This is a genomic window from Streptomyces sp. NPDC021100, from assembly GCF_044333095.1.
GTDB lineage: Bacteria > Actinomycetota > Actinomycetes > Streptomycetales > Streptomycetaceae > Streptomyces.
Window position 1 is genome coordinate 48944 of record NZ_JBIRQH010000024.1, and the last position, 56675, is coordinate 105618.

Here is a 56675-nt window from a genome sequence, read left to right on the forward strand (position 1 = left end):
CCCAAGCCCGACCCGACGCCGGACCCGAAGCCGGATCCGGGGCAGGATCCCAAGCCCGACCCGACGCCGGACCCGAAGCCCGATCCGGGGCAGGATCCCAAGCCCGACCCGACGCCGGACCCGAAGCCGGATCCGGGGCAGGATCCCAAGCCCGACCCGACGCCGGACCCGAAGCCCGATCCGGGGCAGGATCCCAAGCCCGACCCGACGCCGGACCCGAAGCCGGATCCGGGGCAGGATCCCAAGCCCGACCCGACGCCGGACCCGAAGCCCGATCCGGGGCAGGACCCTAAGCCGAAGCCCACCCCGGACCCCAAGCCCACCCCGGACCCCAAGCCCGAGCCGAGTTCCGACCACTCGGGCCAGGACCCGACCCAGCCCAGCGAAGACAAGTCCCGGACGGGCGATGACTCAAACCGGGGCAAGGAGTCGGACAAGCATGACTCCGATGACGCGTCTTCCGGCAAGGACGCTGCTCACCACAGCCCTGCGGCCAACACCTCCGAGGTGACGAACCCGCCGGCCGCCGCCAGCCTCGCGGCCACGGGCGCCGACGGAAACTCGGTTCTCGGCCTCGCAGCAGGTGGCCTGTTGGTGCTCGGCGCGGCTGCGGTAGGCGCCGGCGGCTACGCCAAGAAGCGCTCGGATCAGGCCGCGGCCGACGCTTCCTGACCCCACCCGACAGCGTGGCGGGGGCGGCCAAACCGCTCTGCCCCCGCCATGCCACACAGCCCCGTCCAGCCGCTGCGCAGTGACCACGACATCGGCCGCGTGGAGGGCCGGACATCAGGGAGGCAGGATCTTCATGAGTACGTCGCACTTCCACCATCCCCACTTTCTTTCCCTGAAGGAGGTACCCACCGCGCAGGGCACTCGGCGCGTGTTCCACTTCCGTGAGTTCACCGGCCTCGAACCCGAGCCAGTACCCCTCGCCTACAGCCCGGAGATGGACCGTACGGAATGGACGGTGCTTGAGGAAGAGATCCGCGCAGCACGCTTGATGTGGCACATCGCCCAGTTCCGCCGTGCTCTGCGCCCACCGATCGAGGCCGCGGCCTCCTGCTGGCAGCGGTATCACCGGGCGAGTGAGGCGATGGTCAACCGGTTCGAGGCTCTGGAGAACACCCAGGATCCCGACTGGCGCCGTCACACCCTGAAGCTCGTCAAGGCTCACGTTGCTGCTCTGGAGGCCGCGGTGGCCTTTGACGAGGCGGCTGCGGCAATCGCGCGTCTGGTGGACGACTTCGAGGAGGAGGTCGGCGAGGGGCTCCTGCCGTCCTGGCGCACCATCGCGGGCGAGTTGGGCATCGCGGCGGAGGCATGGGAGGTCTACCCGGTCTCCGCGTACCACCAAGGCGACGAGCAGTCCGGCTGCCCGCTGTACGACCGGATCGTGCAGGAGGTCGACCAGCAGCAGGAGCTGATCCAGACGGTCGGAGATCTGACCGGCGCACGCTGAACAGAGCGGCACGACACATCATCGCCCACCTCACGCCAAGGAGGACTGCCTTGACGGGTCACCACCCGCCGATCACCGCTGCAATCTCGGTCGCACCCGCCGACGCCCTGGCCGGTGAAGCCGCGTACAAGCTGCGCGGTGCGGCGCGACGAGCCCACAACCGCGCCCAGCATGCGGCGGCCCGGCTACAGGACGCTGGCCAGCAGGCCTTGCAGTTCGGCTCCCACGGGGTCCCGGCCCTTGCCGGCGGTTCCCTCACCGCGTACGTCTCTCCGGCCTACACCGCGTACAAGGCCGCCCACGACTACAGTGCGCGTCGCGCGTGCGCCGAGATGTGGGACAAGGTCGAACGGGCAGCTGGCTGGGCCACTGGTGACAACCGCGACCAGGCGCTCCTCCAGGCCGCCACAGCGGAGCTCGAGGCCTGGCTCGATGTCCTCCAGGCAGACAGTGGGAGCCTCCCGCAAGACAGCCGGGCCCGGGGGTTCCACGACGCGGAGGTGGAAGGACGCAACGAGTTCATGCGCGAAGTCCGCGAGATTTCCGCCTGGCTGCGGCGAAAACGGCGTGAGGCCGAAGCTGACAGCCAGGAGCGTCGCGCACGCCCCCGTACCTAAGGCAGGCGACCGGCACCTGCTGTGCCGCCGAACAAGAGCTGCAGAAGAGGAACCCCGTGCGTCCCACCCACAACCCCCGGGTCCGCCCGGCTCTCAGGCCACGCCGCCGGCCGCCGGTGAGTCCGCTGCCCGACCCCCAGCACATCTTCCTGGAACCCCGGTACACCGACCCCCGCGTCCTCGACTGGTACGCGCAGGCCCAGGAAGAGGACCAGCAGCGGCCCACCCGACGCCGATAGAAGAGGGCCCGGTGAAACGGCAGGGCGATTCCGTGACCGTCACGGTGAAGGCGTGCCCTGCCACCGGCCGAGACGTTCACGGACACGCCTAACGGCCTCGATCACGCCCCCGACCTGCCTGATCGGCAGACATCGTCCGGTTCTCGTTCCATCATCGGAACATGACCCGCGAGATCATCCCCGTTGCCACCCCAGTACCGCGTGACGCCGACGCCACCGCGGTCGTCAACGCCCACGCCGCGCCCCGCGTACGAATCGTGGACGAGCACATGTTTCACGGCACGGAGCACGGTCCGGACGGCACCTTCCGCCTGCAGCTGTTCACCGCCCCCGGTGCGCGCCCCGTTGCCGTTGCCGTCCAGGTGCCCACGGAAGGTCCGAGCCTGGTCAACCTCGCCGAGATCTACGCAGCTGCGGCCTGGCGACGGTACTGCCCGGACGAGTCGGAACCGCCGATCTGGGTCCAGATGCTGCTGGACGACGTCGACGATCGCACAAAGTGCTTCGAGCTGGTGCAGTTCGAGACGAACGGCCGGTACCACCTGGCTGATCCGCTGTGGTGCGACCTCTCCGACGCCCAGCTCACGCAGCTCGTCGGCCAGGTGGTAGACGGCACCCGTGGCGACGGCTATGTACCTCCGCCGGCTGAACCGATAGCCGTGCCCCTCTACGAGGTCAAGCACGTCACCGACCTGCCTCTCCCGGTCCCCTTCCGTGAGCCAGGCTGTATGCCCAGCAACGGACGCCCACCCAAAGACGCGTCGCCGTCCGCGCCGACGGACTGCTGCTGGTACCACCAGCAGAACTGGCACGCCGTCTGCGAACAGGCCATTCGACTGGTTGAAGACGCTCAGCGTCACGCCGTCACCGGCTGCGGCATCCTCCCCTACGCCTTGGACCAAGCGCGGCGTGAGGGCACCTCGCCGAACGACGCCCATGCCCTTTACACCCTGCTCTCGCCGCACCTGGCGATCACGGCCGGCACCGGCTACACCAACGGCCAACACCGGGTGCAGGCCATGCGCGATTTGAAGGTGGAGCGCACTGTGACGGTCCGCTGGCACTTCGCCGACAGCACGGGCTGAGAGAGCGCCGACGGGTCTGTCCGGCTCCCTCCTCCGGAATCAGGGGCACCAGAATTCGACGACCCGCTCCTATCCGATAGAGTCCGCTGCACGAAATGGCCCGCCGCGCGCTACGGATGTCCCCCGACAAAGTGGAAGCCGAAATACCGACACCCCACTGCACGGTTCAGACCCGTCATAGGGGCGTCCTTGCGCCAGGCAAGCGAAAGCCGTAACGGCCCACGGTGTCCCGATAATTCGTAGGCTTCCGCACAGCAGGGCACCGTCCCAAGGGCCGGGTTGCTCAACCTTGATCGCGCGGCCGCCGGCAATTGACTACTGTCCGCGCTCCAACAACCCTACAAGAGAGGAATGCACGGCATGTCGCTTGGTATATGGATCGTCCTAGCCATCGCGGCGGTCGGCCTGATCTGGCTGATCGGGTCAATCGCGCTCAGGTTTGCCGGCTGGCTCACCATGGTGGCGTCGCTTGTCGTGTTCGCCGGTGCCTTCAGAGGGGGAGCCGCAGCACTGGTCAGTGGCTTCCTCGCGATCGCGGCCTTCATCATCGGTGTCGTCCTGTGGCTGGCCGGCCACTGGCTCGCGGCATTCAAATCGACCTATTTCTCCTCCACCGTGGCCGAGCGGATCCTCACGCGCCTGGGCGGCCGGCTGGACCCCACACGCAACTGGGCCGTCCCGGTCCAGGACATCCACCGCCGCTGAACCGAGACCGCGGACGTCACCCTCCCCTGTCAGACCCACTCACCGGGGCGGACCCTCGGCAGCGATGCGAAAGTCTGGCCGAGTCAGGGGCCTTCAAGGCCGGCGTCACCTACGGCTTGCCGTGCGCCAGCGAGAGCGGACGCGCGCGGAGGTACCGATGCGCCCCTGGTGGGCCGAGAGCGGTCGGCGCTGACGATCGTCACCGTTGACGACCCGGCAGAAGCGGCCCGGCGATGACCTCCGATAGGCTTCGGAGCATGACCGACGTGGACGTGACCGCGGGCACGCGGTTATACGACTTCATTGCCGACCGGCTCGACGAGCGGATGCGCGACCGCTACCCCGGAGGCAACGATCATCAGGCGATGTACGAGTACCGCGACGCCCACCAGCAGGTGCAGGCGCTGCACCAGTCCTTCGTCGATGCCGCGCACAGCGGCCGGGCCGACGACGCCAAAGGGTACCTGGAACAGCTCGCCGAGCCGGCCGCGCAGTGGATTGACCACCCCCACCACCCAAGTGCCGGCCACTGAACCAGTAGCCGTCCTCGCGAGGGTCGGGTGTGCGGGTCAGCCACGCGCAACCGCCCGCCCACCGACCCGCTGGTACTTACGCCAGCGGTCCCGTCACGGGCATCGCCGCCCCGTGGACCTGGTGCCGGCCGTTGCCCAGCGCGGCAGGCGACAGGGCGGAGGCACCGGCCCCCTACGCCGGCCCGGCCGGAGTCGTCGCGAGGAGTACGCGATGCACGCGACGACGGGCGCTGTACGGATGTGCCGGCAACACCGCACCGTCCACACGGCACATGAGCGTCGGCCGTACCGACCTCTTGTCTGGCGTCGGGGCCTGCTCCAACGAGCCGGCGATCTGCTCGTCGGCCGTGACCGACGACCCGTTGCAGCCCGGCACATGCTCCACCGGCCCCTGCTGGGCAGGCCTGGTCAGTTCCAGCAGTTCCTCGACCGTATCGGGCACCGTCACCGGCGGCTCCTGCGGCTTCGGGACGTCGACGATGGACAGCTCGGTGGTCAGCATCCGCTCCAGCTGCGCCTGGATGTCCGCTTCAGGGACGAACCAGGGATCGACGGGGCGTTCCCGCCACATCTCGTTGGCCACGACGTCGGCCTGCTCCCATAGCGGCCGCTCGCAATTGCGGGGCAGGGCGTGGGGCGCGCCGAGGGCCAAGTAGCCGATGAGGGTGTCGAGGACCTCGGCGCGGAAGCCCTTCGCGCGGGAGCTCAGGGTGGTGGGGTCTTCGTACTCGAGGTGGCCGGCCAGGACCGCGATCAGGGAGCGGCGCCAGGTGCCGAAGGCGCGGGCGGCACGGGTGGCCAGGCGTTCGATGCCGGTCAGCACGCGGGGCAGCGCGGCGAGGTAGCGGGCCAGGGCGCGGGGCGCGCCGCTCACCTGCAGGCGCCGGTAGTCCGGCCACCCGTAGCGCTCGCGGTTGCCCCAGTTCTCCTCGTAGACGCTCCAGCGCGCGTTGAACTTGAAGGGGGTGGTGGCTTCCACGTCGTAGATGCGGGCGAGTTCGCGAGCGATGGCCTGGTGCTGTTCTGCTCGGCGGCGGACGGAGGCCGGGAAGCTCAATTCGGTGTGGAAGCGGTTGGAGCTTGTCTGGTAGGGGCGGGGGATGTCGACGTACGGGCGGGCGGTCATGCCAGGGGTCCTTTCTATGCGATGGGCAGTTCGATCGGGGCCGCGACGAGGGACGGAATGGCAGACGGGTAGCTAATGAGCACGGGCCCGGTCGCCGCATGCGATGACGGCGTCGGTGGCCGCGTGCTTCGGTCAGCACGGGTGCAGAACAGGCTCAGCGAGCGGGGCGTGCGGCACCGAGGGCTCACAGCCGCGTTCGTCGGCCGTGAGCGGTTCGCCTGCGGCGATCAGCCATTCGATCTCTTCGAGACCGAATCGATCGAGGCCGGCGGCTTCGACGAGGTCGGCAGTTGGGATGCCGACGGTGGGTGAAGAGGGCATGTGGCGTTCGTCAGGGGGCGTGCCCGGCGCACGGCCGTGTTGCGCCGGGCACGGGGTGGTCAGAGCGTGATGCGCAGGTCTTCGAGGTAGCCGGGGTCGACTTCGTCGGCGAGCTCGACCAGCGTCTTGTCGATTTCAGTGTCGGCGAGGTCAGTCGCGACGGTCTCGGTATGGCCGCCGTAGTGCAGGACCGGTTCCGTCAACGACCAGTAGTCGTCGCCGTGCCGCTCGTACGGGAAGGTCACTGCGTCCGGCATCGGATGTGCGGTGGTCCCGATCCACGCGCGTACCTGCTCCCGCAGCAACTCCCACAGCTGTTCGGGGGCCTGGTACAGGCCGGGCTGCTGGTCGGAGAGCGGCTTGCCGTCGCGGTCGTATCCGCAGCCGGAGCACAGATCCGCGCCGCCCGGGTTGTGCGTGCCGCAGGCGGGGTTGCGGCAGAGCCAGAGCAGGCCGAGCTTGCGGAGGGCCTCCTCGATGACCGGCTTGCGGGAATCGTTGAAGACGCGGAGCAGCGCGTCGAGGTCGACCGTGGGCAGAGGCTGCGTGCGGGGCGTCGACTCGTGGCCTGTGCTGTAGGGGCGCAGGCGCCACCGGTCGCCCGTCGTGTGCCGGGATTCCGGAATGGCGGAAGGGGAGAGCGGCAGGCACTGCATGTCTTCGGCGTCGCCTTCGGCGCGGGCTGCGTCAGGGAGCGTGTCGAACGTGCCGCCGAGGGCTTCCATGCGCCGAACCAAAGTGAGCAGGTCCTCGGCGTCCTGGGGGTCGAGAGGGGCCCAGGCGGCGTGCAGGGGACCCGGCGGCAGCTCGGCGGGGATACGGTCACCGGGGAAGTCGCACAGCACGGTGCCCTGAAGGTCGCGGACGCTGTCGATGTGCGCGAGCCGGCGGTCGTCGCGGCTGATGACCAAGTAGGCGGCCTGCGGGTACTGGGTGCGCAGGGTATCGCCGACCAGGCGGGCCAGGCCGTGGGCCGTGGTGTAACTGGTGGCGGTGATCCGCTGGAGGTCGGCGACAGTGGCGTGCTTCTGCGGCAAGAGGGGTTCCTCCAAGGGGAAGACGGGGAAGCTGCCGCTCGGCCGAGTCGGGGTGGTCGAGAGCGTGGCTTCGCGGGGACGAGTACCGCTGAAGGCGGGAAGCGGCCCTCGTGCGGTTGTGGCAATGGCGCAGGGCAGCGCCGGAACTCAGGGGGTTCCGGCCGCCGCGAGGAAGTCGGCCGGATGGGGCAGGGATGCCAGCAGCGGGCGGATGAAGGTCTGGGCGACGTCCAGCGCGGGCCTGCGCCACGCCGGGGAGCGAGTGATGAACGCCCACAGCGTGTCGTCCACGACGATGGCCCGCTGGTCTTCGTAGTCGGGCAGCGTGCCGGGGGCGTGGGCGCCGGTGATGTCGATGTGGGCACCGTCCTCGGGGCGGATGACGATGACGTGTTCGAGCTGGCAGCCGCACACCCCGTCGGTGACCTCGAAGGTGGTGCACGAGTCCGGGTCCAGGTGGCATTCGTCGTTCACCAGCACGGCCATGGGCCATCCGGTCGCGTGGGTAAGGGCGCGGGCGAGGGCGTGGCACTGTCCGTGCCGGAAGACGGTGCGGGCGGCGTCGTCGAGCCGGCCGGTGGTGAGCGTGAACGGCACCTGGTGCTGACCGAGCACGGTGACCTGCTGCCCGTCCGGGAGGGGGATGCAGTCGGTGAGGGTGGCCATGGCCTTGTGCAGCCAGGTATGGGCTTCGCGGGCGATGTCGTGGTCGCGCGTGCGGTAGTCCGCTTCGCAGCCGATGGTGATGTCGCCGTCTGCGTCGAGGAGTGCGTCGAGGCTGGTCTTGTGGCGGTCGGCCATCGCACGGAATTCGTGCAGCAGGGCGTGGATCTGCTGGGGGTGTTCGAGGGCGTGGGGCATGCGCGTCCTTGACGTCGGCAGGGTGTCGGGTCCCGTGCAGGGCAGGGAGCGGTGCTCGGTGAGGCGGGTGAAATGGGGGGAGAGGGCGCGACGCCGCGCGGCGGGCGGAGCCGTCCGGTGTGGAGCCGGATATGCCGAAGGCGGCGTCGCAGGGAGAGGTCTAGCGGTCGCCGCGCAGGTCGTTGCCGCGCTGCATGATGTAGGCGCCGAGGGTGGTGCCGTTGCCGTCCGGCAGAAGCAGCGGGTGTCCTTCGGCCTGGCGCAAGCGGACGCGGTGCATGAGATCGCCGAGTTCCTCGAAGGTCAGGCTGGGCTGGCGGGCCTCCGTGACCAGGTCATCGGCAGCCGGTGCCGGTTCGCCGGTGTCCAGCCACTCCTTGATCTCGGCGGCGAACAGGGCTCCGGGCTCGGGCCGGACGGCGCCGCAGAGGTCCGGGGTGGGCGCCTTGACGACGACGAGCGTGTGGCTGTGATCCATCGTGGCGACGATGTCGAACTCGTACTCCAGTCCGTCACGCCAGATGGGACCGAGCCCGATGATGCGGCGGGCCTGACGGCCGGTGTCGTCCGGCTCGCAGACGTAGTCCAGCTTGTCCCGGACGGTGACGATGACGTGGCCCGGGTAGCCGAACAGGGCGTCGAGCATGCGGCGTTCCCGGGGCCGGGTCTCGTCCCAGCCGCCCTTGGTGCCGCCGGGGCCGCGCTTGGCGGCCAGGGCGACCTGCTCCAGTACGCCGCCGGGTCCGCTCCAGAAAGAGGAGAGGGTGGCGATCACGACGGTGTCGTAGCCCTGGTCCGCGCAGTGTGCGAGGGCGGTGACCAGCGTCTCGGGGGAGAAGTACGTCAGCGGCGGGCACGCGTCGAAGGTGAAGGTCTGCGCGTAGAGGCCTGACTTGCCGCGCTGGGTGTCGACGACAGCGACCCTCGTGCCGATGGCCGTGGCCAGGGCGAGGGAGGTGTAGGTGGTGCCCGAGCCGGGCGGGCCGTCCAGCACGATCCGCGCCTTGCGCTGCTGCCGGACGGCCGGGGCGAACTGGTATCGAGGGTTGGGGATAAGGTGTGCTGCGGAAGCGCCGGGCTGCGGCGGATGCGTGATGGTGTCCGTCAACGGTTCCTCCGGGAACCACTCGGTGTTCCAGCGAGTGATCCCGGCACCGGCCCAGAGATGTCCAGTCGCGAAGCCGGTGTCGGGACAACGCCCTATGTCTCTTAAGACTATATCACGCCCGCGCTTTTTCCGCAGCTCAAAAGCGCTCTGTTCGGTTTTCCTTTTTGAGGATCTTGTTAGCCGTGGGCACCCACCAGAAGACCCGCCCGATCTCGTCGTTGCCGTCCGGCGGGAGGACCTTCTTGCTCTCGCGGGAGAGGGCCATCTCGATCGTCTCGTTGTTGACGCCCAGCTTCTTCGCGAGGTGGTTGACGTAGACGCGCTTCTTCTTCGTCGCCGGGTCGATGGTGGGCGCGGCCGGCAGCCACTTGCCTCGCCCCTTGGAGCGCACCTCTTCCACGATCTGGCCGCGCTCGTCCAGGTAGCCGAGGGCCTTGCCTAGGGCGAGAACCACCGCCACGGGGTACCGCGGCCGCGCTCCGCCGACGAGTTCCTCGTCCAGTTCGAACCCCATGGCCTCGGCGACCACGCGCAGAACGGGCGTGCCGGCCCGTCCGGTCGCCTTTTGGACGGCAGGGTTGTGCCACTTCTGTGCGACGTTGCGCGACAGTCCTAGGGCCCGGGAGATGTCGCTTAGGCTCAGCGGTTCCTTGTGTTTGGTGAGGTCCAGAAACTGCTCTTGCTCGACCATGGTCACTTCCTGTCTCTTAAGACTTGCGGTCGGGTTGAGGATACGGCACCGGACGCCGTAGTCCAGCCCACGCTCCGAGCACGGGCTGCCGGCCAGGTTCGCGAGGCGTCGGCCGCGGGCCCCCGCGGTCGGCAACGGACAGCCAAAGGTGCGGGACGGGCCCCGCTCCGCCCTTTCCTGCTCGCGGCGCGGTCTCCTACCGTGCCCAGCCGCGGCTGCGCCCCACTGGCGAGGCTTTGGCCGATGCGTTCTGCCGGCTGCCCGGACGTCCGGACAGCCCGCCGGGAGGGGCCCGCGGAGCGGACAGCCGTCAACGACCGGTTCCCGGTCCAGGATGCGCCGCATACAGGAGCGACGTGCGTCACGTCACATGTCCCTCGACCGAGTGGACCGCGGGAACGGCGGGGGCGTGCGGCCGGCTCGGGCCGATGTCACTGGGGTGGGGGATACTGGGGCCGGTTCCCCGCCCCCGTCCCCTTGAGCGAACATGGCATCCCGCAAGAAGGTCCCGACCCCACTGCCCGATACCGTCTGGTATTCAGGGGGCAGGAGCACGGTCAGGCGGTCGCCGCGCGTGGTCGAGCAGCGGCTGGAGGAGATGGTCGCCGCCGGCGTGGTCGAGAGCTTCGCCCGCCACGACTACCCGGACGAGCAGCGGCCGAGGCACATGTTCGAGGCCCGATGGCGCCTGGGGAAGGACGCCACCGTCCGGGCCCGCATGACGCTCACGGGTTTCGGCGACAGCCTGTTCAACACGTGGGAGATCATCGCCGAGGCGACCGAGCCCTGGGACTGGACATGGCCCTCGCCGGTGACCATGTTCTGGCCGAAGTCGAGTGATGCCACCTGGGACATCCTCGGCGCCCGAGGACTGTTCCGATATCGCATAGCCAACCTGGTGGATTGTGCCGAGGCGGCGCGAGAGACGATTCGTACCGCCTTGGACGCGCAGGCGGACATCCATGTGCTTACGACCGACGACGAGGTGGAGGATCTCGGGCGTCCGATCATGCCTTTGGTGCGCTACCTGCCCGCCAGTTTCGTTGGCCGGCTCATCGAGCATCGTGTCGCACCCTGGGCATTGAGCGCGGTCAACCGGGAGCTGAAGCCTCTCGGACTCCAGCTTCCGGCCGCCGGCGCACTGATCGTCCCCCAGCGGCCCCGGCTGGCGCAGATCCGCCCGACAGACCTGGTGATCGCCCAGGCGCGCTTCAGTCTGGGGCGCCCACAGGCGCTGATCGACGCCGTCATCCGCCACGCCCGCTTTCCGCGGCACGTCGGCGCCGACCTGCACCGGCACATCGCGCTGCTGCGCGAGCAGTTCACTTTGGCGACCGACCAGGAAGTCGTCGAAGAACTCGAAGAAGACCTGGACGCCGCCGAGGCCCAACTTGCCGAGGCCCTCCAAGTCCAAGAGAACCTGCGCCAAGAGCTCAAGAAGACAACCCAGCTCCTGGACGAGGCTCGGCAGGAGGCACACACCTGCGGCATCCGGGAGACCGAAGCGCTTAAAGCAGCCGAGGAAGCGCGCGCAGCTCTCGCGAAAGCCTACGCCGACCGCGAGCAGGCGCTCGCCACCGTCGCTTCCAGCGACCTGGGACAGGCCCTGCGGGAAGCAGAATGCCGCAGGGACACGGCCGAAAGTGAGGCGGAGGTCGCCGAGAGTCTGCTCGATGAACAGGCGCGCGAGATAGCCTGGTTGCGCGCCCGGCTCGCGGCCGCCGGCCAGCCGTCCGAAGGGCCGCCTACGCAGGACTTCCGCCCGGCCTCCTGGGAAGAGCTCATCGAACGAGCCGAGGCCGAGCTGGACCACGTTGTGCTCGGCGACGTGCTGGCGACCGTCCGGCCGCTGCGCGGAAACGCTTGGGAGGCGACCTGGCGTCAACGCACCTGGGAGGCCCTCCGCGCCCTGGACGCGTACGCAAGAGCGAAGAGCGAGCACGGCGCCGAACTGCTGCCGCACCTGGCTGCGTACCTGTCCTGGAAGGACGCGCCCGTCCCGATGCCGCGTAGCCGGTATTCGGCGACCGAGTCGCAACTGGTGCTCAACACGTTGAAACTTCGTGAGGAACGCGTTTTTCCCGTACCCCGTGAAGTCCATCCCTCGGGCCGCGTACTGATGGCGGAGCACATCCGCATCGGCTCCGGCAAACCCCCAGCCCCACGCCTGCACCTTTACGACAACACGGCGGGAAACGGGCGGGTCTATGTGGGGTATCTCGGCGGGCACCTTCGCACGGCCCGGACCAACTGAAGCCGCGCCCCACCGGGTAGCTTTCCAGGGTCCTGCCGCCCCGGTCGTCCTCCGCTCACGCGACCGCGGCAGGACCCAGCGTTCGGTGGCCGGCCGGTGGCGCCTCGGGACACGCGCTGTTCTCGGTACGGCCGTTGGGCAGTGGTCGCGGACCACGAGGGGGGCTGCACAGCCGTATCGGCTGCCTGTTGTCCGGAGACGCAGGCTCGATGCCGTCCGGTCCGATGGTGGGCATGCTGCTGCGGATGGCGGTGTGTTTCGTTCCGGCAGGCACAGCGGGGATGCTGATCATCGTTATCCGTGAAATGACTGGTTGAGGGCCGGGGCGTGCCAGTGGGAGCTGCGCCCCGGCGTCAAGGGATGTCGCCGAAGTCGGGCCTCGGCTGATGGGTCGTGCCCTTCGCGTCTCAGCTGGGACAACACCCTTCCCCGGAGGCGTACGCCTCGGCCTGGCACAGGATGGCGTCCCAGTCCAGGTTCTGGTGGGCGGACCACAGGATCAGGTCGGCGATCAGGTCTGATGCGGTGGTAGCGAGGGGCTCGGGTGAACTGATCTGCTGATAGCGGGTGATGACGGCCTGTGCGTTGGCGATGGCGTTCATGCTTCTCCTCGATGTGGAAGTAGAGCTGAGCTGATCGGCGTCGTGCTTCCACGCCGGTCGCTCATCTGTCCAAGGCCAGGTTGCGGGCGACGAGCTGCCGCTATCCGGGCGCTGTGGCGCCCGAGTGGGCGCCAGAGGTGGATGACAAGGAACCTTCTCTCTCTTGCCGCTTAAGACTATACGTCGAGTGATCGTCTGAAGTAAGCCGCAGGCGACGCTTTCGAAGCGGCCGGGTTGTGTGGAGCTTGGCACTTCATGTAGAGTCTTAAGGGTCAAGTCGGGGTCTCTGGGTACACCCTTTGCGGTGATCGCCCTGCGCCGTCTGGACCACCGGTACCCCACCATCTCTTGTGCTCGGGAGGCGCCTTGCCTGTCATCACGCTGCAGTTTTCGCCGGACGATCGCGTCCAGCGGACCCACCCCTCCGGTACGTCCTACGGCACGGTCCTTTCCACCTCATGGGAGTCGGTCAGCGGCCAGGGCTGCTACTTCATTCAGTGGGACGGGTCGGCTCACGCGCGGCCCTACCGTGACGACGCCGTCAGGTCCGAGCGGATCATCCCCGCGGGGGCCTGCGGACCGGACTGCGGGAGGACATCCTCGTAATTCCGCCGGGGCGAAGGGCGATCTGCAACAAAACGCCGCCATGGCCGGTAGACGGTGAGCTGTGGGTTGCGCTGACCGCCTGTGTTGAGGTTGAAAGAGACGCTGTGCGAGATCCTTGAGGCGACCGAGGCGACCTGGGGCGACCCGGGGCGGCGGTTGCAGCGGGCGGGGGCTTGTGCGTCGGCATCCGCCGTGAAGGGAGTCCTCGGCGCGGCGGTGATCTCACGGCGCCGTCTCGCAGCGCGATACCGCCCGCTGCAGGGGTCCTAATGTCGCGTTAGGAATGGCGAAGGAGTGAACGTGATCTCTGTCCGTGAGGTCGAGATTCTGGCCGTCGGCGCCCATGCCGGGCAGGTCGACAAGATCGGAGCGCCGTACATCGAGCATGTCCGGGCAGTGGCCGCCGGGCTGAGCCCGTTCGGCGAGGCACTGGTCATGGCGGGCCTGCTGCACGACCTTTTGGAAGACACCGACTGGACTGCCGAGCGTCTGCACCAGGCGGGCGTGCCCGACCGGGTCGTCGAGATCGTCGTGGCGGTAACCAACCAGGCGGGGATGACATACGACGAGAAGATCCGCCGCATCACCGCTGACCCACAAGCAACACTTGTGAAGATCGCGGACAATGCGCACAATTCCCACCCTGACCGGGCTGCGCAGCTTCCCGCCGACAAACGGCATCGCCTGGCAGCGAAGTACCGCTCCGCACGCGCTGAGCTGTGGCCCGCCGCGAAGCGGAACGACGTGGAAGCCATCATCCGCATCGTCAACCCGTCGCTGCTCGGCGAGTTGGACGCCTGCCTTTGATCGCACCGACTCGGAGGACAAGGCTGATACCAGGGGCCTTCGGATCCCATGTTCTCGAACAGCTGCCAGGCCGGCACCTACGCGATATCGGCCGGCGTCTCGATGAAGTCGAACTCCGGAACCGCCGCGAGAGCGGCCGGACGCTGCGCGAGCCATCCGGATCCGTAGGTGCCGGGCCCGTGGACTGTGCGTATGTGCTCAAAGCCCAAGCGGCGGTAGTAGGTGTGGAGCGACGCATTGGTGGTCCATGCGTCAAGGCGAAGCAGAACCGCTCCACGACGGGCGGCTTGATCACCGCACCAGTCGAGGAGGCGGGCTCCGAGACCGCCTCCTGCGCCGGGAGCGGCGAGCGTGAGCTTGTGAACGTACAGCGCTGGCTCCCGGGCCTCCTCATCGGTCCACAGAGCAGGATCGGCGGTGGAGTCCAGGGTGACGGTGGCGGTCGCTTCCGAGGTGGCAGAGTCCTTCAGGAGGTAGACATCGCCCGCCATCACGCTCTCGGCAAGCAGTTCGTCGGGGTACGGGGTGGACCACTGATCGCTGCCTCGGGCGCTCAGCCATGCGGCTGCCTCGAGGCGGAACTGCCGAAGCCGCGGGAGGTCCGCCAGGGATGCCCTGGTAATGATCACTCGGTGTCCTGAGGCTGGTGCGCGGGTTTGGTGCGCTCGTAGACGACGGTGTTGCGGTGCCGCGGCAATGTGAAGGCAGTGACCTGGACGGGCCGGCCGTCCCTGTCGTAGCCCGTGGAGAGCAGTTCGATGGCCGGCAGCGAATTGCCCTCCCCCAAGGCCAGACGTGTGTTCTCCTCGGGGCGCGTGGTCCGTGGAGTGAGCTCGTCGACGCTGCGGACCAGCTCGTGGCCGAGTTCGGCCAGGACTGTGTTGGTGCCGCGCTCGACGTTGTCGTCGAGGAGCCAGTCGCTGCCCTCGACGAGGCGTAGGGGGACATAGGAGTCGTCGGTGTGCACCGGCATCCCGTCGACGATGTTCGTTCGGAGTCGGAAGGCCACGAACTCACCGACTCTCAGCCCTAGTCGGCTGCGGACCGGCTCCTGGGCCGGCATGACACCGACCCGGTCCATGCGTGAGGTGCCCTTGCGGTGCACTGACTGGACCAGGCGTGTGTATATGTCGGCCTGCGGGCTCTCCTCTCTGCTGTCGAACTCGCCTTGCGGAAGGAAGACGAGCGGCTGCCAGTCCTGCACCATGGCGCCGCGCGAACCGGCGCGTGTGCGAACGAGCCCCTCACTCTTCAGGTTGTCGATCACGCGGTTCATGGCCTGCCGGCTGAGCCCGTACTGCCTGCCCAGCTCGCCCGCGGCCGGCAGCCTGCCCGGCGTTCCGTCTGGCTGGTGGAATTCCTGGTTGACGATCCGGCAGTGGATGTCCGCTGTAGCGGTCTCCACGCTCCAGCGACCGCCTGGTGGGCTGCTGCGTGTCATGCGCGCACCTTACAGCCTGACGTGTCAGGTCTCGGCGGCGGCGGTGGAGCCGTCCGGCCGGCCTAGGCGTAGGCAATGACATCCCTTGCTGCGGCCCACCGCGCGCGCAACTCCACCTGACATGTCAGGTCTTGACGGCGCGTACGCCGAGCCGTACGGTCGAGGCCGCACAACCTGACATGTCAGGTTGTGTTTGTCGGGCTCCGTGCCCGACGTGCATGTCGCTGCCGAGATGTCGCAGCAGATGCCGCTTTTGAAATTCCCGGCGGCAGCCCGGCCCTCGGCGCGTGATTCATCCGCCCTTTCTGCCTGCCGGCCCTGTGGCCGCAGGCAGCGGGCGGCCGTTCCTTGAAAAGTCCACAGCGTGATCTACCGTCGACACCTCCCCGGGCCCAAGCCGTCCGGCGGTGGGGCGAGTGGAGACCAGCCGGCCGAGAAAAGGCGAGAGCCTACGACGTATCGCGCAGCCGGCTTCACAGCACGGCGCGGCGACCTTTCACTGCCACGACCGCCTGGGACTGATCTCCCTGGGCGTGAGCGGTCCGCGTCGATTGAGGTCAACGCGCGGTGGTACCGCGCAACAGCACCAGTAACCGCAGTCGCCGGCGCCCGGCCATAAGGCGAGCGCCGGCGGCCGCGGCCACTGGGGCACAAGCCACCAGCAGGCCGGCGGTCTTCGCATCCGCTGGGTGTACACCGGCCGTGGGTATCGCCGCCGCAACCCTCGGCGCCCCTGCTGCAGCAGCGGGATGACACCCGCACTGTCGCCCCCGATCGGCAGTCACACCGAGCTGCACACCGACCGCACCGCCGACCGGCAGAGCACACCCGGATCGCGACTACTCACCGTCGCCGCAGACACAACGGATCGACCGGTACCTGCGCGGCGGGCGCTCAACCCTGTCGAGCACCGCTTCCAAGACACCAACCACCGTGGAGATTGAGATGAGTTGGCTCAAGAGCGCCGCTTGTGGGCCTGAAAATGCCGATTTGTTCTTCCCTGTCGGTAGCTCTGCTCCGGCCATGCGGCAGATCGAAAAGGCAAAAGACGTATGCCGCAGTCGGTGCCCCGTGATGACGCAGTGCCGCACCTGGGCGTTCGAATCCGGCGAGAACTGGGGTGTGTGGGGCGGGCTCAGCGAGGACGAGCGCCGCTACATCAGGCGCCAGGCCGTCGCTGGCCACGCTCGCAACTCCGACGACTGAAACGCCACCTGCCGACGCATGTCCGCCTCGCCATATGGGTGGCGTCACGGTCGTCCCGCAGGACCAAACGAAGCAACGGCCTCGGGATTGCGCCCCGAGGCCGCCATACGAGTCCCCACACCCAAGGGAGATGACCCGTGCAGGAGAGGATCGCACACCAGAAGGCCGAGGAACTGATCAGGCTGGCCAGCCTGGACTACAAGGCCGCCCACAGCCCGGAGCACCTCCGCGAGGTCGCGGCCCACAGCGGGCGTCACGGCGCCGCCCCGGCCAGGTATCGGGGGGCGAAGAAGAAGTTCTGACCGGGCCGACGCCCGGCGCTCGGGCTGCTGGCCTTCCGTGACCAGCCAGCAGCCGCACCGCAGTGCGGGCCCGGGCCGGCATGTGCGGCCCGCAGCGATACGGATCAACTTCCCCAGGGAGTTTGGTAATGAGCGTTCTTACCCCCGAAACGGCCGTGATGCGCGCAGTGGACGACCTCTTGGAGCGCCTGGAGGTCTCTTTTCACGTCGCCGCTCACATCCGGGCCCTCGCCCGGCTCGGCGTGGGTGTCGATGTCGATGTCGAAGAGAACGGAGTCGGCGTCCACATCCTCCTTCCGACCGCCCGCAGCGCGGAACTGCTGCCGGCGTTGGTCAAACGCGTCAACGCCCCGGGGACCGTCCGGCGCGAGCCCGGCCGGTGCGAAGCCGTCGGACACCTGCCCGGCAGCCGTGTCTCGGTGCGCGTGACGGCCCCCGACGCCCCGTCCGCAGACTGCCGCACGCCGGCAGAGCGGGCCCTGGGCGACTGTCTCCTGGCACAGGTGAAGGCAGCCGACGCACAGGTGCCCGCGCACCGCAGGGTGCCCCGGACCGCCGCCGCGATGCGGACCTGCCTCACCGAGCGTACGGCCGGCGCATCCTGAGCCAGGTCACCGGCCACCACCGGCCGGGATGGTGACGGCCCCCTGCCTGGTAGCCGCGCCCGCGCCCACCCCCACCACCCTGCTCGGCCGTCCAGGCGCCGGCTGTCACCGAGTCCCCGCCACGCCTCCACCCGGACGCGCGGCGGGGACTCGGTGCGTGAAGAAAGGAGTCGCGGCGTGCCACGTCGCGCGAGAAAGACGAAGCCGACGTCACCCCCGCGGCGTCGCACCCCCGTAGACCACACGAAGACCTTGCCGCTCCCTCCGGCACGCGACGAGGCCGACGCGCGGACGGCGGACGCCCGAGACCGCGCAGCCGACATCCTCGAGGCTGCCGCTGAGCAGGCGCAGAACGTGCTGACCAGCACGGCCGCCGACCGCGCCAAGGCGCTGCGCCTGCTGCAGATCGCGCGGCGGCGGGCGGCGCACCTGGTGATCGAGGCCAAGCTGCAGGCGCGGGAGAACCGGGCCACCGCCGAGGCACACGCCCATACAGTGCTCCAGCACGCCACGCGACAGGCCGACGACTTCGTCACTGCCGCCGATGAGCGCGCTGCGGCCGCGCGCGAGGCCGTCCGGCAGGCCAGGCGGGAATGCGAACGGATCCTCGCTGACGCCCGTCACGATGCCGAACAGCATCTGAGCGACGCCCGAGACCGTGCCCAGGGGGTACGTGAGCAGGCCGACGCACAAGCCCGGGGTCTTTTGAAGAAGGCAGCCGCCGACGCGGAGCAGCGCGTGCTCGCTGCACAGGAGACGGCGGCCGGCACGCAGGAGGCAGCGCGCGAGGAAGCCGACCGGATCATCGCGGCGGCCCGTGAGAGCGCCGACGTCCTCCGGACGCAGGCCGCGGCCCAGGCGGACGAGGCGCTCCGGAAGGCCCGGGCGCATGCCGGCAACACCGTTGCCGAAGCCCGCAAGCGCGCCGAGGAGATGCAGCACACCGCTGACGGCGTTGTGCGGGAGGCAACCGCGACCGCCGAGCGCCTTCGGCGCGCAGCCGAAGCCGACACGACGAGTGCCCGCGCCCGTGCCGAGAAGGTGCTCAGCGATGTCGAACGCCTGCGTCAAGAAGCCCAAGAGGATGCCGACGCCGTGCGAGGCCGTGCCGATCTGGACGCCGCACGCCTGACGGCCGTTGCCCGCAGGGAGGCGGACGACTACCGGCAGGTGGCGCTGAGCGAACTCGATCAGGCCCGTACCGAGAGCGAGCGCATCCTCAACGCCGCGCAGGCGGCCCGCGAGCGGGCCGAGGAGCGAGAGCACAAGGCCGTCGAGGCTTTGGCCGAGGCAGTGGCCAAGCGTGAGGCTGCCGACGAGCGCTGGCGGGCGGCCTTGTCGTCCACACAGCGCCGTTTGCAGCGTCGGCAGATGCGGCGCCAGGCCCGGGATGACCGCCGGGCGGCGGTCAAGGAGAGGAAGGAGCAGGCCCGGCAGCGGCGGCGTGAGCGGCGTGCGCAGCACCCTTCCTTGGGCCGCCGCATGGCCGCGGCAGGAGCATGGGGCAGCAGGCTGGTGCGCAACCAGGCCCGGCGGGTCCTGGTCAGCGGTCCGATCCTGGCGCCGATGGCCGTCGCCTGGTGGTCCCAGACCGACTATGCCGTCCACACGTTCGGCTGGTGGCCCATCTTCGGCCTTGGATTCGCGGCTGCCTGGGAGCTGACCACCGCTTTCACGGGCTGGATGTATCACCGGGCCCGCCGGATGGGCGACGGTGGCCTCATTCACCGCATCGCCACCTGGATCTTCGCCGCCGGAGCCGCGGCCATGAATTACGCCCACCACTGTGGTCCGGGCGGCCGGCCCACCCAGCCGGCTATCGCCTTCGCCACGATGTCCGTTGTCGGGATGGCGCTGTGGGAGCTCTACGCCCTGCTGGTCCACCGGCAGTACCTGCGAGAGCAGGGCATGTTGCCTCAGCCGCGCCCGCGCCTGGGGCTGATCCGTTGGGTGCGCTTCACCTCCCAGGCATGGACCGCGTGGTCCTTGACGATCAACGACAGCTCTCTGTCCACCGTGGACTTGGCGTGGAAGGCGGCGGCACAGAAGCTGGAACGCCGGGCCGCGCGCCGTAGCGTCGAGGCGGCGCTCCGGAACGCCGAGGCGAACGACCGCGCCGCGTTGAAGGCCGGCCTCACGATGCAGCGCCTGGTCGTTCCGCGCCCGCCCGTCCAGGAGGACCCGCGGGCGGGCGCCACAGCCGTTCCGCTGTTCCAACCGGCCTCTTTGCCGTTCCGTAGCGGAACGCGGAACACCCTCCCCACGGCACCGGCGTTCCGGAACGTCACCGGTGGGACCGACAGCGGACCGCAGCCGTTCCACGAGAGAGCGGAACGGAACGAAGCCGGCCCGGCCTTGCTTCGTTCCAGCGGAACGCTTGGTGACTGCCTCGCCGTTCCAGCGGAACACAGCGGCGATGAGCTGGAAGGAACATGCGTTCCGGACCATGCCGAGTACCGCTGGAACGCGAGCGCGGTTCGCCAGCGCCACGCTCGCCGTGCCGGAACGCGTGAACCGGAACACGTCGGCGTGACGAGCGGAACGCCGGAAAGCGCGATGGAACACCCCGCCGGAACGGCAATCTCCGCGGCACGGACCGCAGATGCTGACCGCGGAGCGTTCCACCCCCGCGGAACGGACCGGCGGAACGCTCTCATGGAAGGTCCGGAACGCCCTACATCGCGGCTTGGCGGAACGGACCGCAGCCCCGGTGGCGGCGCTGGAACGGATGAGCATGAACCGGTGATCAGCGAGAGCGAGCAGGCGGCGGTGGACCGGTTGCGGGAAGCCGGCGTCAAGCTGAGCAAGCGCGCCATCGCTGCCGAAGTCCGTAATTCCGGGGGCACCATCAGCGACAAACGAGCGGGTACTCTCGCGGTGAGGCTGGCGAAGCTGCAGATGCAGGAGACCGCCGGTATCTGATGCCGCTGGAGCACGGTTCCGCGGCCCGGCTGGTGGTGGGTCGGCGCACATGCGTCGACCCGCCACCAGCCCCTTTCTCCCCACGCCCCTGCCGGCAGGCCGCTAGCGGGCGGAAGGGATCGCCCCGCCCCCGCTCGACCACGCGCCGGGGGAGAGGCCAACGCACCCCTTCCCACCGCGGGAACCCGCCGCGAGCACGCTCTCCAGCTGCGCCGGCCCGCCCCTGACCACGGAGCTTCCATGCTGCCCAGGCGTCTGCTCGCCTCCCTCTTGCGCCCCTTGCGGATCCGCCGTAGCCGGATGCCAGACCCCCCGCTCGAAACGGTCACCTACTACCCCGCGGATCCCCGCTCGACAGCTTCCCGGCCCATTGCCGTGCCCCCCGTTCCGCAGCAGCCGATACGGGCGCACCAGGCGATGAAGGATCCCGGCCCCGACGAACTCAAGGCCCGGCACCGCATGGTCGCCGCCATCGCCCGATATGGGTGGGAAAAGGACATGCCCTGATGACAACCGGCCAGGCCCGGGACGCGGAGAAGCACGTGAACGACGTCCTGGCCAGCATCGACGAGGTCCTGGCGGATCTCGAAGGACAGCCGGCTTCGGCCGGACCCGCCTCACCCGCCCCTGGCGTGCACGCGGAAGCTGAGAGCGGCAAGGTCTTCAAGGAATCCATAGCGAATTCCCAGCCCGCCGGCACACAGCCCTCGGGGGGAAGCGTCGAGCCACCGACGCCTTGGTGGAAGAACCCGCCGGGCGACCCCTTGCAGAGCCCCCTCGCGTCTACCGCCGGCGCGCCGCCGCAGCCCCGCATGCCTCCGGCACCGAACCTGCCTCCAGCACCGAGCGAGCCGCCAGAGACGGAGGGGAACCCTGCCGCAACCGGCACGGAGGAGCCCGAGCTGAAGCCGTCGGCCATGCGACGGTGGGCAGCGCGGGTGAAGGCAGCGAATAGCGCCGCGAAACGGGCGAACGTCGAGGAAGAGCCCCAACGTGAGACCAGCCAGCAGAGCGACGAGAACGAATCGCCGGACGAGAGCGGCTCCAGCAGCCGTCTGGAGCGCCGGCGCCTGCGGCTGAGCAAGCTCCACAGGCGCGCGAACACCGACGGCAACGGGCGGGAGCCGCGGATCGTCTACGACGGCCGCGAGGCAGCCGTCTACGTCCTGCCCAATCGTGAGCGGGAGCAGTGGTACGGCGACTCGCGCGCCTATCAGGGGGCGCTGAGCTGGTGGGCCGGACGGACACCCTGGCAGAGGTTCGTCCTGAGGAACGCCGTCGCTGCCGCCGCCGGAGCCTGGACCTACGGTGCCTTCACCGCCGCGTGGGACAAGGGCCTGCCGCAACTGGTTCTCGGGTGGATGAACGACATGGCGGCATCCAAGGACCACGGGCCTGTCGGCCCGATCATGCTCGGACTGATCGCCACAGGCGCCTTCACTGCCGTCGGCAATCGCGTCTACCGCCTCATCGTGCGGATCTTCTCCGATGACGGCTCCTTCGCCGCCACCACGGCCGGCCAGGTCATCCGCTGGCTGTTCGTCTCCATCCCCGCCAGTTCCGGTTTCGCGGCCGTCTGCCTGTTCGCCGCCCCCTGACCGACAAAAAGGAAGTACCGTGCCCGAAATACCCCTGGCGGCCGGAGGGCTGGCCAACGCCGTCGGCCCCCTGTCCGCTACCGCCATCTCCGTGATCGTCGGCACCGTGCTGATCATGACCGTGATCGGCAAGGGCAAGAAGAAGCTTGCCGCCGGTACCGCTCAGATGATCGGTGTCTTCGGAGAACTCGCCTTCCTCCGTGCGGACGGCCCGTTCCACGACATCGGGCAGGCCGCCGCCTCGGTAGACCAGTCCCTCGCAGCCGAGCCTTCCATCGGCTCCATCGGTATGACCGGCGTGACGCTGCTGCTCTTGGTCCTGGCCGCGCTGGCCAAGTTCGCCCCGCCGATGTCCGTCATCATCGGTCTGCTGCTGGGCGCCGCCATGGACAGTGCACAGGGCTCCATCTGGCACTTCGTCGTCACCGTCCTCACCTTGCCCCTCGGCCTGGTCCAAGGGGCGTAGATGAGCCTGCGCAACGACCTCAACGTCTTCCGGGGCACCGGCCGGCTGCTCAACGCCCTCCTCCGGGCGCAGGTCCACATGGCAAGGGCAAGCGCAGCGTGGATCACCGCGGAGCGCGCCTACACCGCGGGGCGCGTTTTGGTCTGCGTGCTGCTGCCCGCCTATCTCCTCACCCACCTGACGTCGCGGTTCATGTGGGCATGGTGGGGCCTGATGGTGGCGTGGGCGGTGGTCTCCGGGAGGGTGATCCATCGCCAGGGCTGGCTGGACGGCTGGGAGTGTGAGGGGGAAGGAGAGTGTCGTGCGGGCGAGGGCGGTGAGGCGCTGCAGTGCGCCGAGCCCACGCCGCTAAACGATCATGAAATGTTGCTGGGGGAGCAGCGGCAGGAGGCGGACGCCGCGTTCGGCGCCTTCGTGGAGCACAACGTCGCCGCCGCCGTGACGCAAGGACGCAAGGGCATCCACACCGATGCCTTGCTGAAGCTCCTCCACGAGCACGACATGCTCACCGACTGGAAAGAGCCCGATATCCGCACGACATGCGACCGGTTGGGAATTCCCTGGCGCAGGCAGATGTCGGTACAGGGGCGGAACTACTTCGGAATCCACGCCGACGACCTCACCAAACACCTCGGTCGACGCCCGCAACTCCCCCCGGAAATGGTGCCAGACCTGACCCCCTCGCCATCCCCGGAAAAGACCCCTTCCTCGCCTTACGTGAGGGGTCCTATCGCCCTCATAAAGCGCCCCTTTTCGCGCTCCTGAGAAGTCCGCGGGTGAGGGCTTCGAAAAGTCCTCACCGCACCCCCGGCAGGGGGAGGCGCACCCGCCTCGCTCCCCTGCGGGGCGAACGTCCCACCAACCCGCTACCCTTCGCGGCTACGACCGTCTGACCTGCGGATCTATAGAGCTCGCTAGCCCCTCTAGCCTGCGCTACTACCGAGCTAGCATCCGAAAGGCCCCAACCTCCGGACGGCGCTACCGCCGCTCACCCGGCGGCAAAGGGGACACAGCAAAGGGCTGGCGGGCACGGCAGGACGACCTCTCTCCGCAGCCCAAAAAGGGGACGGCGCCTTCCGTCTCACGCCCAGAAATCCGGACGACGACCTAGCCCCGGCCACTCGGTCCGCGAACGGTAAGCAATCGCCATGCATGTGACCCGCGGGGCGGGAGCTGCCCCTCGATGGCCGTGCACTTTCCACAGGGCCTTCGGCCTATGGTCTCCTCCGACAAGCAGAGGGGGGTTACCACATGACAGCGACGGCATGGCTTCGCTCGGCTGATCCACGCTGACCTGATCGCCGAGGTGGACCTGTGGGGCCCCGGACCTGACGCCGCGGACACCGTCGTCGCCGGCGCGCCGGCACGGATCGTCGTGCGCCTGGGCGCGGCGGCGGGCGAGTGGATCGAGGTGGCGCGCATCAGCCACGCTGCACATGGGGGCGAGCTGATGAGAGCCCTGCTCGGCCGCTTGGCAGCAGCCGCATCCCGTGGCGCAGACCCGAACTTCGACTACGGCCGGTATGTCCGCGGAGAACTCGCCGGCTGGTCCGAGGGACCGGTGGTAGCCGACAGCGACGCCGGGCGGCCGCCCCTGCGCTTCCTCCAAGAGGAGGCACAGGGCATGCGGTTGGCCGCACTCGGCAGAACCTGGCGTGCACAGGACCGGCTCACTGAACTCGCGGCCACCCCCAGGGAGCCATCTGGTTGGCGCCACCAGCGATGACCGGCGCCGGTGTTCACCGTTGTTCCAGCCCTTCTGTGACCAACTTTTCCAGGATCACTCCTACCGGATGCGCTGGGGCTGGTGTCGGGCGTACTACTGTGCGGTACTGGTCCATTACTGATGACCACGGGGCTGGGGCGCGCAAGGGGGGCGCAGGACCCGATGCCGCAGGATGCTGACGGGGAGAGCCGTGTTCGGAGACAGGGAGATGCGTCGACTCGTCGACGGATTAATCGGGGGGATGCGCCACCTGGAGGTTCCCGCGACGGTCGACGAGCTGTGCACCGTGCTGTGCGACCTGATGGCGGCGCGGCGCGGCCGGGACTGTGAGCTGCGCATGACGGCCTTCCCACCGGGAAGCGTCAGCGGGCTATGGGTCGAACTCGACGAGCGGGACCTCATCCTCGTCGAGGAGAACACCGCGGCCGACCACCAACTGGTCATTCTGGGCCACGAGATCTGGCACATGGCCGCAGGGCACCGCGCTCTGCATGTGGAGGGCAAGACCGTGGCCGCTCGCCTGCTGGCCGGCGACGCCGATCTTGAGCCGGTCATCCGCCAGGTGGCGGCACGCAGTCGGGGCCGCAACACGACGGATGCATGCCACGAGGAGGAGGCCGAATCGTTCGGACTGCTGCTGGCCAGTCGCGTCAGGCCCTGGCTGGCCGGGTGGGCGGATTCGGGCGGGCGCAGTGGTCTGGCGGCCCGTGTCGGCACCTCCCTGGACTACTCCAGCGCAAGAGGGGCCCCATGACCGGCCCCGACTACTACATACCGGCCGTTGCTCTGGCGGCCGCGTTCGCCATTCGCGTGCCCACTCTCGTGCGGAACTGGCGCGACCCGCTGGTGCGGTCGATCAGTCTCGTCATCGGCCTGGCGGTCGCCACCTTCGCGTTCGCCGCGCCGCCCACGATCGCCGCCGTCAACCGGGCCACCGGTATCGCCAATGTGTCCGGACCGCTCGTCTACAGCTTGCTGATGGCACACGGCGCCGCCTGCCTGATGATGGTCCTGCACTGGCGGGGCGGCCCGCAGGAGGTGGTACGGCGTACCGCACGCCGATGGATGGCGGGCTACGCCGTGGTCATCGTCGCCTTGAACGTCTTCTTCGCGCTCGGCGACGCTCCGGTGGAGCGTCTACGCGACCTGGATACCTACTACGCCTGTACGCCCTGGATCCGCGAGATGATCGTCTCGTACCTGGTCGGCTCGTCCGCCGCGGCCGTGGTGATGTGCGTCATGTGCTGGCGCTGGTCCCGGAAGGTCAACGGATGGCTCCGCTGGGGGCTGGTCACCATCGTCTTCGGGTACCTGTTCAACCTCGGCTTCTCGGCCACCAAACTCGCGGCGGTCTTCGCCCGGTGGACCGGACACAACGCCGACTTCCTGAGTACCTTCGTCTCTCCGCCACTGGCCTCGATCGGCGCGTTGATCAGCGCGGTGGGCTTCGTGCTCCCCGCCGCGGTGCAACGCCTGTCCACCTGCTGGAAGGTATGGGCCTCCTACCGGCGGCTCGGACCTCTATGGCGACTGCTGCGCACCCCGCACACCAGGGGAACGGTCACCGTACGGATTCCTTGGTGGAGCCCCGCCGACCTCCACCTCATGCGACGGACATCCGACATCCACGACGGCCTGCTCAACCTTGCCCCGCACCTTGATCACGACCTGCGTGCCCGTCTGTACAGCGAGGCTCTCGCCCGCGGAGACGACGAGGCCCAGGCACGAGCCGTCGCCTCTGCCGGCGCTATTGCGGCTGCCCTGCGCACCAAAGCCGACGGCACACACGGCGTGCCCCACCGCACGTCCCCCACCGCGCCCTTCTCTCCCCTCACGGCCAGTGAACTGGAGTGCATCTCCCAGTCGTTGTGCCGTGCTCTTGCCCTTCACGAAGGCCGTACCGAGCGGCCGTATCAGAGAGTGCCCTGAAATGCCCGAATCTGTAGCTCGCATGGAACAGCACGGCGGACGCCGGGCCGTCGTCATCGGCGGAGGGCTGGCCGGCATGCTGGCCGCCTCCGTCCTGGCCGAGGTTGCCCAGGTCACGGTTGTCGAGCGGGATGTACTGCCCGACAGCCCGGTGCTGCGCAAGGGCATGCCGCAGGCGCAGCACGCCCACTTGCTGTGGTCGGGCGGAGCCCGTGCCATCGAAGAGTTGTTGCCGGGGACGCTGGAGAAGTGGGTGCTCCACGGAGCGCGCCGCATTCCCCTGCCCACCGGGCTGGTGTCGATGTCGGCCCAGGGGTGGCTGCGGCGTTTCGGTGAGATGCAGTACCTGGTGGCCTGCAGCCGTGACCTGCTCGACTGGGTGGTCCGGGACACTGTCCTGCAGGATTCGGCGGTCACGGTTTTGCAGCGCACCGAACTGCTGGGGCTGCAGGGCACGGCCGCGCGTGTCACCGGCGTACGGGTGCGCAGCGCGGAAGGCGCGGAGAGCACGCTCGAGGCCGACTTCGTGGTGGACGCGAGCGGCCGGGGGTCCTGCGCACCGCAGTGGCTCGCCGCGCTCGGCGTCCCCGCGGCATCTGAGGAAGAGGTGGACTCAGGGCTCGCCTACGCGACGCGCATCTTCCGTGCCCCTGCCGGGACCGAGCACTACCCCGTGATCAACGTCCAGTCCCGCCCGCGCGACCCCAAACCGGGGCAGACAGCGACCATCGTCCCGATCGAAGGCGGTCGGTGGCTGGTCACCCTGTCCGGCACGCGCGGTGGGCAACCGACCCGGGACGCTGACGCCTTCGAGCCCTTCGCCCGCTCCGTCCGGCACCCCGTCGTAGGCGAGCTCATCTCCCACGCCGAACCTCTCACCGATGTGGCCCTCTCCCGCAGCACGGTCAACCGGCGCCGCTTCTACGAAAAGATCGATGCCTGGCCGGACGGATTCGTAGTGATCGGTGATGCGGTGGCGACGTACAACCCCGTCTACGGGCATGGCATGTCCGTCGCCGCGCAGGGAGTCCGCTCGCTGCGCGACGCGCTGCGCCGGTGCGACCTGGCTGAACCCCGTCTGGCTCATACAGTCCAGACGGCGGTCGCGCGTCCTGTGGCGGTGGCGTGGGACCTGGCCATCGGCCAGGACATCCTTTACCCGGGGGCGATCGGAAAACGGCCTGGGAAGGCGGCCAACCTGCTGGGCCGGTATGTGGACCGTCTCATGCGGACCGCCACGGCCCGCCCCCTGGTCACGCGTGCCCTTCTTGACGTCATGACGCTGAACGCGCCGCTGCTGACACTGGCCAGCCCCGCAGTCCTGATCGCAGTGCTCCGTGGCCCCCGCGTCCGTCCGCTCGACGGGCCGCCCCTCAGCCGCGAGGAGGTCAAATTGGTGACGGGGCAAGCGCCGGCCGAACGCCACGGACGCTCGGACACCGTAGCCCGCTCCTGACAGTTGGCATGCAGGCCGTAGCGCCAGCGCAGAACCGGCAGGCGACCGCGGCCACCCTCGGCATGTCGGACGTGGCCGCGGCGTGCCCGTACGCGGGGGCGCCACTGGGATCTGACGGAGACCGTCGGGGGTTGTGCGCCCGTCGCGGGCTGTCGGTTACTGCGGCAGGGCCAGCATGCCGATGGCGCGGTCCACGGTGATCTCGATGAGTACGCGTTCCGGGTGGGGACCGGGGGTGCGGCCGAATCGCGCGCCGTAGCGGGCCACGGCATCGTCGATCGCACCGCCGTCGGTCAGGATGGCGGCGGTGCCTTCGAAGGAGACCCATTTCGGCCCGACGGCCTGGAACACCGAGACGCGGGCCGGGCCGGGCGTGCTTTGGATGTTGGCGACTTTCCTGCTCTGCCTGCGGGTGATGATCCGCACCTTGCGGGAATTCACGTCGTAGGTCGCCCGGACCATCACGCTGTGTGGGGCTCCGGTAGGGCGGATGGTGGTCAGGGTCGAGAAGCTGTACTCCTGCAGAAAGTTGAGCAGGTCGGGGCTGGGGTCATGTATGTCAAGGGCCACCGGGGAAGGGTAACGGCCTTGGGAGCGATCGAGATCCGAGCGCGCTGGCCGAAGGTTCGGCTGGTGGGTGATCAGCAGTCGGTCTGCCGGGCGAGCACCAGTTCTGGGCTGGGCTTGCGGCCTCAGGAGCAGGTGGGCGCCCGGTTGCAGCGCGGCCTGCCCGGCAAGCCGCGCCGTGGGATCTACCTGGTCGACCGGTTCGTCATCGCTCTGGTCGTCTACCGCGACGACAAGCGCCTGCTCCTGAGTCTGCCCCAGGACACCGGTCCCGGTCAGGACGGGAGCGCGGAAGACGGCCGGGCCCCGTCCGGCTCCTGCGCGAGCGACGACGGCAGTGGGAGGCCGAGGAGGTACGGCCCGATGCCGCCGCCCGCAAACGGTTGCACCGGGCGGGCGCCGAGCATCCCGACGCACCGGTCCGCTACATCACCCTCCGGCAGTCCATCCGCCCCGAAGCCGCAGACCGCGCCCCGTCAAGTGGCCTGCGCGACCTCGGCATCATCGACGGCCGCCACATCACCATCGAACCCGACCCCGGACACACTGGCACCCTCCTCGTCCGCGCCGATCACGAGACTGTGGGCACCCTCACCCCCGGGGAGCCTCCGGCCCCAAGGCCCGCTGGACCGCCAAGCACCGTTGACACCCATGGTGGATCGCATGTGTACTCTTATGTGCCGTCGGCCCTTAAGACTTGTCGAGTCGGCAGTTGAAAAGAGGACCCCACCCTCTGCCGGCCAAGCGTTCAGGTGAGGTCCTCTCTCTCCGCAGGGTCCCGGCCACATCGGCCGGGGCTTTAGGCATCAGGGGATGAGCCGTCTCGCACCCATCCGAAGATCGCGCGAAGCGGACCGAGCCACCGAAACCAGGCGTACAGCCGGTCCCACCTGCCGCGGCCGTGCCCCTGTGAACCTTGACTCGCCATTCGACAGCATCACTGCCCTCTCCATGCTGCCCGCCGCACGCGTCCTTCCGCTCCTGCGGGAAGCCCCGTAGGTCCTGGAGCCGTCGGAACGAGGCGGGCAGCGCCGCAGTGGTTCTACCGCAGGAACACGAAGGTGCTCCCGGCGACGACGGCGCCGAGGAGGGCGCCGGCGGCGACCTGCCCGCGGGTGTGGTCATACAGCTCGATACGGGACCAGCCCACCATGCCGACCAGGAGGTAGGCGAGCAGGGCCCAGGGTCCGTAGCACAAGGACAGCATGACGACGCTCCCGCTGGCGACGGCTGCGTGGACGGAGATCTTGCCGCGCCAGGAGCTGCCCAAGTACTGGCGGCGGCCGTCGTCCTTGGTGCCGGCGGTGACGGCGAACAGGGACCCCAGGGTGGTGAGCATCGCCGCGATGAGCGCGATCACTGTGCGAGGCGCGCCCAGGGTGGTCAGAAGGGTTATGCCGCAGACGACCGAGCCGAGGATGAAGGCCATGACGATCAGGCGCTGCCGGCGTTGGCCGACGTGGCGGTCAGCCCAGCGGCCGCGGCGTATGCCGAAGTTGATGAAGAGGATCGGTATGACCGCGGCAAAAAGGCCGCCGAGCAGCCCCCAGCCGATGCCGGTCAGGCGGTCGGCGTTCCAGCCGACGGCGATGACGTCGGCGAGGATCCAGTTCTTCGGGTCCAGGCCGTCGGTGGCCAGGCGGGCCATCCGGGATTCGGTGACCCGGGTGGCGCCGGGGATGCTGGTCATGCGGGCTCCTGGCAGGTGCGGAGGAAGGTGTCGGCATTGGGGGAGTGGTAGACCAAGGCCACGGTGGTGAGGAAGGCGACTTCGCCGTCCAGGTCCAAGTCGTGGCTTTCCTGTTCGCCGGAGGCCGCGGCCGCGGTGGAGGGGGCAGCGCCGGCGGCCTTGGCCTGGGCGGCGGCGCGCAGCCACAGGGCCTTGGTTGCGGCGTCCAGCTCGACGCCGCGGTGTCCCCACGCTTCGGCCGCCTTGCGGGAGCGCTCCTTCAGATCGCCAGGGGCGTAGGGGGCGAGGGCGAGGCCGGCGTCATGAATCTCGATCATGACGCGGTGCAGGCGCATCCGAGGGCTGCGGAGTAGCGAGGTGCGCAGCACGAGCCCGGGGGCGGCGGTGGTCAGAGCTTCCCACAGCGGTCGCAGGGTCCGCAGCGTCCGGTAGTAGTGGATCTGGCGCCAGGCGAGGCCGACAGCGGGGAAGGAACTGCCGATGAGGATCAGCCCGATTGCCGTGGAGCGGCTGAGGTTGGAGGCTGTGTCGGCCAGGCGGATCGTGGCGGTACCGGTGAGGCCGGTCAGGCGCAGGACCAAATAGCCGATCCGCACCAGCGAGTAGACGATGCCTATCGCCGTGCCGGCGCCCAGAAGGCGCAGGCTCACTCGCAGCCAGCGCTGGGCTGCGTGGCGGCCGGAGCTGAGGAACAGGTATCCGGCGACGCCCATCGCGACGCCGAGATACGTTTGGAAGACCGAGTAGTACACGGTGCCCCAGAGCGTTCCTGCCGTGGCGATGTACAGGTCATCGACCTCCGTGGAGCGGTCGATGCATGTGAAGGCGGCGGTCATCGCGGCTATGGAGGCCAGGGCCAGGCAGTGGCGGGGCCTGATACCGCGGGCGGCTTCCGGCCGTGCGATGGTGATCACGAAGTCCAGGACAGCTGCCGCTCCGACTGTACCCAGGATGTGCTTGAGGAGCGTTCCGGCGCTGTGGGTGCCGACGGTGTTGTCGAAAGCGTGCAGGACCTCGGGCCTGCGCAGGGTCATGGATATGGTGACGCTGGCGAAGGCCACCCACAGGGACCGCGCCATGGGGGTGCGGAAGGCTGATGGCGCACGCCAGAGGGTGACCATCCAGAGCATCGCGAGGACGGCAGTTTCAAGGGTTCTCACATCAGGACCTGGTGTTGGGGCGCCCGAAGGCATCGTGCAGTCGTGCAAGACGGTCGGCTGCCTCGCCGGAGCTGGAGCGAGCCTCGGTACGGCTGGCCCGGGCCAGGATGAGGGTGGCGAGGGTCTCTGCGTCATGCTCTTGGCGGGAGTCGAACTTGCTGCGGCCCATCAGGGCCAGGAGCCGGTCGGTGGACAGGCCGAGCTCGTCGTCGACGCTCTTTCTTGCCGTGACGGCGGTCCGTACGCGGGCTGCCTCGGTACGCATGATCTCCGCCAGGGGCAGCTCGGGCGTCTCGTGCCCGGCGACAGAAGCGGTGGTGCGGTCCAAGAGCTTTTGGAAGTGCTCACCTGCGGCGGCCAGTTCCTCCTCCGAGGCGTCCTCGGCGACCTCGAAATCCGGGGCGGTGTGGCCGAGGAGCATGTGGGAGATCTCGTGCAGGACGATGTGCACGCGCAGGAAGTCCGCGGCGGTGGCCTCGTAGAAAACGAGATCGGCCGCGTCGAGGCCGATCCAGATGCCGCAGGGCATATCCGGGTGTGGCGGGCCGTCGAGGGGCAACAGGAGCAGGGGACGGCCGCGCTGCTGCGCGATCGACCGGCAGAAGCTCTCCAAGTGGAAAGGCTGCGGAATCGCCAGGGCGTCAGCGACGGCGGAACAGGGGTTACGGGGGCGCCTCCACCACCTCATCAGCTTCCCTTGCCTCGTCGCTCCGTCCGAACAGGGCCAAAGGACCCATGGCCCTTGGACCGTTGCCTGTGTCGTCACAGACTAAGCGGCAGGTCTGACAGAACAGATCCAGGGGTGACTAATTGGCAGCGCCCGGTGATTCCGGGCGCCGTAGAGCACGTCAGGCGCGTCGCCGCCGCTGCCAGCGTTTGGTCCCCTCGATGTCTTCCTCTGCCGCGGGCAGCCCCTCGACCTGACGGGCACTTTCGACCATGAGCTTGATGCCCTGAAGAGTCTTCGCCGACAGTCCGCCCAGGCGGGCGGCGATGGCGCGGGCTTGGGCGTCCTCGAGGACCTGCGCGAGCTCGGCGGCGGCCTGGGCGCGGTCAAGCTCTGCTCGCAGCTCCCGCAGCCGCTCCTCCAACTTCCGGGCGCGTTCCTTGTCCTCGTGGGTCTCGTCGTCGACGAAGTAGCCCACCGGGACGCCGAAGAACTTGGCCAGGGCCTTGAGCGCCTGGATGCCGGGGTTGGAGACGCGCCCGGTAGCGATGGCCTGGATCGCGCTGCCGGAGACGGTCGGGCCGTCTGCGCCGGCCTGCTGCTTGATCAGACGCTCGAGTTCCGCGTAGGAGTAGGGGCCGCGGCCGGACGGATGCACCGTGCTGATCAGGAACGCGAGCTTGCGGGCGATCGTCCCCTGCTCGGCGGGGGCTTCGTCACCCATCGCAGCAGTCCTTGCTCCTCGCCGTGCAGGCGGTTGACGTGGTTGATGCCTGAATCATATCTCTCATCCGGTCAACAGGACGAATGGCCTCGTGGTGAGGCCAACATCCTGTCAGCTTGACAGCACGGGGCGTGATCGCCGTATGTTCTTGGCCAAGCCATCTTGTTGACAGGACGATCATCCCAAACGCGAGCCAGCATGTCTCGCCAGAAGGACGGCGGGCAAGTCGGCGAAGATAGGCCCGGGGGAATAGGCAGGACTGGCCGGTACCGGCCAGTCCTGCCTCCATGCGACGGTGAGCAGCTGCGCGCGTGCAGCAGTGAGGACGGCCCCCATGTGGTGGAACCGGCTACGCCTGGAGGACGGGACGGAATCCGCCTTGCCCTTTGCGCGCTCTGCCGACTTCACCCCCACGCCCCACCCGATCGGCGCCGCCGCGCAGCAGCCGGTGGCCATGGGCAAGCGCCGCTGGCGCGCCAGGCGTTCGCGTCCTGGCGTACGCGAACTGGAGCGGCGTCTTCGGCAGGAACTGCGGGAGCTGGAGATCCAACCTCCGCTGGACGTCGAGGCGCTGTGCCGCGCGCTGGGCAGGCGATGGGACCGTGACATCGAGCTGCAGCCGGCGCCCCTGCCTAAACCAGGACCACTGGGGCTGTTGGTGGAGACCCCCGAAGCCGACATCATTCTTTACCAGCAGGAGACCACCCGTCTCCATCAAGATCACATCATCCTGCACGAGGTGGGCCACATGCTGGCCGACCATGACAGTGACGAAACCGAGCTGCCGAGCCCGGTTCCCGGCGTCGAGCCGGGCGATGTCCGCAAGGTCTTCAAGCGCTGTTCGTACGACAACCAGCAGGAATGCGATGCAGAACTCGTTGCGACCATCATTTTGGAGTGGGCCCTAGTGCTCGACCGCGTGACCCCGCCCCCTTCCGCAGACCCCTCGGTCCGCCACGTCCAAGCCGCTCTCGGTGACCACCGGGGGTGGCTGTAGCCCATGGCGTTCCTGTTCCTCATGCCGCTGGTCATGGCCACACTGTGGAAGCTCTACCAGCTCTCACGCGCGCCGAAGAACCGCGCCCTGCGGTCCGTCGCGCTGTGTCTGCTGTGCGCCTGCTCCTCCTACTTGCTGGTGATGCCCGGCGGGGCATCCGGCGTGGAAACCGTCGCCGGCCATGGATGGGCGAAGATCGGCCAAAACGTGCTGCTGCTGGCCGCCGCGTACTTCCTCATGTGCTTCTACCTGTACTCCGCGGCCGACCGGGCCTCCGGGCAGCGCCGGGCCCGACGGGAGGGCCTCCTCGTCCTCCTGGTCATCGCGGCCGCGATCGCTCTGGGCGCGAGCGCCCCTGACCGGGTGTTCGCCGGCAGTTACGCGACCGCGGACATGACTGTCACTCCGCTGGCCGCCTTCTACGAACTGGCCGGCCTCTACCTGCTCTACGCCCTGGCCGCCGCCGCCTGGTGGACCCGCAAGTACGCCTGCAAAACCGACTGTCCGTATTCGACCGGATTGTGGATGGCGGCGGCTGGCATGTCCGGCATGGCAGCCGCCTGCGCGATCCGCGCGGTCTTCGTGCTCATCCGCTGGCAGGGCGGGACCATACCCCAGCCGCTTGTGGTCACCGTGGCCTTCCTCCTCGTGGGCTCCGTCCTGTCCTTCTCCACCGGCATCACCTACCCCAGCGTGCGAGCACGTGCCACAGCCATCGGAATCTGGCTGCGCCACCGCCGCCAATACCGTCAACTCGCACCGCTGTGGCAGCTGCTGTCCGAGGCGTACCCCGAGATCGTCCTGGATCGTGAACCATTGCGCTGGGACAGCTGGTGCGTACGCGGGGTCCACCGCCGCTATGAGCGACGGTTCGTCGAAATACGCGATGGCCTGGTGCGGATCAGCCCCTACCTCGGCGAGGACCGGTCCTCGGACGCCGCGGTGCTGGCCGGGCGGCTGACGGAAGCCGCCCAGGCCGTGATCGCCGAACGTCTGGGGGACGGCGGGAGCCGCAGGGACGCCGCGGCTGCGCCGCGGCCTGCCGTCGCCCTGGCCATGCCGCTGCAGGACGGAAGAGACGCCGATGTGCAGCAATTGGTCGAGCTGTCAAAAGCGCTGCGCGGGGCAGCCCTTCGCACGCCGCGTGCGTCCCGTGTGACAGCCGGGTCCTGATCTTCCACCGGCAAACCAAGGAGAGTCGAACAATGCTGATCACTGCCGACCGGATCCTCGCGGGAGCCGACGGGGCGTACCTCACCGACGGCGCCATCCTGGTCTCGGGGGACACGATCGTCGCCATCGGCCCGCGGGCCGAGGTGGAGCCCCTAGCGCAGCCGGGCGATGCACGGCTGGCTTTCCCTGGCTCCACCGTGCTTCCGGGGCTGATAGACGCGCACGTCCACCTGTGCTTCGACAGCAGCGTCGATCCGGTCGGCGCCCTGCACAGCCGCGACGACGACGCCCTGCTGAACGACATGAAGGGCAGGGCCAAGCAACTCTTGGGCATCGGCGTCACCACGGTGCGCGACCTCGGTGATCGCAACCACCTGGCGCTGCGGCTCGCGGGCGAAGTCGAGGCCGGCTCAGTGCCCGGGCCGCGGATCATCTCCGCAGGCATCCCTGTCACCTCTCCGAAGGGGCACTGCTGGTTCCTGGGCGGTGAGGCGGCCGGCGAGGAGGAGATCCGCAGCCTCGTGCGGCGTAACGCGGCAGCCGGCGCGAAGGTCATCAAGGTCATGGAGACCGGTGGTGGCCTGACGAAGAACAGCACTCCAACGTGGGAGAGCCAGTTCACTGCGCAGGATTTGGCCGTGGTCGTCGACGAAGCCCGGCGGGCCGGGCTGCCGGTGGCCGCACACGCGCACGGGGCTGACGGCATCGCCGACGCGGTGGACGTCGGTGTCAACACCCTGGAGCACTGCACGTGGATGGTGCCTGGCGGCGGCGTCGAGCTCCGGCGTGACGTGGTTGCCCGGATCGTGGAGAAAGACATCGCGGTCTGCCCGACGATCAGTCCCGGCTGGAGGATGCTGACGCAGGTGCCTCAGTTCGCCGGCCGGGCCGAGGCGATGTTCGACGGGGTCCGGCAGATGGCGCAGGCAGGTGTGCGGCTGATCGCGGGAACCGATGCCGGGGTGCAGCGGGCCGGGTTCGACGGGCTCGTCTCCAGTCTGGAGTGCTACGAGCACCTGGGGCTTTCGCGCCGGCGCATCATCGCCATGGCCACCAGCGAGGCGGCGCGGGCGCTGGGAATCGGCGACCGTGCGGGCGAGCTCACAGCCGGCTACCGCGCTGATCTGCTGGTCGTCGACGGCGACCCGCTGATGGACCTCGACGCCCTGCGCAAGGTCGCCGCTGTCTTCGCCGCCGGCCGGCAGTATCCAGCGGCTGAGGCGTAAGCCTTCACCATGAACGACGCCGGCCCACTCTAGGCATTGGGCCGGCGTCGTGCCGATCGGATCTCACGGACCTCGCCGACCGCCTTGCTGACGATGGCGAGCACCTCCGGGGACAGGCCTGGGGTGTCAAGGCCGCGGGCTGCCTGCACGCGAAAGCCCTCGTCCTCGTTGTCCGCGAGGTACTTGCCGTCGTTCTCGCTGTCCGCGAGATACTTCAGGCTTGCGGCCAGGTCCCTGACCACACTCTCCTTGCTCTGGAAGTAGGGACGCTCGGTCCCCAAGACCGCGGCCAGGCCCTCACGGACGACCAGCGGCGCAGAGGCCTGCTTGCCCTCACGCAGGGCGCGCACGCCGGCCTCGGTGATGACCTGCGCGCCGGCGTACTCGTTGATGCCCGCGGCGATCTCCGAGTCGGTCAGGGGCGGGACTCGGTCCCTCAACCGGCTGTTGATCTTCTCTGACAGAGTGGCTGGGGCTGCCTGCTGCCGTTCCTCTGGCACCTCGTTGCCGAACGACCGCTCCTGTGCTGCCAGAAGTTCCTCGACCGTCACCCCGTACGCGGCGGCCAGCGGCTCGACGAATTGAGCGGACAACCGGGCCTTGCCTCGTTCCGCGTACGCGACCGGGCCGGCACTGCGGGTCTTGGTGATGTGCTTGGTGTCCGCCTGGTACAACCCGACATTGGCCCGCAAAGTGGCGAGATCCGGAGGACCGTCCAACGGGAAGAGGAGGTCCAGGTCGTAGCCGAGGGCCTTGGCCAGCGCCGGCAGCTTCTCCGGGTCGGGAAGCACTTTGCCGTTCTCCCACCGCCCGATGGCGGCATCGGAGACCCCGACGGCCCTTGCCACATCGGATTGCTTGAGCCGCGCTTCCACGCGTAGAACGCGGATGCGGTTTCCATCGAAGTGGCGAGTGGGCATCGAAGGCTCCAGGACTGCAGAACTGCTTACGGCGCGGGGGGCAGGATGCACTTTAGCGACTTGATCGCTTGCCCGTATGAGGATAGCTTGCATCCGATGAACGAGCGTGGTGAACTTCTACACCGCGGGGGCGGATCTTCGCGCTCGTTCCGCCTGTGTACTACGCATCCTGAAGAAGGGTGCGGAGCCGCCGGACCCGGCCGCACGTCGGCCTGAGAAACCCTGTGATGGCCGGGTCCGGCTCACGTCCCCATAGGAGACAAGAGATGAGTTTGGCATCACCGGCGGGAACTTCCCAGTCCGGGTCCGGCCAATGGTTTCGTCGTCCTGCTGTTGCTGTGGCGGCGATGGCGGTGGGTACGGGCATCATGCTGGCGCCGGCTGCGCACGCTGCGGACAAATGGGGGCCGGGCTACCTGATCCCCGACACCGACGGCCATGCGGCCATGTCGCACATCGGCGCCTACGGGCCGCCGGGCAAGACGCTGCCGGGTGTCGAAGGCCTCGCGTACTGCGCAGACCCCACTTTGGCGGGCCCGGAGGCCTCCGGCGGCTACGGCCCCGTACGCGAAAGCGGCGTGTGGACCTCGAAGACCACCGGCAAACAGGCCAGCACCGAAAACATCGCGCGCGCCGCCTACGTCGTCTCGCGCTACGGGCAGACCGGCGAAGACGCCCAGGCCGCCGCCGTCGACGCCGCCTTGTACAGTCTCCTCGACGCCGACTCCGCCTACGCGCTGCCCGACGGCAAGCGCGCCGTGCAGCGCCTGACGGCCCCCGGCGTCGCCCCGGCCGCCAAGACCAAGGCCCTGGCCTACATCGACGAGTCAAAGCGGCTTGCCGGCCCGTACAAAGTCAACATCAGGCCGTCCGAGACGAGCGCCAAGCCCGGTACGGAGATCGGCCTCACCGTCGACGTGACCGCGGCCTCAGGCGCCAAGGTCCCCGGCATCAAGCTCGCCCTCACCACCGCCGGACCTTCCACCACAACGACCGAGGTCACCACCGGCGCGAACGGCACCGCCACCACCACCCTGGCAGCACCGAAGGACGGCACGGCCACCATCAAGGCCAAGACCGCCTCCCTGCCCGGTACCGCACTGCGCGTGGTGGCACCGCACAACGCCAAGGCCCAGCGGATGCTGATCGCCGGCGGCCACTCCAGTGCCGAGGGCCAGACCAGCGTCAAGGTCGAAAAGCCCTCCGGAAACATCAAGGTCAGCAAGACCGCCGAGGACACCGGCAAGGCCCTGTCCGGCGTCGCCTTCGAGGTCAAGGACGCCTCAGGCAAGGCTGTCGCCACCGGGACGACCGACGCCGACGGCCGGTGGCAGGCAACCGCACTGCCCTCGGGCCGCTACACCATTCACGAAGTCAAAGCGGTCAACGGCTACCAGCTCGCCGCCGACCAGGCCGTGACGGTCACGGACGGCAAGACCGCCGAGGTGACGGTCACCGACGCCAAGATCCCCCAGCGGCCGGCCCCCAAGCCGACCCCGGTCCCGATCACCGAGCTGCCGAAGACCGGCGCCTGACCCTCCCCCCCAAGGCGACTTCACGCCACGTCGCCGGAAGTGCCAGCGGCGGGGCAGCGGACCAGCCCCCAGCGTGTCCCTGCCCCGCCGCCGCCCCGGCTCTCGCCGACATCACTCGGCCTCCCCCTCGCCGGACGGATGCCCCATGCCCGAAAACTCCCGCCCCGCCGACATCCCTCCCCTCTCCCGCCCCGCTCGGCACACCCGCCGCAACGCCCTCATCGGAGCCGGGATCGCCGTCACCATTGCCACAGGACTGACCGCCGCCCTGTGGCCCGGCAGCGACCGGGCCGCCGAGACCAAGCCCGCCGCGCCGCACTCCACCGCACCGGGCACCAGCCCCAGCGCCCGCTTGAGCGCCGCCGCAGGACCCGCGAGCAGCAGCCCGGCCCCGAACCCGATGGCCACAGAGCCGGACCGCACCGGCACCGCACACGCGGAAGCCGGCAAGGCCCTCCAGAGCTGGCGCGAAACCAACCCTCACCCTGCCGCCGAGGGCGGCCAGCACGCCGTGGGCCGCAGCGACACCCCGGGCGGCGGCGGTCAGATCCAGGACGTTGTGCGCATCCCCGCTCTCGGCGCCGACTGGGCGCAGCCGGTCTACGAAGGCGTGGGTGACCGTCAGCTCAAGGCCGGCATCGGCCACTTCCCCTACTCGCAACAACCCGGGGACACCGGCAACTTCGCGGTCGCCGGCCACCGCAGCGGGGTAAGCGACCCAGCCTTCAGGAACATCGACAATCTCAAGACCGGCTCTGAGATCCGCGTCACCACCGCGAACCGCACCACGTTCGTGTACGCCGTCACCAAGATCAGCACCGTTGCGCCGACCGACGTCAACGTCACCGCGCCGGTGCCCGGCCACCCCGACCAAGTGGCCACCCAGAAGAAGATGACCATCGTCACCTGCTGGCCCGCCACCGGACACAGCAAGCGCGTGGTCATCGAAGCCGACCTGATCGCCGCACGAGGAGGTGTGCGATGACCACCCAACCCACGCGGACCCGCATCAAACCGGCCGCATCCTGGCCGAACTACGACGGCGACATCGCCCGCGCCGAGCTCGCCGCCATGGAACTGCTCGTCCAGCGCATGCCAGAGAGCCGGGTCGTACGCCGCACCGGCCTGTCCGCCCACCGCGTGCATCGCTTGGCCCAGCTGGTCGAAGAGGACTCCAAGAACCCGCCCCGGCCGCGCAACGTCTGCCGCCGTCCGCAACCGCGCCCCACCCCTCGGACCGCCGAGGGCCACCACGTCACCGCTGCTGTCCAGCCGATGGCACTGAGGGAACCGGAGCAACTCGCGCTCCTCTGACCCATCCACCGGCCGCCCCCGGCCGGTGGTGCGTCTCCCTCTCATTCCGCCCTCGAGGCCCGTTCGCTTGCACTGCGCCACGGGCCTACTTCGCGCTACCCGGAAACGGACTCCCGTGCCCCGCGAACCGCTCGCCTCCCCCGCCCTGCCCATGGCCGGTGTCGACGTGCCGCTGCACCTTCCTGCCGTGCGGCAGTGGCTGACCACCACCTCGGGACGCATCGCCACCGACGGCTACAGCTGGATGCAGGCCGTCTACTGGTTCCACCTCGACAGCACCTACACCACCGGCCGCACCCACGGCCCCCGCCGTGTCGGCGAGACCACCGTGCGCGTCGCCGTGGAACTGGCCCGGCTCAGCCCCTGCCGCCCCGGCGTCGCCTATCTCTCCCGCGTTCTGCGGCTCTCCGAGCGCACCGTCCAGTACCACCTGGCGATCCTCAGGGAGACCGGCCTGCTCACCTACCGCACCAAGGGCACCCGGGTGCGCGGAGCCGGCCGCCGTGCCTCGGAGTTCGTGTGCACCATCCCCCCCGTCGTCGACGCCGCCCTGCACCTGCGCACCGATGACTCCGAGCAGTACATCCGCCGTGTATGCGGCATCGGCGACAAGGGGCGGCCCCTGATGAAGCGCCTGGCCAAGATGGCCAAGCGGGCCTTGCGCCGCCCACGCCGCGCCGAGTCCGCCAAGAGGTTCCCAGCCCGTCCCAACAGCCCCACCCGTTGCACCCCAATGGGGGGTAGTGCTTCTGGTTCTTCCTCTGCGGGTAGTCCTACGTCTCCCTCTGAGAGCAAGCTCGAAGCGGGCAAGGACCACATCACCCTCCCGAAGAAGACCGGAACGCCGCGACGGCTGAACGCTGTTGGCCGCCGGTACCGGCTTGCCGCCGAGCTGATCCGACAGGTGCCCTGGCTCCACCGCGCCTCCGTGCCCCGCATCGCGTGGATCCTCAAGGACGTCTCCGACGCCGGATGGACCGTGGCCGAGGTCATGGCCGTCCTCGGCCTGCAGGCCCCCGCCCGTACCGTCCGCCGCCCCTCGGGGTTCCTCGCCCGCCGCCTGCTGGGCGCGCACCTGCTCTACGACACCCCCGCCAAGCGCGCGAACCTGGTCGCCTGGTGGCGCGACTCCCGCCAGGCGGAGATCGACCGGCACGTCGAGTGGGAGGGCGTCTGGCAGGCACCGCGCGGCGGCGCCGTCGCCCGCCTCGTCCGCCAGGCCATCGGCTCCGTCCGCCACGGCAGTATCCCGGCCGAGCAGCCCGAGCAGACGAGCACGCTTGAGCTGACCGACGACGAGCGCACCACGCACCGGCAGACCGCCCAGCAGGCGTTCCTGTCCGGGGAGCCAGGCCTTGTTACCTCGGCGGTCGACATCATGGGCCGCGAAGCGGCCGAGGCGTTCTACGGCCCCGAACTCGTCGCCCGAGCGCTGCGCCTGGCCGGCGCCAGCGGCCACCTGACAGTGGGAGTCGGCCGGTGAACGCACCACAGCCCTCGGGCATCGACATGGCCCGCGTTGCGCTGAAGGCCGCCCGTGAGAACGCCAAGAAGAACGGCGCCATGGCACGCCGAGCCCAGCCGCACCCCCGCCGGCACGGCCGCCGTGCCGACGGCCGTGACCCGGTCGGCCTCGGCGCTGCCCTGGAGGGCCTGGTCGCCGCCCGCGCCTGGGATGTCCCGGTCGAAGGCGGCTCGGTACTCGACCAGTGGCCGCTCATCGCCGGGCCCCATCTCGCCGCCCACGTCACCGCCGTCCACTTTGACTTGGAATCCGGACGGCTCGACCTCCTACCCGACTCCGCGGCCTGGGGCACCCAGATCCGCCTTCTGGCGCCCCGCCTCCTGGCCGAAATCCGCAAAATGACCACAGCCGTCCGCCAGATCCGCGACCTGGCCCCCGGCACGCGGCCCCACCGCCCGGCGCCGACCGCGGCCGGCCTTTCCCACCCGGAGCCGGCCGCCCCTTCTTCCGTCTCCGGCGGCATCACTCCGCCCGGCTACCGCGCAGCGGTCGCCGCACACCGGGCCCACCGGCCGCAGCGCACCGTCGACGCCGCCATCGCAGCAGCCATCGAACGACAGAACCGCAGCCGGATCATGCATGAACCGGCCGAGGACTTCGCCCGTGCCCTGGCGCGTCAGCAGCAGCCCACACGCCGTACGGACGACAGCCGAGCCCGGGCCCTGGAACGCGCCCGGCGCGAGCGGGCCCAGCGCACCGTCACCACACCCGACCAGGACCGCCCGATCCAGGAGTGCACCCCATGAGCAGTTCCTCCCGTGGCATCCCGCCCTACCAGAAGATCGCCGCCGCCCTCCGGGACGACATCACCGCCGGCCGACTGGGCCCCGGCACCCGCTGCCCCTCCGAACGTCAGCTCGCCCGCCAGCACAAGGTCGCCCGCGCCACGGCCCGCGCTGCCATCCGGCTGCTGCGCGACGAGGGCCTCCTCGCCACGGAGCCAGGACGCGGCACCTTCGTGCGCACCACCCCCAGCCCGCACACTCCCAACACCCCTGTGACCTACGGGGAATTCGCGGCAGTCCGCTACACGGCCTCGACGATCAACGACGAGGCCCTGGACGCCCTGTACGCGGAACTTGCCCTCCTCCGCCGTCTGGCCGGTGTCCCGCAATGCCCGCCTGCGGAAAGCGCGGCCGCATGAGCAGGAACGGCGCAATGAGCACCGTCCTGAGCCGATCGGACAGGCCGGTGAGGGTGGATCGCAAGCCGATGGCACGACGGAGTCCTGCCGCCCAGGACCCCGGGCGGCAGGGCATGGTGCGGGAGGAGGGACGGGGTCTTGCCGGGGTCCCAGCTGGGCTACCACGGAGGACAGACCTGCCCGCCTGAACGGTGGCACGTGGACGAAACAGGAACTGCCTGCGAATGCTTATTGCATAAGTGTTCGTAGGCGATCTATGGTGGGTGACATCACTTCCCTCACCCAGGAGGCAGCTGGTGTCATCCGACGACGACGCTCCTCGCTTCCAGGCCCTGGCGGTCAACGTGAGCAGGCGCTGGAGCGAAGTCGGGTCCGGCATCAGCACGGAAGCTGACGTCGTCCTGTCCGCCTGGTCGCCCTGGCAGGGCAGGTCGACGACGAAGATGCTCTTCGATCCCGACCGGATCGCCGTCGTCGTCGCCTGCCGCGGCGGCAAGACCATGGCCGTCTATGACGTCCTGCCCGATGCGGACGGCAACCGCTGGCACTGGGTGGGCGACGGCCCGCGTCCCCGAGTGGCCTTCCACGGCCGTCCCTCCCGGCGCTTCGCCGCGCAGCTCGGCGCGCCGGGCCGGTCGTGGAAACCGGGCGAAGGCACCCCGGTGAAGGTCATGGAGCTCGACGACCTGCTCCAAGGCGACCTCCCCGCCGACACCACCGCCCGCCAGGCGGTGGTGGGCCAGGCCGTTGTCAGCATCGACGGCGAACGCCACCTGACCGTTTCCGTTCCCGCCGACTACTCCGTCACCATTGACATCCGCAGCAACCCCGCCACGGTCGCCGACAGGAGCAGCTGATGGACGCCAAGACCTACAACGACGGCCTGGTCAAGCTCCGCCAGACCCGCGATGCCGTCCGCAAAGCCGAGAAGGCCCTCACCAAGCTCCGCGACGACCGCGACAAGCAGATCAAGGCCCTGGGCGCGTACGCCAAGGCCAAAGCCGAGCGCCTCGCCCCGGCAGCCGACTTGTCCGTGAAGGACATCGTCGCCCTGGTGCCGCACCTGGCCCCCGCACCCACCGCCGACACCGAGGTCACGGCGGGCGCCGAGCCCGCGTCGTCTCAGCCGGTGCCGGAGGCCGTTGCCGAGCCGACCGGTGCCGCGGCCCCGGCCCTCAAGGCCATCCCCGCGCAGCCTGCGCCCGAGCAGGTGAGCGGACAGCCCTCCGCTGTGCAACTGCCTGCCGCGCAGCAGGACGGCCGCATGCCGCAGGCCACGCCGGAGCCGGCCGAGAGCGCTGCCGCCCCGGTCGCCTTGCCGCCGGCCGAGGCGGCCACTCCCGTTCCCCCGGCGCCCCGCGAACTGCCCTGCATCCCCGATGGCGAGGCCGGTGATCGCTGGTTCGCCGTGGCAGCCAACAACCTGCGCTCGGAGCGCCCCAAGTTCACCCAGGCCGTACGGGGCATGGCATTCCTCGATGCACGCACGGGTGTCCTGGCCTGGAAGGACCAGCGCATCCAGCTCGACCTCGGCACCGCGTCCCCCGCCGAGATCCTCACCGCCGTCTACGCCCACCTCCCGGACACCGTGGAACGGATCTACATCACCGCCGGGGACCCATGGCACCGCGACGCCGAGCGCTACCGGTACCTGAAGGACGCGGTGGCCGCCTGGCTCAACAACCTGCCCGAGGGCTGGCAGGTGGAATCCGGCCGCGGCAAGGACCGCATGGCCGACCACCACTACCACGAGCGCAACCCGGTCGGCCGCTGGGAACGCGGCAACCAGCACGTCGAAGTCCGCAGCGTCGCCGAATGGTTCGACCCTGGCGACGCCGACGTCACCACCGTCCGCGATGCCTTCAGATTTCTGTGGCAGGCCCTCAAACGAGAGTGGCCCGACGTCGTCCTCATGGGAAACCCAAGCCTGACCGGCAGGGACCTGTGGTCGCGCACCATCCCGAGCAAGCAGGGAGCCCGATGGGCCGACGGCTACCCCGTGATGTCCGACGAGATCCGCCAGCTGCTCCACGCCACCGCCGGCCAGGGCCGCACCGAACTGATCACCCCACCGCGCGTGCCCGAACAACTTCCCCAGTGGACCGAACTGGACCGCACCCTCGCCTACGGCAAACACACCTGGGCGAGCGGAGTGGGCGCCCCTCAGCGCGTCACCGCCCGCACGTTCAACTCCTGGAACGAGAAGGAGCAGACGAACGCACTCTTCGCCCCCTCTCACTGGCAGGTCAGGGTCACCATCCCCACCGACTGGAACCACGTCGGCCTTCTCCCTCACGCCATCACCGGCGACCGGGCATGGGACTACCCACACCAGCCAGGGCGCACCTTCACCACCTGGGCCGGCGGCGCCGAGATCAACGCAGCCCTGCGCAACCCGATCCGGCCCTGGAGGATCGAGATCCTCGACGGCCTGTTGTGGGAGTCCGGCCAACCCCTGAAGGAATGGGCGGACAAACTCAAGAAGGCCTGGGCCTCCCTGTCGGCCACGTCCCAGCACACCGGGACCGAACACCTGCGCACGGCCTACAAACTCGCCTCCCGCGGGGTGCGCAGCATCCTGCTCTTCGGCATCGGAGCTTTCGCGCAACGGCCGCGGACCACTGGCGGCAGCGTGCCCGTCGGCCGAGAGAACGAGATCCCCAAGGGCGCCCGCGTCACCGGCATCGAGGGCGGCCATGTGGTGTGGGAGCGTACGGTGATCAGCCGCAGCCCCTGGGCCCACCCGGAATGGGCGGCCGGTGTGTGGTCCGCCGCCCGCGCCGCCCTGCTGTCCACCCGGACCAAGGACGCCAACGGCCAGACCGTGCACGTCGGCGCCCTGCACCTCCCGGCCGGCAGCATCATCGCCTTCCGCACCGACGCGATCTACACCACCGCCATGCCTCAGTGGCCCTACCATGCCCAGCCAGGCGACTACCTGCTCAAGGGCCACCTGCCCCACTCCGTGGCGGCACCGACCACCGACGCCGAGTTCTTCACCCTCCAGAGCCTGGGCCGAGCCTGGTGGGATGAGGAGAATGCAAACTCGGCCCGCTGACGAACCGCCGTCGACCCCGTGGACGAAGGAGACCGTGCACCATGCCCCCGCGCAGGCGCCGTGGCGCCACCGCTCAGGTGCCCCCGAATGAGGCGGCGCGATTGACCGATGAGCTACTGCGTGAGGGCTTCAGCAAGCGCGACGTCGCCACGATCCTCGGCCGGAACTCCGCCATCGTGTCCCACTTCTACACGCGCGGCCCGCGCGGAGGGCAGTCCTTCGTGGCGGCCCTGCGCGCCGTCGTTCAGGAAGTCCAGGCCGGCGGACCCCGCGACATGGAATCCCTCAAGCAACTCGCGAGCCGCTACACCACCCGGCGCCGTACGAAGACCGGCCGGCTCGCCCGGGTGCGCACAAGAGACGCTGTCAGCGTCCAACACGATGACCGGTGGACGTCGGGTATTGCCCGCGCTGGCCGGCAGCACATCAAGTCCGGCGCTTCCCGTCTCAAGCCCGTGATCGACGACGCGGCCGCGGCCGAGAACGGCAAGATCGCCTTCACTGTACGGGCCTCCAAGGGGCGCTTCCTTCTGGACTCCGGTGACCGGCGGGACAGCCCCGGCGTGCACCACGGCGTCGTCCAACGCCCTGACGGCACCGAAGAGCGCAGCTACGGCAACTCCACCATGGGCCCAGGCACATGGAGCTCCGGCTTCGACGCTCGCGAATGGCAGCAGCGCGTCACCCAGCATGACGGCGACGTCGCCGCGGCCGTAACCGACTGGATGGTCGAGACCGGCCGCCTCGCCGAAGGAGCCCAGATCACCCATCTCGAGCTCCGCGCCTGGAATCCGGACGACTGAGCCGGTCCAGCAGAAGGGCGAACGCTGCAGGAACGATGCGCCTCACCGGCGGATACGATGCTCTTCCTGGCCCGGCGGAGTCCATCAACCCGAAGCCGATGCCCGCCGGGCCACCCCCGCTCCGCAGCCACGCCCCCATGAGAGGCAACCGCTCATGCCCACCGGCCAGGAGGGCCCGGCCGCAGCCGCGGCCGTCGGCTGCGCGACGGCAACCGCCTATGCGGCGGCGGGGCCGTGTTCCATGCACGGCTGCTGCACCACCACCAGGCGCTCGCCTTGACCATCCTCTTCACCGTCGCCGTGGTGGCCTTCACCGGCACGTTCCTCTGCTGACCGCGCCACCGGCGGAATTCGGCTGGCGGAGCCACAGTCGCATTCTCGAAGGTAGAATCGTGCCGTTATGCATGATTTCGACACACTGTTGGGGCCCGGCAAGCTCAGACCGAGGACGGCCTCCGGAGGCTGCCGACCAGCCTGCCGAGGTCGGTGAGAATCCTGCCCGACTGGTCCGACGCCGCCGAGCCAACTCGCGGCTCCCGCACAGAACGGTCCACGGTGGCCGGATGGGCACGGGATGGCCAGGATGCCGTTACGGCGCGGCGCTGGCGCCCCCGCGGTCTGAGCCTGGAGGTCTGCAGACAGTGGTGTCCGTGTTGACATGCGGCCCTGAAAGGCCGGCGCCCCGGGTGTGGATCGAGCTCCCTGCAGGAGACTCGGTTCTCGCCGAGATGATCGCCCGGATCCGGCAGCGCGCCGGCGACTGGTGGTATGAGGTCCGCATCGACCTGTGGAGCCAAGCCCAGCGGCCCGACGGTAGCCCCGCCGTGGAGCCGTCCCCTGTGGTCTTCCGTGTCCCCGCCCGGCTTGTCACCCCGATCGACGGCAGCGACTACTCCTGCGTGCCCACCCGGCGTTCCGACGCCCCGGTAGCCCAGCCAGAAGAAGTGATCCGGCAGTGGAGCGCACAGGAGCTGCCCACCGCCGTCGGCCGTCCGCGACTGCGCGTCATCCATCACCAGACCTGCTGGCTCGCAGAGACCGAGCCCTCCCTCACCCTCGATGACGTCCGCCGCGCTCTGGCCGAGGGGGCCGAGCCCTGCACGGCATGCGGCGTACAGGAGCAGATACGGGGGTGACGCCGACTCGGCGACGTCGTTGATCAGGGCGTGCGTGTCCCGGAACCCATGACGGCGAGTCCACTGGATCATCTGCCCGAGGATCTGGTCGGATGGGTGGGAGAAGCCAAGTGGGACGGTTTCCGGGCAGGCGTCGCGCGCCCGTTCGACGACCCGGTGCAGTTGGTCTCCCGGCGCGGCACCGCATTGGCCAGGGCGTTTCCCGAGATCGTGACTGCGGCCGAGCGTGACCTGCCGCCAGGGACGGTAGCCGACGGTGAGCTGGTGATCTGGTCGGGCGAAGGCCTGTCCTTCGACCGCCTCCAGCAGCGGCTGCGCAGTCGCCGGGGCATCCAGCGCCAGGCAGCGGAAGCACCGGCGCACATGGTCCTGTTCGACCTGCTGTACAGCCCCCTCGAGGGAAACCTGATGCCGCGGCCCTACCGTGAGCGCCGCGCCGCGTTGGAGAGGCTGTTCGCCGAGCAGAGGCTCGGACCGCCGTGGACGCTCTGTCCAGCCAGCAGCGAGAGAAAACAGATGCAGGAGTGGCTGAGCACTCCCTACGGTGCGGTCGGGATCGACGGTGTCGTCCTGAAGCACGCGGCTTCGCCGTATACGCCGGGCCGCCGGGGCGGGTGGCGCAAGGTGAGAGCGCGCGATACCACGGAAGCCATCGTGGGGGCGGTTTCCCCGTCGCGAGAGGCCGTCCGCTCGGTACTGCTGGGGCGCCTGGACGCCCAGGGGCGGCTGCGCTACGTCGGCCGGACCGCTCCGCTGCCGGCCACAGCGGCCGCGCTCGTGGCCGACGCCGTGACCGCGGCCGGACCCGGGCACCCTTGGGCGGGGCGCCGCTTCTCGGCCGGCTGGTCGAGCGGCCAGAGCCTGGCGGTGGAGCCGGTCCGCCCCGACCTGGTGGCTGAGATCCAAGCCGACACCGCGATTGACCAGGGCAAATACCGGCATCTGACGCGGTGGGTCCGCCTTCGGGCGGACATGACCCCGGCGGATCTTCCCCTCTTCGGAGAGGGGAACCGGCCCGCGGCCGGATGACTGCGGCCCGGGCCGGCGTCCCTCAGCGCGGCACGGTGGCGCCGCCGCCGGCCTTGATCGCAGCGAGGACCTTCTCGTGCAGAGCCTTCGCCCCGGCCGGGAGGAGAGGGGCGGGGCTGCCGGTGAGCGTGTACCACTCGTCGGCGTCGGTGTACTGCACCCGCACATCCGCCCGTCCGTCGCCGCGGTCGGCGGTGACCACGGTCAGGTCTCCGGTGATCACACCGACCTCGTCGGTCATCGCCCCGCCGGCCCCGGCGGTCACCTCACTGCGGTACTGCTCATCTTCGGGCGTCATGAGGTGCACGTACCCAGCATCTCGGTGATCTTGTCCTTCTCGGCCTTCGTCACGGTGAGCTGGTAGGTGGATTTCACCGATGTCCAGGCGCGGCTGTACACGCACCAGGCGCCGCGCGCCGGCGGCTGCCACTGGTCCGGCGATTGGTCTCCCTTGGCCCGGTTGGAGGCGGCCGAGACCGTCAGCAACTGCGGATGGGCCAGGTCGTTGGCGAACGCCCGGCGATGGTCGGTGGACCACTGATCAGCGCCCGACCGCCACGCCGCGGCGAGCGGAACGATGTGATCGATGTCCACTTGCGAGGCGGAGGTGAGCGTCTTCCCGTCGTACAGACTCGTCCACGTGCCCGATACCGCCCGGCACTGGTCGTCGCGTTTGACGTGGCGGCCGTCGCGCTCCAGCACCGTCTCCCGCGTGTTGCACTTGGCGCCCTGCTCCACCCAGTGCGGAAATTTCGCCCGACTGTACCCGGTCATCGGCCTCGGCGCGGCCACCCGCAGTTTCCCCAGCATCTGCCTCGCCTGCGCCGCCGACGGCAACCCGGGAAGCACCTCCCTCCCGCGGTTCTTCCCATCCACCGACGCCGCAGGCGACGACGACCGGCCGGACGGCTCGTCCTTCCCCGACCCGCAGCCGGCCAGCAACACCGCCGCCGCACACACCACCGCGACAGCGTCCAACCGCCGCCTGTGACGTCCCGTCAACACACTGCCCCCTGTGGATCGCTGTATCAGGCCGACTCAGCATATCCAGGACAAACGGGCGGCCCCGCGTTACTGCGGGGACCACGGGACCGCCCGGGAGCGCACCCTCCTGTCAGAGGCGCGCATCACGACCGTACGGCGCGCCGAAAGCGCCGCACGCTTGGCGACGCCCGCCGGCCCATGAGGTCACCCGTGTGGAGGGAGCCAGACGCCGTCGTGACCTCCGTACGCGAAACGAGAGCCGTCACAACGCGAACTCCCCCCATGTGCGAATCCCGCGTTGAGGGGCTGGGTATTTTCCGGCAACGCCAGGTAGTCGTCGCTTCCGACGGTCTGAGGAATTCCAACCTACGGCGAGACGGATACCACTCGACAGCCTGGAACCCGACATTTCGGCTGCCGGTACAGGAATGCCCGTCCGCACAGGCAAGAAGGCCTCTCGCCTGCCAGAGGGAGAGCGGAGCGAATCAAGCGCGGGCAGCGGAAGTGTGAGCCAAGAAAAGGCAATCGGGTCGTTCGGACTGACCGGCGAAGAATGCCGATGCTCCAGGTCGCATGCCCCCTGCGGAAGGCGATCGAAAGAAATCTATCCACAGGCGGATCGCCGTATGCTCCCCGAAACCAACGAAATCCCAGAGGGGGCGTGGGCCGTGGTCAGGGCGAGCAGTCGCCGAAACACAGCAGGAGCCAGTGCGCAGGAAATGGCCATCAGGCTGCGCGCTGTAGAACGTGCGAAGCAGCACCGCACTGCCCTGTGGGCCATGCCGCCCCTCCTCGCAGTGGCGCTCGGCACCGGCTACGCCGTGGCCGCTGCGTGCGGCGCATGGCCGGCCGGAGTCGCCACCGCAGCGGCCATTGCCATCACCGGGCTGCGGTACATCTACCGAAGCAAGGGCAGCTCTTGGGCCACCGGCGCCGCCGGGGAACGACGCACGGCCCGACTCCTCGCACCCCTGTCCTGGTCCTGCCGCTACGCCGTGCTCCACGACCGCGCCGTGCCGAATTCGCGAGCCAACCTCGATCACCTGGTCATCGGCCGGGCAGGCCCCCTCTACATAGACACCAAAACCTGGACCTCGAAGAAGTCGGCCGTCCGCCTGCGTCGCGGTGAACTCTGGTACGGCAACTACTCCCAGACACGGGCACTTGCCACGGTGCGATGGGAAGCGGACCAGGCCGCCAAGGCCCTCGGATGGCCGGTCCAAGCCGTAGTCGCCGTCCACGGGGCCACCGTTCCCGGCGGACGCATCCACTTCGGCGACGTCACCGTGATACAGGCAGCACAGCTCCGCCGGTACATCAAGTCCCTGCCCGCTGCTCCCGGGTGGGACCGGGCGATGATCCGCGAGACCACGCGCGTAGCAGAACAACGGTTGAAGCCGGCCTCCGGCCGCTGAACAACCTCTCGCCCCAACCCCGCAGCCCCCCTGGTCTGTCCCCGGCGACCAAACGGCGCACCGCGCGTTCGTCCTCCCCGACCGGAGATCCGGTGATCAAACTCAGTCACTCTCGAACACCCCAAGCCAGCACCCCGGCGCAGCCAGGGCGCTCCTCGAAGCGGCCGGTGCTTACCGGCAGCTTGCGACGCATGGGCCAGAGTCTGGCGCTGCCCATCACGGCGATGCCCGCGGCCGGCCTGCTCCTTCGTCTCGGCCAGCCGGACATCCTGGGTCGCTACCCTTCACTGCACACGGTGGCGGCCGTCCTCTCCGGCGCGGGCGGTGTCATCCTGGATTACCTGCCGCTGTTGTTCGCCATCGGCCTCGGGCTCGGCCTCTCCCGTGGGAAAGAACACCACGGGCCGGTACTCGCCTGTGTCCTGTCCTACCTGGTCTTCTCCAGGACCGTGCTTACTCTCGCCGACGGGCGCCTGGACACGCCGCCCGCACGGATGCCTTACGGCGCTCTGTCCGGAATCGTCGCAGGCCTTCTGGCGCTCGCGGTGTGGAGAGTGGTGGAGCACCGAGCCATCCCCGGCTTCGTCGGCTATGGACTCGTCGCGCTCTGCGCCGCCGGCTCCGGAGCCCTGCTCGGCCTGCTCTACCCCAGCGTTGACCAAGGCCTCACTACGTTCGCCCAAGCCGTATCGGGACACGCCGTTCTCGGCGGCGGTCTTTTCGGCTTCGTCAACAGAATCCTCACCCCCATCGGCCTCCATCACATACCCAACGCTCTGGTCTGGTACGTCTCCGGAGACTGCGGAAACAACGTTCGCGGCGACATGCCCTGCTTCTTTCAGCAGCACGACCCGCACGCTGGAATCTTCATGTCTGGATTCTTCCCGGTAGCGGATTTCGGGCTCCCGGCCGCCGCCCTCGCCATGTGGCGCAGTGCCCTGCCCGCCCAGCGCCGCCGTACGAGGCAAGTGCTGCTGCCCGCAGCCATCATGTCCTTCGCTTTCGGCATCACCGAACCCATCGAATTGGCATTCGCCTTCACGGCCGCCCCGCTCCTGCTCATCCACGCATCTTTGACAGGGCTGAGCATGGCCTTGGTCAATGCTCTCGACATCCACACGGGTTTCGTGTTCTCGGCAGGCACTTTGGACCTCATCCTGAACGCCCCCATCTCGCAGAAACCGCTGCTTCTGCTGCCCATCGGAGCCGTCTATGCCGTCACCTACTACACGATCTTCCGTTTCGCCATCACCCGATTCCACCTTTCCACCCCCGGCCGGACAACGGAGGAAGCAGCAACATCCGAGACGGCGGTCGACAGGAAGGACCCCCGCACGTGACGCACAAACACCTTCAGGTTGACGCCGCCTACTACGGGCGAGGCGTCTTGTTCCCCGTCGTGATCATCGACCACAACCCGGTCTGGAACCGCGCCCTACCCGGCGCACTGCCCCACCAAGGGCCCGGCGGAGAGGAGCTGCTTGCGGTGCGCTGGTGCGGCACCCACGACGACGAACCGGCAGCGCCCGCGCTGCTGCTGGACGCGGCACGCCACGCCCCTGCTGTACCGGCCTCGAACGCTGAACTCGCCTCCTACCGCGACGCCCTCCCCGAACAGGCCTTCCTGATCACCCTGCCGGTCACTGCCGTGATCAGTACCTGGGCCGAACGCCCCGGCCGCCCTCGCGCCGCAACCTGTGCCATCTGGCCGGCCGCCGCCTGAGCCGACCACCCATACAACCAACTCGGAGACTCCCATGCCTCGCCTGGATCAGCCTGCCGTCGCCGTCATCACCCCCACTGGCTTGCGAACGAATCGGCTGCCCTTTCTGGAAGAGCTCTACGACAGCCTCCTCGCCCAGGAAGACGTGACCTGGGAGTGGATCCTCGCCCCCAACGGCCCGGAGGCCGATCCGGACCTGATCCCGTCGGCAATCACCAAAGACCCACGCGTGTGCGTGGTCTCACGGCCGGGGCCGGGGCCGGCGCCCGCGCGCAATACCGCCCTGAACTACGTACAAGCCCCTCGAGTGGCCTTTGCGGATGATGACGAAGTCGCTGCTTGATGACTGTGTCGCATTCCTTCGCCCCAGTCCGAGGCGGGTTCTGTCAGTCTGTTGCACCCCCTGCTGTCGGATGCCTAGGGTCTTCGGCCATGCAGATGATCAGCTTCTCGTCCGCAGGTTGGGAGAGCTGGGACCTGGCACGCCAGCCGTTGATCCGTGAGCGGATGCCGGTCCTGTTCGACGACGATCTATTCTTCGAGGACGGCCCTGGGGCGCCCCGGCCGGCCGTCGTGGGGAACCGGTATCTCCGAGGGCTGCCTGTCAACGGCTCACCGTCCGTGCGGACATGGCAGAACAGTGGCGGATGCCTGCGCGACTGGTTCACGTTCCTCAAGGACCGCGGTGTCCATCCGTTCGGTGGTCGGCAGGAGCTGCGGTCGGCGCTGAGCATGTATGCCGAGTACCGCCTCGCTGGCCCGCTGAAGGAGCGGTGGGACCACACCACGTGGAACCTCCACGTCGGCATCCTGTCCGCCTTCTACAGCTGGGCGAAGGACGAGGCAGCCGTCGTGGACGCAGTGCCGTTCACCTATCGCATGGGCTGCAGGATGGCCCAGGGCGCCGTGGTCAAGACCAAGAGGAACCTCGCCACGCTCCGTCGGCCGCGCCCCCACACGACGATCAAGCACCTGGAGAAGGACTTCTCTGAGCTGTTCGTACGGGCCCTGGCCGGTCAAGGACCGGACGGCGAACCGGACCTCCGCTACCGGCGCCCGCGGGAAGCGGCGCGGAACTCGGCCATGGGCGACTACGTGTTGTCGAGCGGGCTCCGCAGCAAGGAGTTCACGCACCTGACGATCTACGAGGTGCCGCCCCTTCCACCGCGGCCAACGCGGCTCCCAGTGCAATTCCCTCTTGCATACGCGATCACCAAGGGTGAGAAGGACCGAACGACGTGGGTCCACTACGCACAGCTCGCCGCCATGCACCAGTACATCGACCTGGACCGTGCAGCGTCAGCCGAGGGGTTCACATGGAGGCCCCCGTGGAGGCTCGGCGAGCCGCTGCTGGTTGAGGAGCCCGACTGGGAGGGCGCCCGTCTCAACGGGGTACGCAAGTCGTGGCGGAGCCTGCGACCACAGGAACGGCTGTGTCTGGTCACGACGGATGGGCAGTGTCCGTTGGTCGGTCTGCAGTCTACCGGGCTGCCCTTCGTCGACTGGGCGACGGTCTTCCGCCGGACATCAGCGCGGGTCCGAGAACGCTACGAGCCCCGGTTCCCGACCACAGCCCCGCATCGGCTGCGCCATTCGATGGCGATGCGCACGCTGGAAGAGCTGGTCAAGGGTCGCTATCGACGGATCGCTCAGCTCGTTGTGGACACGGACGAGGACGCCGCGCTCGCGCTGTGGCTGCGCAAGCACGAGCCCATGATGATCCTGCGTGACCTGCTCGGACACTGGAGCGTCACGTCCACGGAGCTCTACATCGCGCGCTTGGACGTCTCCCGGATCTACAGGGAGCTCTATGAAAGCACCCTCGCCCGACGGAACCGCGCAGCGGAGGCAGTGGCGGCAGTGGCGGCCGCGGAGTTCACCGGTGAGGTGGACGGCTGATGCCCGCAACCGTCATCGACGAGCCGCTGGGCGTCCACTTCATCTTCGCAGACGGCAGTGAGTGGACCGTACGGCTCGCTGGACTGCCCAACCCCGCCCTGGCCCGGGACCTCGCGGTGGGCCTGGCCGCGAATGCACACCCCCACGGCGGCATCACCAGGAAGAAGACCGCCAACGGCTACGGGATTTCGCTGCGGAACTTGGTCAGGGAGCTGTCGAAGGCGGGCTTCACCGGCTCGGCCGCGGACCTGACCCGCGTGGTTCTGGTGCGCTACTGGATGGCCAGCAATCACGTGAAGGAGCGTGAGACCCGCCGCCTGCTCACGGACTTCCACGACACCACCGGGCGCCTGCGCGCCGAGGTGTATGACTTCCTCGACGGCGAGCCCTTGAAGATCCGGCCGGAATTGGGTACCTACGAGGCGTACTCCGACGGAGAGTGGGAGCGGCTGGAGAAGACCTGCCGGCGCGTCGTCGACGAGAGCTTCTCCCGCCATAGGCGGGCGCTCGCCGCCGCGAAGGAAGCTCAAGACCCCCGGCTCCTTGCGCAGGACACGCCCGAAGCCGTCGCCTCGCTGATGCTCCGTCGCGGCCCGATGAGCTACACCAACCACTACGTGGAGCACTTCAAGGCCCGCCACAACGGCAAGCGCCCCGGAGAGCGGAGAACCTTCCGCATTGCGACCTGCGAGCTCGTCCAACAGGTTCGCGATGATCTCTTCCCGACCCGGAAGGTGCTGGTCGCCTACAAGACTTTGCTGGGTATGTACTGCGGCGTCGTGCCCGACGGGATCGCGGACCTCGGCGTCGGCGACGTGGAATGGGCCGGCGACGCAACGATCCTGCTGTCCTACTTCAAAGGTCGCACGAGCAGGGAGAGTTCGGTGCTTACCGCTCCCGCCGTGCGTCTCCTGGAACAGTGGCTGCGGCACTCCGCCGAGCTGCGCCATTTCGCCGATGCGGATCTTCGGGACGAGTTGTGGATCGCGTGTATCGAGTCCATGAGCACGATCGCCGGTGCCATGAAGAACGGCCGAGACCGGCGCATGTTTATCCGTGACGAGGGGCTTGTCGATGACGAGGGAGCCTGGTTCGTCATTCATGGCGGCAGGGTGCGCGCCACCTTCGAGGAGCGGCTGGCTCGACGGGGCTGGACCGGCCGCACGCTGATCGACCCCCATCACAGCCCGCGGACTGAAGGCGACCACTACGCCACCCCGACCGACCCGGAGCAGCTTGCCAGCATCGAGTCGATCATCAACGACGGTCAGGCCGACATCCTGCGCAAGGCCCTGCCCCCTGTGGTCCTCACGACGGAGCAGGCCGCCCAGTTCGCCGCTGACTTCCCCGCCGAGGTGAAGCGGCTGGGCCTGGACACGGCGGCGATCGCCGAACTGGTCGGAGGGGAGCGCGACGTCTTCACCGCAGCCTGTGCCGACCAGCTCGCCGGCCTGCACGGGCCGGCCGGGAAGCCGTGCCCCGCTCGTCCTTGGGTGTGCCTGCTCTGCCCCCTGGCAGTGTTCCTGCCTCGGCACGCCGCGAATCTGCTGCGTCTGGACGCCTTCTTCGCCCGCCAGTTCCGGCAGATGCAGGTCGAGCACTACCTCCGCGTCTTCGGCCCCTACGCGCACCGGCTGACCCACGAGATCCTGCCCAAGTTCTCCGACGAGGCACGGGCGAAGGGCGGCCTCGAGGTCACCGACGACGACAGCGACATTCCGCTCCGCCCCGAGGAGGCCACCCAGTGAAACTCCCACGCCCGCTCCGCGCGCCCCGCACGATTTCCCGGCGGACGGTGTCGGCCTTCGCCGGCTGCGAGGTGTGCGAAACGGCCGGCCTGCGGCTGTTGTGCGGTGCGGTGCGATCCCGGTTCGAGGATGACCTCTGGGATCTCCGCGGGCTGGCGGACAAGGCCCGCTCGGTCAAGCCGTACGAACTTGTCTGGGACTTCTCCGAGATCATCAACACGTCCTGGCGAGCGGTGACGAAGGAAGTCCTGCTCGCGCTGCTCGCCCCCCACCACGACAGCGTGATGGCCTGCTCACTCGCGCTCCGAAAGTTCCGCAGCCCGCGCACCTGCCGACGGTTCCTGAACCGCCTCACTGACTGGTTCAACTGGCTGACCAGGGAAGGCATCACCTTGCTGGAGGACGTCACGCAGGAGCACTGCGACCGTTTCATTGACGAGCAGCAGTGGTGGGTGCCCGAGCCGGGTAAGCCGCGGCAGCAGGTGGTGCCGGAGACCCTCGCCGAGAGCGTCCGCGTCGTTCAGCTCATCACCCTG

General features: G+C 69.1%; 59 protein-coding genes (1 of these 59 cut by a window edge). 43 read left to right on the forward strand and 16 right to left on the reverse strand.

Going from position 1 to position 56675, the window contains the following annotated elements; genetic code table 11:
• From ACH4PU_RS31065 to ACH4PU_RS31095, 7 genes are all read left to right on the forward strand, one after another.
• On the forward strand, positions 1–672 hold a 672-nt coding region (locus tag ACH4PU_RS31065), incomplete at its 5' end, for a hypothetical protein (protein WP_398279481.1).
• Positions 673–805: 133 nt separating this feature from the next.
• Complete coding sequence (locus tag ACH4PU_RS31070) at positions 806–1459, forward strand: hypothetical protein (protein ID WP_398279484.1); 654 nt, start codon at positions 806–808, stop codon at positions 1457–1459.
• Between the two features lie 50 nt (positions 1460–1509).
• On the forward strand, positions 1510–2076 hold the full coding sequence (locus tag ACH4PU_RS31075) for a hypothetical protein (RefSeq protein WP_398279487.1): 567 nt from the start codon (positions 1510–1512) through the stop codon (positions 2074–2076).
• A 56-nt stretch (positions 2077–2132) separates the two neighbouring features.
• Complete coding sequence (locus tag ACH4PU_RS31080; RefSeq protein ID WP_398279490.1) at positions 2133–2315, forward strand: hypothetical protein; 183 nt, start codon at positions 2133–2135, stop codon at positions 2313–2315.
• A gap of 161 nt (positions 2316–2476) precedes the next feature.
• Complete coding sequence (locus ACH4PU_RS31085; protein WP_398279493.1) at positions 2477–3400, forward strand: hypothetical protein; 924 nt, start codon at positions 2477–2479, stop codon at positions 3398–3400.
• Positions 3401–3760: 360 nt separating this feature from the next.
• Entirely contained in the window at positions 3761–4105 is a 345-nt protein-coding gene (locus ACH4PU_RS31090; RefSeq protein WP_398279496.1) for a hypothetical protein, read from the forward strand.
• Positions 4106–4362: 257 nt separating this feature from the next.
• Positions 4363–4638, forward strand: coding sequence for a hypothetical protein (locus tag ACH4PU_RS31095; RefSeq protein WP_398279499.1), 276 nt, complete (start codon positions 4363–4365; stop codon positions 4636–4638).
• A gap of 172 nt (positions 4639–4810) precedes the next feature.
• Here the strand turns inward: ACH4PU_RS31095 and ACH4PU_RS31100 are convergent, their stop codons facing one another.
• Entirely contained in the window at positions 4811–5764 is a 954-nt protein-coding gene (locus ACH4PU_RS31100) for a hypothetical protein (RefSeq protein WP_398279502.1), read from the reverse strand.
• A gap of 141 nt (positions 5765–5905) precedes the next feature.
• On the opposite strand from ACH4PU_RS31100, the gene ACH4PU_RS31105 reads away from it, so the two are divergent.
• The gene (locus tag ACH4PU_RS31105; protein WP_398279505.1) at positions 5906–6076 is read left to right on the forward strand and encodes a hypothetical protein; all 171 of its coding nucleotides are present in this window, start codon (positions 5906–5908) and stop codon (positions 6074–6076) included.
• Between the two features lie 68 nt (positions 6077–6144).
• On the opposite strand, the gene ACH4PU_RS31110 is transcribed toward ACH4PU_RS31105, so the two are convergent.
• From ACH4PU_RS31110 to ACH4PU_RS31125, 4 genes are all read right to left on the reverse strand, one after another.
• Positions 6145–7122 (reverse strand): hypothetical protein, encoded by a 978-nt coding sequence (locus tag ACH4PU_RS31110; RefSeq protein ID WP_398279508.1) that lies wholly within the window; start codon positions 7120–7122, stop codon positions 6145–6147.
• A 147-nt stretch (positions 7123–7269) separates the two neighbouring features.
• The gene (locus ACH4PU_RS31115; protein ID WP_398279511.1) at positions 7270–7983 is read right to left on the reverse strand and encodes a hypothetical protein; all 714 of its coding nucleotides are present in this window, start codon (positions 7981–7983) and stop codon (positions 7270–7272) included.
• 160 nt (positions 7984–8143) lie between these two features.
• On the reverse strand, positions 8144–9091 hold the full coding sequence (locus tag ACH4PU_RS31120; RefSeq protein WP_398279514.1) for an AAA family ATPase: 948 nt from the start codon (positions 9089–9091) through the stop codon (positions 8144–8146).
• Between the two features lie 136 nt (positions 9092–9227).
• Entirely contained in the window at positions 9228–9782 is a 555-nt protein-coding gene (locus ACH4PU_RS31125) for a hypothetical protein (protein WP_398279517.1), read from the reverse strand.
• 574 nt (positions 9783–10356) lie between these two features.
• Here ACH4PU_RS31125 and ACH4PU_RS31130 point away from each other — a divergent pair.
• Positions 10357–12036, forward strand: a complete 1680-nt coding sequence (locus ACH4PU_RS31130; RefSeq protein ID WP_398279520.1) for a hypothetical protein — start codon at positions 10357–10359, stop codon at positions 12034–12036.
• Positions 12037–12443: 407 nt separating this feature from the next.
• On the opposite strand, the gene ACH4PU_RS31135 is transcribed toward ACH4PU_RS31130, so the two are convergent.
• A complete protein-coding gene (locus ACH4PU_RS31135) occupies positions 12444–12638 on the reverse strand; it encodes a hypothetical protein (protein ID WP_398279523.1) in 195 nt (64 codons plus the stop codon).
• 906 nt (positions 12639–13544) lie between these two features.
• Here ACH4PU_RS31135 and ACH4PU_RS31140 point away from each other — a divergent pair.
• Positions 13545–14051: an HD domain-containing protein gene (locus tag ACH4PU_RS31140; RefSeq protein ID WP_398279526.1), complete on the forward strand. Its 507-nt coding sequence runs from the start codon at positions 13545–13547 to the stop codon at positions 14049–14051.
• A 77-nt stretch (positions 14052–14128) separates the two neighbouring features.
• Here the strand turns inward: ACH4PU_RS31140 and ACH4PU_RS31145 are convergent, their stop codons facing one another.
• Positions 14129–14680 (reverse strand): GNAT family N-acetyltransferase, encoded by a 552-nt coding sequence (locus ACH4PU_RS31145; RefSeq protein WP_398279529.1) that lies wholly within the window; start codon positions 14678–14680, stop codon positions 14129–14131.
• Positions 14677–15456, reverse strand: coding sequence for a GntR family transcriptional regulator (locus ACH4PU_RS31150; protein WP_398279533.1), 780 nt, complete (start codon positions 15454–15456; stop codon positions 14677–14679). Before ACH4PU_RS31150 ends, ACH4PU_RS31145 begins: the two co-directional genes overlap by 4 nt.
• A gap of 981 nt (positions 15457–16437) precedes the next feature.
• Here ACH4PU_RS31150 and ACH4PU_RS31155 point away from each other — a divergent pair.
• From ACH4PU_RS31155 to ACH4PU_RS31210, 12 genes are all read left to right on the forward strand, one after another.
• On the forward strand, positions 16438–16698 hold the full coding sequence (locus tag ACH4PU_RS31155; protein WP_398279536.1) for a WhiB family transcriptional regulator: 261 nt from the start codon (positions 16438–16440) through the stop codon (positions 16696–16698).
• A gap of 137 nt (positions 16699–16835) precedes the next feature.
• Positions 16836–17000, forward strand: coding sequence for a hypothetical protein (locus ACH4PU_RS31160; protein WP_398279539.1), 165 nt, complete (start codon positions 16836–16838; stop codon positions 16998–17000).
• A gap of 128 nt (positions 17001–17128) precedes the next feature.
• Complete coding sequence (locus ACH4PU_RS31165; protein ID WP_398279542.1) at positions 17129–17605, forward strand: hypothetical protein; 477 nt, start codon at positions 17129–17131, stop codon at positions 17603–17605.
• Positions 17606–17857: 252 nt separating this feature from the next.
• Positions 17858–20527 (forward strand): hypothetical protein, encoded by a 2670-nt coding sequence (locus ACH4PU_RS31170; RefSeq protein WP_398279545.1) that lies wholly within the window; start codon positions 17858–17860, stop codon positions 20525–20527.
• A gap of 375 nt (positions 20528–20902) precedes the next feature.
• Positions 20903–21034, forward strand: coding sequence for a hypothetical protein (locus ACH4PU_RS31175; protein WP_398279548.1), 132 nt, complete (start codon positions 20903–20905; stop codon positions 21032–21034).
• The gene (locus ACH4PU_RS31180; RefSeq protein WP_398279551.1) at positions 21034–22125 is read left to right on the forward strand and encodes a hypothetical protein; all 1092 of its coding nucleotides are present in this window, start codon (positions 21034–21036) and stop codon (positions 22123–22125) included. The genes ACH4PU_RS31175 and ACH4PU_RS31180 overlap by 1 nt, the downstream gene beginning before the upstream one ends.
• Positions 22126–22144: 19 nt before the next feature.
• Positions 22145–22591 (forward strand): hypothetical protein, encoded by a 447-nt coding sequence (locus ACH4PU_RS31185; protein ID WP_398279554.1) that lies wholly within the window; start codon positions 22145–22147, stop codon positions 22589–22591.
• Positions 22592–23356 carry a hypothetical protein gene (locus ACH4PU_RS31190; protein WP_398279557.1) on the forward strand — a complete coding sequence of 255 codons (765 nt, stop codon included), beginning with the start codon at positions 22592–22594 and terminating at the stop codon, positions 23354–23356.
• 541 nt (positions 23357–23897) lie between these two features.
• Entirely contained in the window at positions 23898–24317 is a 420-nt protein-coding gene (locus ACH4PU_RS31195; protein ID WP_398279560.1) for a hypothetical protein, read from the forward strand.
• Between the two features lie 208 nt (positions 24318–24525).
• A complete protein-coding gene (locus tag ACH4PU_RS31200; protein ID WP_398279563.1) occupies positions 24526–25071 on the forward strand; it encodes a toxin-antitoxin system, toxin component in 546 nt (181 codons plus the stop codon).
• Positions 25068–26246, forward strand: a complete 1179-nt coding sequence (locus tag ACH4PU_RS31205; RefSeq protein ID WP_398279566.1) for an MAB_1171c family putative transporter — start codon at positions 25068–25070, stop codon at positions 26244–26246. The genes ACH4PU_RS31200 and ACH4PU_RS31205 overlap by 4 nt, the downstream gene beginning before the upstream one ends.
• Positions 26247–26268: 22 nt before the next feature.
• Positions 26269–27702: an NAD(P)/FAD-dependent oxidoreductase gene (locus tag ACH4PU_RS31210; protein WP_398279569.1), complete on the forward strand. Its 1434-nt coding sequence runs from the start codon at positions 26269–26271 to the stop codon at positions 27700–27702.
• Positions 27703–27858: 156 nt separating this feature from the next.
• Here ACH4PU_RS31210 and ACH4PU_RS31215 read toward each other — a convergent pair whose 3' ends face one another.
• The 5 genes from ACH4PU_RS31215 to ACH4PU_RS31235 form a co-directional block, all read right to left on the reverse strand.
• Complete coding sequence (locus ACH4PU_RS31215; protein ID WP_398279572.1) at positions 27859–28272, reverse strand: pyridoxamine 5'-phosphate oxidase family protein; 414 nt, start codon at positions 28270–28272, stop codon at positions 27859–27861.
• Positions 28273–29311: 1039 nt separating this feature from the next.
• Positions 29312–29959, reverse strand: a complete 648-nt coding sequence (locus ACH4PU_RS31220; protein WP_398279575.1) for a phosphatase PAP2 family protein — start codon at positions 29957–29959, stop codon at positions 29312–29314.
• Positions 29956–31119, reverse strand: a complete 1164-nt coding sequence (locus tag ACH4PU_RS31225) for an MAB_1171c family putative transporter (RefSeq protein WP_398279578.1) — start codon at positions 31117–31119, stop codon at positions 29956–29958. Before ACH4PU_RS31225 ends, ACH4PU_RS31220 begins: the two co-directional genes overlap by 4 nt.
• Position 31120: 1 nt before the next feature.
• Entirely contained in the window at positions 31121–31732 is a 612-nt protein-coding gene (locus ACH4PU_RS31230) for a hypothetical protein (RefSeq protein WP_398279581.1), read from the reverse strand.
• A gap of 235 nt (positions 31733–31967) precedes the next feature.
• Complete coding sequence (locus ACH4PU_RS31235) at positions 31968–32510, reverse strand: XRE family transcriptional regulator (RefSeq protein WP_398279584.1); 543 nt, start codon at positions 32508–32510, stop codon at positions 31968–31970.
• A 334-nt stretch (positions 32511–32844) separates the two neighbouring features.
• On the opposite strand from ACH4PU_RS31235, the gene ACH4PU_RS31240 reads away from it, so the two are divergent.
• The 3 genes from ACH4PU_RS31240 to ACH4PU_RS31250 are packed head-to-tail and all read left to right on the forward strand — an operon-like array spanning position 32845 to position 35906.
• Positions 32845–33507, forward strand: coding sequence for a hypothetical protein (locus ACH4PU_RS31240; RefSeq protein WP_398279587.1), 663 nt, complete (start codon positions 32845–32847; stop codon positions 33505–33507).
• A gap of 3 nt (positions 33508–33510) precedes the next feature.
• Positions 33511–34680 carry an MAB_1171c family putative transporter gene (locus ACH4PU_RS31245; RefSeq protein ID WP_398279590.1) on the forward strand — a complete coding sequence of 390 codons (1170 nt, stop codon included), beginning with the start codon at positions 33511–33513 and terminating at the stop codon, positions 34678–34680.
• 32 nt (positions 34681–34712) lie between these two features.
• A complete protein-coding gene (locus tag ACH4PU_RS31250; RefSeq protein WP_398279593.1) occupies positions 34713–35906 on the forward strand; it encodes an amidohydrolase family protein in 1194 nt (397 codons plus the stop codon).
• 29 nt (positions 35907–35935) lie between these two features.
• On the opposite strand, the gene ACH4PU_RS31255 is transcribed toward ACH4PU_RS31250, so the two are convergent.
• Positions 35936–36826 carry a helix-turn-helix transcriptional regulator gene (locus ACH4PU_RS31255; RefSeq protein WP_398279596.1) on the reverse strand — a complete coding sequence of 297 codons (891 nt, stop codon included), beginning with the start codon at positions 36824–36826 and terminating at the stop codon, positions 35936–35938.
• Positions 36827–37092: 266 nt separating this feature from the next.
• Between ACH4PU_RS31255 and ACH4PU_RS31260 the strand changes: the two genes are divergently transcribed.
• From ACH4PU_RS31260 to ACH4PU_RS31310, 11 genes are all read left to right on the forward strand, one after another.
• Complete coding sequence (locus tag ACH4PU_RS31260; protein ID WP_398279599.1) at positions 37093–38361, forward strand: collagen binding domain-containing protein; 1269 nt, start codon at positions 37093–37095, stop codon at positions 38359–38361.
• A gap of 145 nt (positions 38362–38506) precedes the next feature.
• Entirely contained in the window at positions 38507–39346 is an 840-nt protein-coding gene (locus tag ACH4PU_RS31265; protein WP_398279602.1) for a sortase, read from the forward strand.
• A complete protein-coding gene (locus ACH4PU_RS31270; protein ID WP_398279605.1) occupies positions 39343–39675 on the forward strand; it encodes a hypothetical protein in 333 nt (110 codons plus the stop codon). Before ACH4PU_RS31265 ends, ACH4PU_RS31270 begins: the two co-directional genes overlap by 4 nt.
• A 115-nt stretch (positions 39676–39790) precedes the next feature.
• Positions 39791–41158: a winged helix-turn-helix domain-containing protein gene (locus ACH4PU_RS31275; RefSeq protein ID WP_398279608.1), complete on the forward strand. Its 1368-nt coding sequence runs from the start codon at positions 39791–39793 to the stop codon at positions 41156–41158.
• Positions 41155–41946: a DciA family protein gene (locus tag ACH4PU_RS31280; RefSeq protein WP_398279611.1), complete on the forward strand. Its 792-nt coding sequence runs from the start codon at positions 41155–41157 to the stop codon at positions 41944–41946. The genes ACH4PU_RS31275 and ACH4PU_RS31280 overlap by 4 nt, the downstream gene beginning before the upstream one ends.
• Positions 41943–42344: a winged helix-turn-helix domain-containing protein gene (locus ACH4PU_RS31285; protein WP_398279615.1), complete on the forward strand. Its 402-nt coding sequence runs from the start codon at positions 41943–41945 to the stop codon at positions 42342–42344. Before ACH4PU_RS31280 ends, ACH4PU_RS31285 begins: the two co-directional genes overlap by 4 nt.
• 296 nt (positions 42345–42640) lie before the next feature.
• Positions 42641–43201: a hypothetical protein gene (locus ACH4PU_RS31290; RefSeq protein WP_398279618.1), complete on the forward strand. Its 561-nt coding sequence runs from the start codon at positions 42641–42643 to the stop codon at positions 43199–43201.
• Positions 43201–45402 (forward strand): Mucin-19, encoded by a 2202-nt coding sequence (locus ACH4PU_RS31295; protein WP_398279621.1) that lies wholly within the window; start codon positions 43201–43203, stop codon positions 45400–45402. The genes ACH4PU_RS31290 and ACH4PU_RS31295 overlap by 1 nt, the downstream gene beginning before the upstream one ends.
• A 41-nt stretch (positions 45403–45443) precedes the next feature.
• Positions 45444–46205 (forward strand): hypothetical protein, encoded by a 762-nt coding sequence (locus ACH4PU_RS31300; RefSeq protein WP_398279624.1) that lies wholly within the window; start codon positions 45444–45446, stop codon positions 46203–46205.
• A 728-nt stretch (positions 46206–46933) separates the two neighbouring features.
• Positions 46934–47341 carry a DUF6233 domain-containing protein gene (locus ACH4PU_RS31305; RefSeq protein ID WP_398279626.1) on the forward strand — a complete coding sequence of 136 codons (408 nt, stop codon included), beginning with the start codon at positions 46934–46936 and terminating at the stop codon, positions 47339–47341.
• 48 nt (positions 47342–47389) lie between these two features.
• The gene (locus ACH4PU_RS31310; RefSeq protein ID WP_398279629.1) at positions 47390–48370 is read left to right on the forward strand and encodes an ATP-dependent DNA ligase; all 981 of its coding nucleotides are present in this window, start codon (positions 47390–47392) and stop codon (positions 48368–48370) included.
• 22 nt (positions 48371–48392) lie between these two features.
• Here ACH4PU_RS31310 and ACH4PU_RS31315 read toward each other — a convergent pair whose 3' ends face one another.
• Together ACH4PU_RS31315 and ACH4PU_RS31320 are read right to left on the reverse strand one after the other, a co-directional pair.
• Positions 48393–48668 carry a hypothetical protein gene (locus tag ACH4PU_RS31315; RefSeq protein ID WP_398279632.1) on the reverse strand — a complete coding sequence of 92 codons (276 nt, stop codon included), beginning with the start codon at positions 48666–48668 and terminating at the stop codon, positions 48393–48395.
• On the reverse strand, positions 48665–49348 hold the full coding sequence (locus ACH4PU_RS31320) for an HNH endonuclease family protein (RefSeq protein WP_398279635.1): 684 nt from the start codon (positions 49346–49348) through the stop codon (positions 48665–48667). Before ACH4PU_RS31320 ends, ACH4PU_RS31315 begins: the two co-directional genes overlap by 4 nt.
• 725 nt (positions 49349–50073) lie before the next feature.
• On the opposite strand from ACH4PU_RS31320, the gene ACH4PU_RS31325 reads away from it, so the two are divergent.
• From ACH4PU_RS31325 to ACH4PU_RS31355, 7 genes are all read left to right on the forward strand, one after another.
• The gene (locus tag ACH4PU_RS31325) at positions 50074–50769 is read left to right on the forward strand and encodes a nuclease-related domain-containing protein (protein ID WP_398279638.1); all 696 of its coding nucleotides are present in this window, start codon (positions 50074–50076) and stop codon (positions 50767–50769) included.
• 191 nt (positions 50770–50960) lie between these two features.
• Entirely contained in the window at positions 50961–52109 is a 1149-nt protein-coding gene (locus tag ACH4PU_RS31330; protein ID WP_398279641.1) for a PTS transporter subunit EIIC, read from the forward strand.
• Positions 52106–52492, forward strand: coding sequence for a hypothetical protein (locus ACH4PU_RS31335; RefSeq protein WP_398279644.1), 387 nt, complete (start codon positions 52106–52108; stop codon positions 52490–52492). Before ACH4PU_RS31330 ends, ACH4PU_RS31335 begins: the two co-directional genes overlap by 4 nt.
• Before the next feature lie 34 nt (positions 52493–52526).
• Positions 52527–52835, forward strand: coding sequence for a glycosyltransferase family 2 protein (locus ACH4PU_RS31340; protein ID WP_398279647.1), 309 nt, complete (start codon positions 52527–52529; stop codon positions 52833–52835).
• A gap of 89 nt (positions 52836–52924) precedes the next feature.
• Positions 52925–54391, forward strand: coding sequence for a site-specific integrase (locus ACH4PU_RS31345; RefSeq protein ID WP_398279650.1), 1467 nt, complete (start codon positions 52925–52927; stop codon positions 54389–54391).
• A complete protein-coding gene (locus ACH4PU_RS31350) occupies positions 54391–56139 on the forward strand; it encodes a hypothetical protein (RefSeq protein WP_398279653.1) in 1749 nt (582 codons plus the stop codon). The genes ACH4PU_RS31345 and ACH4PU_RS31350 overlap by 1 nt, the downstream gene beginning before the upstream one ends.
• Positions 56136–56675: the 5' portion of an integrase gene (locus tag ACH4PU_RS31355; protein ID WP_398279656.1), read on the forward strand. Its footprint extends 1623 nt past the window's final position; 540 of the gene's 2163 nt are visible here — the first part of the coding sequence; the start codon lies at positions 56136–56138; its stop codon lies beyond the right edge, outside the window. The genes ACH4PU_RS31350 and ACH4PU_RS31355 overlap by 4 nt, the downstream gene beginning before the upstream one ends.

Bases quoted from the DNA above. Each gene is read 5' to 3' on its own strand.
- ACH4PU_RS31190 (WP_398279557.1), top strand. From the start codon at position 22,592: ATGAGCCTGCGCAACGACCTCAACGTCTTCCGGGGCACCGGCCGGCTG.
- ACH4PU_RS31260 (WP_398279599.1), top strand. From the start codon at position 37,093: ATGAGTTTGGCATCACCGGCGGGAACTTCCCAGTCCGGGTCCGGCCAA.
- ACH4PU_RS31330 (WP_398279641.1), top strand. From the start codon at position 50,961: ATGGGCCAGAGTCTGGCGCTGCCCATCACGGCGATGCCCGCGGCCGGC.
- ACH4PU_RS31210 (WP_398279569.1), top strand. From the start codon at position 26,269: ATGGAACAGCACGGCGGACGCCGGGCCGTCGTCATCGGCGGAGGGCTG.
- ACH4PU_RS31315 (WP_398279632.1), bottom strand. From the start codon at position 48,668: ATGACGCCCGAAGATGAGCAGTACCGCAGTGAGGTGACCGCCGGGGCC.
- ACH4PU_RS31180 (WP_398279551.1), top strand. From the start codon at position 21,034: ATGACAACCGGCCAGGCCCGGGACGCGGAGAAGCACGTGAACGACGTC.
- ACH4PU_RS31070 (WP_398279484.1), top strand. From the start codon at position 806: ATGAGTACGTCGCACTTCCACCATCCCCACTTTCTTTCCCTGAAGGAG.
- ACH4PU_RS31100 (WP_398279502.1), bottom strand. From the start codon at position 5,764: ATGACCGCCCGCCCGTACGTCGACATCCCCCGCCCCTACCAGACAAGC.
- ACH4PU_RS31340 (WP_398279647.1), top strand. From the start codon at position 52,527: ATGCCTCGCCTGGATCAGCCTGCCGTCGCCGTCATCACCCCCACTGGC.
- ACH4PU_RS31270 (WP_398279605.1), top strand. From the start codon at position 39,343: ATGACCACCCAACCCACGCGGACCCGCATCAAACCGGCCGCATCCTGG.
- ACH4PU_RS31135 (WP_398279523.1), bottom strand. From the start codon at position 12,638: ATGAACGCCATCGCCAACGCACAGGCCGTCATCACCCGCTATCAGCAG.
- ACH4PU_RS31265 (WP_398279602.1), top strand. From the start codon at position 38,507: ATGCCCGAAAACTCCCGCCCCGCCGACATCCCTCCCCTCTCCCGCCCC.
- ACH4PU_RS31295 (WP_398279621.1), top strand. From the start codon at position 43,201: ATGGACGCCAAGACCTACAACGACGGCCTGGTCAAGCTCCGCCAGACC.
- ACH4PU_RS31305 (WP_398279626.1), top strand. From the start codon at position 46,934: ATGATCGCCCGGATCCGGCAGCGCGCCGGCGACTGGTGGTATGAGGTC.
- ACH4PU_RS31285 (WP_398279615.1), top strand. From the start codon at position 41,943: ATGAGCAGTTCCTCCCGTGGCATCCCGCCCTACCAGAAGATCGCCGCC.
- ACH4PU_RS31310 (WP_398279629.1), top strand. From the start codon at position 47,390: ATGACGGCGAGTCCACTGGATCATCTGCCCGAGGATCTGGTCGGATGG.
- ACH4PU_RS31200 (WP_398279563.1), top strand. From the start codon at position 24,526: ATGCGTCGACTCGTCGACGGATTAATCGGGGGGATGCGCCACCTGGAG.
- ACH4PU_RS31090 (WP_398279496.1), top strand. From the start codon at position 3,761: ATGTCGCTTGGTATATGGATCGTCCTAGCCATCGCGGCGGTCGGCCTG.
- ACH4PU_RS31205 (WP_398279566.1), top strand. From the start codon at position 25,068: ATGACCGGCCCCGACTACTACATACCGGCCGTTGCTCTGGCGGCCGCG.
- ACH4PU_RS31115 (WP_398279511.1), bottom strand. From the start codon at position 7,983: ATGCCCCACGCCCTCGAACACCCCCAGCAGATCCACGCCCTGCTGCAC.
- ACH4PU_RS31345 (WP_398279650.1), top strand. From the start codon at position 52,925: ATGCAGATGATCAGCTTCTCGTCCGCAGGTTGGGAGAGCTGGGACCTG.
- ACH4PU_RS31255 (WP_398279596.1), bottom strand. From the start codon at position 36,826: ATGCCCACTCGCCACTTCGATGGAAACCGCATCCGCGTTCTACGCGTG.
- ACH4PU_RS31085 (WP_398279493.1), top strand. From the start codon at position 2,477: ATGACCCGCGAGATCATCCCCGTTGCCACCCCAGTACCGCGTGACGCC.
- ACH4PU_RS31125 (WP_398279517.1), bottom strand. From the start codon at position 9,782: ATGGTCGAGCAAGAGCAGTTTCTGGACCTCACCAAACACAAGGAACCG.
- ACH4PU_RS31250 (WP_398279593.1), top strand. From the start codon at position 34,713: ATGCTGATCACTGCCGACCGGATCCTCGCGGGAGCCGACGGGGCGTAC.
- ACH4PU_RS31240 (WP_398279587.1), top strand. From the start codon at position 32,845: ATGTGGTGGAACCGGCTACGCCTGGAGGACGGGACGGAATCCGCCTTG.
- ACH4PU_RS31095 (WP_398279499.1), top strand. From the start codon at position 4,363: ATGACCGACGTGGACGTGACCGCGGGCACGCGGTTATACGACTTCATT.
- ACH4PU_RS31325 (WP_398279638.1), top strand. From the start codon at position 50,074: ATGGCCATCAGGCTGCGCGCTGTAGAACGTGCGAAGCAGCACCGCACT.
- ACH4PU_RS31235 (WP_398279584.1), bottom strand. From the start codon at position 32,510: ATGGGTGACGAAGCCCCCGCCGAGCAGGGGACGATCGCCCGCAAGCTC.
- ACH4PU_RS31220 (WP_398279575.1), bottom strand. From the start codon at position 29,959: ATGACCAGCATCCCCGGCGCCACCCGGGTCACCGAATCCCGGATGGCC.
- ACH4PU_RS31350 (WP_398279653.1), top strand. From the start codon at position 54,391: ATGCCCGCAACCGTCATCGACGAGCCGCTGGGCGTCCACTTCATCTTC.
- ACH4PU_RS31245 (WP_398279590.1), top strand. From the start codon at position 33,511: ATGGCGTTCCTGTTCCTCATGCCGCTGGTCATGGCCACACTGTGGAAG.
- ACH4PU_RS31300 (WP_398279624.1), top strand. From the start codon at position 45,444: ATGCCCCCGCGCAGGCGCCGTGGCGCCACCGCTCAGGTGCCCCCGAAT.
- ACH4PU_RS31155 (WP_398279536.1), top strand. From the start codon at position 16,438: ATGAGTTGGCTCAAGAGCGCCGCTTGTGGGCCTGAAAATGCCGATTTG.
- ACH4PU_RS31165 (WP_398279542.1), top strand. From the start codon at position 17,129: ATGAGCGTTCTTACCCCCGAAACGGCCGTGATGCGCGCAGTGGACGAC.